General features: G+C 36.5%; 58 protein-coding genes, 2 pseudogenes and 2 other annotated features. Of the genes and pseudogenes, 37 read left to right on the top strand and 23 right to left on the bottom strand.

From position 1 onward, the window contains the following. Positions 1 to 37: 37 nt before the first annotated feature. Positions 38 to 238, bottom strand: a complete 201-nt coding sequence (locus ACFFHF_RS17010) for a small, acid-soluble spore protein, H family (RefSeq protein WP_377058659.1) — start codon at positions 236 to 238, stop codon at positions 38 to 40. Between the two features lie 239 nt (positions 239 to 477). On the opposite strand from ACFFHF_RS17010, the gene ACFFHF_RS17005 reads away from it, so the two are divergent. Genes ACFFHF_RS17005 through ACFFHF_RS16995 form a run of 3 tightly spaced genes read left to right on the top strand, consistent with a single transcriptional unit; the run spans position 478 to position 4,025 of the window. Beyond that, a complete protein-coding gene (locus ACFFHF_RS17005) occupies positions 478 to 1,227 on the top strand; it encodes a DeoR/GlpR family DNA-binding transcription regulator (RefSeq protein WP_160549218.1) in 750 nt (249 codons plus the stop codon). Further along, a complete protein-coding gene (gene pfkB, locus ACFFHF_RS17000; RefSeq protein ID WP_377058658.1) occupies positions 1,224 to 2,135 on the top strand; it encodes a 1-phosphofructokinase in 912 nt (303 codons plus the stop codon). The genes ACFFHF_RS17005 and pfkB overlap by 4 nt, the downstream gene beginning before the upstream one ends. A 12-nt stretch (positions 2,136 to 2,147) precedes the next feature. Beyond that, on the top strand, positions 2,148 to 4,025 hold the full coding sequence (locus ACFFHF_RS16995) for a PTS fructose transporter subunit IIABC (RefSeq protein ID WP_377058657.1): 1,878 nt from the start codon (positions 2,148 to 2,150) through the stop codon (positions 4,023 to 4,025). 74 nt (positions 4,026 to 4,099) lie between these two features. On the opposite strand, the gene bcbE is transcribed toward ACFFHF_RS16995, so the two are convergent. Next, positions 4,100 to 5,365, bottom strand: coding sequence for a bacillibactin exporter BcbE (bcbE, locus tag ACFFHF_RS16990; RefSeq protein WP_377058656.1), 1,266 nt, complete (start codon positions 5,363 to 5,365; stop codon positions 4,100 to 4,102). Positions 5,366 to 5,552: 187 nt separating this feature from the next. Here bcbE and ACFFHF_RS16985 point away from each other — a divergent pair, with 187 nt between their 5' ends. The 11 genes from ACFFHF_RS16985 to ACFFHF_RS16935 all read left to right on the top strand — a co-directional run bounded on the left by ACFFHF_RS16985 (position 5,553) and on the right by ACFFHF_RS16935 (position 15,909). Next, the gene (locus ACFFHF_RS16985; RefSeq protein ID WP_160549222.1) at positions 5,553 to 6,194 is read left to right on the top strand and encodes an MOSC domain-containing protein; all 642 of its coding nucleotides are present in this window, start codon (positions 5,553 to 5,555) and stop codon (positions 6,192 to 6,194) included. Positions 6,195 to 6,269: 75 nt separating this feature from the next. Then, positions 6,270 to 6,524 (top strand) — a binding site (T-box leader). Positions 6,525 to 6,555: 31 nt separating this feature from the next. Then, positions 6,556 to 6,766, top strand: a binding site (T-box leader). 52 nt (positions 6,767 to 6,818) lie between these two features. Continuing rightward, positions 6,819 to 8,207 carry an anthranilate synthase component I gene (gene trpE, locus ACFFHF_RS16980; protein ID WP_160548615.1) on the top strand — a complete coding sequence of 463 codons (1,389 nt, stop codon included), beginning with the start codon at positions 6,819 to 6,821 and terminating at the stop codon, positions 8,205 to 8,207. Continuing rightward, positions 8,204 to 8,815, top strand: coding sequence for a glutamine amidotransferase-related protein (locus ACFFHF_RS16975; RefSeq protein ID WP_160548616.1), 612 nt, complete (start codon positions 8,204 to 8,206; stop codon positions 8,813 to 8,815). The genes trpE and ACFFHF_RS16975 overlap by 4 nt, the downstream gene beginning before the upstream one ends. Further along, on the top strand, positions 8,787 to 9,815 hold the full coding sequence (gene trpD / locus ACFFHF_RS16970; protein ID WP_160548617.1) for an anthranilate phosphoribosyltransferase: 1,029 nt from the start codon (positions 8,787 to 8,789) through the stop codon (positions 9,813 to 9,815). The genes ACFFHF_RS16975 and trpD overlap by 29 nt, the downstream gene beginning before the upstream one ends. A 2-nt stretch (positions 9,816 to 9,817) precedes the next feature. Further along, positions 9,818 to 10,606, top strand: a complete 789-nt coding sequence (gene trpC / locus ACFFHF_RS16965) for an indole-3-glycerol phosphate synthase TrpC (RefSeq protein ID WP_160548618.1) — start codon at positions 9,818 to 9,820, stop codon at positions 10,604 to 10,606. Continuing rightward, positions 10,603 to 11,226: a phosphoribosylanthranilate isomerase gene (locus tag ACFFHF_RS16960; RefSeq protein WP_160548619.1), complete on the top strand. Its 624-nt coding sequence runs from the start codon at positions 10,603 to 10,605 to the stop codon at positions 11,224 to 11,226. Before trpC ends, ACFFHF_RS16960 begins: the two co-directional genes overlap by 4 nt. Further along, on the top strand, positions 11,223 to 12,422 hold the full coding sequence (trpB, locus tag ACFFHF_RS16955; RefSeq protein ID WP_160548620.1) for a tryptophan synthase subunit beta: 1,200 nt from the start codon (positions 11,223 to 11,225) through the stop codon (positions 12,420 to 12,422). Before ACFFHF_RS16960 ends, trpB begins: the two co-directional genes overlap by 4 nt. 2 nt (positions 12,423 to 12,424) lie before the next feature. Continuing rightward, on the top strand, positions 12,425 to 13,207 hold the full coding sequence (gene trpA / locus ACFFHF_RS16950) for a tryptophan synthase subunit alpha (protein ID WP_160548621.1): 783 nt from the start codon (positions 12,425 to 12,427) through the stop codon (positions 13,205 to 13,207). 70 nt (positions 13,208 to 13,277) lie between these two features. Further along, the gene (locus tag ACFFHF_RS16945) at positions 13,278 to 14,069 is read left to right on the top strand and encodes an MBL fold metallo-hydrolase (RefSeq protein WP_377058655.1); all 792 of its coding nucleotides are present in this window, start codon (positions 13,278 to 13,280) and stop codon (positions 14,067 to 14,069) included. A 68-nt stretch (positions 14,070 to 14,137) separates the two neighbouring features. Then, positions 14,138 to 14,734: a sporulation-specific diadenylate cyclase CdaS gene (gene cdaS / locus ACFFHF_RS16940; protein WP_377058654.1), complete on the top strand. Its 597-nt coding sequence runs from the start codon at positions 14,138 to 14,140 to the stop codon at positions 14,732 to 14,734. A gap of 74 nt (positions 14,735 to 14,808) precedes the next feature. Then, a complete protein-coding gene (locus ACFFHF_RS16935; RefSeq protein ID WP_160548623.1) occupies positions 14,809 to 15,909 on the top strand; it encodes an AI-2E family transporter in 1,101 nt (366 codons plus the stop codon). A gap of 59 nt (positions 15,910 to 15,968) precedes the next feature. Here the strand turns inward: ACFFHF_RS16935 and ACFFHF_RS16930 are convergent, their stop codons facing one another. Further along, on the bottom strand, positions 15,969 to 16,073 hold the full coding sequence (locus tag ACFFHF_RS16930; protein ID WP_160548624.1) for a YjcZ family sporulation protein: 105 nt from the start codon (positions 16,071 to 16,073) through the stop codon (positions 15,969 to 15,971). Positions 16,074 to 16,266: 193 nt separating this feature from the next. Here ACFFHF_RS16930 and ACFFHF_RS16925 point away from each other — a divergent pair, with 193 nt between their 5' ends. Further along, on the top strand, positions 16,267 to 18,195 hold the full coding sequence (locus ACFFHF_RS16925) for a beta-propeller domain-containing protein (protein ID WP_160548625.1): 1,929 nt from the start codon (positions 16,267 to 16,269) through the stop codon (positions 18,193 to 18,195). 115 nt (positions 18,196 to 18,310) lie between these two features. After that, complete coding sequence (locus tag ACFFHF_RS16920; protein ID WP_160548626.1) at positions 18,311 to 20,029, top strand: ABC transporter ATP-binding protein; 1,719 nt, start codon at positions 18,311 to 18,313, stop codon at positions 20,027 to 20,029. 43 nt (positions 20,030 to 20,072) lie between these two features. Here the strand turns inward: ACFFHF_RS16920 and ACFFHF_RS16915 are convergent, their stop codons facing one another. Next, entirely contained in the window at positions 20,073 to 20,309 is a 237-nt protein-coding gene (locus ACFFHF_RS16915) for a helix-turn-helix domain-containing protein (protein WP_160548627.1), read from the bottom strand. 219 nt (positions 20,310 to 20,528) lie between these two features. Here ACFFHF_RS16915 and ACFFHF_RS16910 point away from each other — a divergent pair, with 219 nt between their 5' ends. Together ACFFHF_RS16910 and ACFFHF_RS16905 are read left to right on the top strand one after the other, a co-directional pair. Beyond that, positions 20,529 to 21,386 (top strand): carbon-nitrogen hydrolase family protein, encoded by an 858-nt coding sequence (locus ACFFHF_RS16910; protein WP_160548628.1) that lies wholly within the window; start codon positions 20,529 to 20,531, stop codon positions 21,384 to 21,386. Between the two features lie 23 nt (positions 21,387 to 21,409). Continuing rightward, complete coding sequence (locus tag ACFFHF_RS16905) at positions 21,410 to 22,081, top strand: GNAT family N-acetyltransferase (protein ID WP_160548629.1); 672 nt, start codon at positions 21,410 to 21,412, stop codon at positions 22,079 to 22,081. A gap of 20 nt (positions 22,082 to 22,101) precedes the next feature. Here the strand turns inward: ACFFHF_RS16905 and ACFFHF_RS16900 are convergent, their stop codons facing one another. Then, positions 22,102 to 24,003 carry a metallophosphoesterase family protein gene (locus ACFFHF_RS16900; protein WP_160548630.1) on the bottom strand — a complete coding sequence of 634 codons (1,902 nt, stop codon included), beginning with the start codon at positions 24,001 to 24,003 and terminating at the stop codon, positions 22,102 to 22,104. A 63-nt stretch (positions 24,004 to 24,066) separates the two neighbouring features. Further along, positions 24,067 to 24,696, bottom strand: coding sequence for a LysE family transporter (locus tag ACFFHF_RS16895; RefSeq protein ID WP_377058653.1), 630 nt, complete (start codon positions 24,694 to 24,696; stop codon positions 24,067 to 24,069). A 184-nt stretch (positions 24,697 to 24,880) separates the two neighbouring features. Here ACFFHF_RS16895 and ACFFHF_RS16890 point away from each other — a divergent pair, with 184 nt between their 5' ends. Then, positions 24,881 to 25,093, top strand: coding sequence for a hypothetical protein (locus ACFFHF_RS16890; protein ID WP_160548631.1), 213 nt, complete (start codon positions 24,881 to 24,883; stop codon positions 25,091 to 25,093). Positions 25,094 to 25,132: 39 nt separating this feature from the next. Here ACFFHF_RS16890 and qoxD read toward each other — a convergent pair whose 3' ends face one another. The 8 genes from qoxD to ACFFHF_RS16850 all read right to left on the bottom strand — a co-directional run bounded on the left by qoxD (position 25,133) and on the right by ACFFHF_RS16850 (position 32,566). Beyond that, on the bottom strand, positions 25,133 to 25,435 hold the full coding sequence (qoxD, locus tag ACFFHF_RS16885; protein ID WP_377058652.1) for a cytochrome aa3 quinol oxidase subunit IV: 303 nt from the start codon (positions 25,433 to 25,435) through the stop codon (positions 25,133 to 25,135). Continuing rightward, positions 25,436 to 26,041, bottom strand: a complete 606-nt coding sequence (gene qoxC, locus ACFFHF_RS16880) for a cytochrome aa3 quinol oxidase subunit III (RefSeq protein WP_377058651.1) — start codon at positions 26,039 to 26,041, stop codon at positions 25,436 to 25,438. Continuing rightward, positions 26,031 to 28,007, bottom strand: a complete 1,977-nt coding sequence (qoxB, locus tag ACFFHF_RS16875; RefSeq protein ID WP_340904179.1) for a cytochrome aa3 quinol oxidase subunit I — start codon at positions 28,005 to 28,007, stop codon at positions 26,031 to 26,033. Before qoxB ends, qoxC begins: the two co-directional genes overlap by 11 nt. Further along, the gene (gene qoxA, locus ACFFHF_RS16870; protein WP_160548655.1) at positions 27,997 to 28,965 is read right to left on the bottom strand and encodes a cytochrome aa3 quinol oxidase subunit II; all 969 of its coding nucleotides are present in this window, start codon (positions 28,963 to 28,965) and stop codon (positions 27,997 to 27,999) included. Before qoxA ends, qoxB begins: the two co-directional genes overlap by 11 nt. 406 nt (positions 28,966 to 29,371) lie before the next feature. Then, the gene (locus ACFFHF_RS16865) at positions 29,372 to 30,061 is read right to left on the bottom strand and encodes a DUF421 domain-containing protein (protein ID WP_377058650.1); all 690 of its coding nucleotides are present in this window, start codon (positions 30,059 to 30,061) and stop codon (positions 29,372 to 29,374) included. A gap of 42 nt (positions 30,062 to 30,103) precedes the next feature. Continuing rightward, the gene (locus ACFFHF_RS16860) at positions 30,104 to 30,892 is read right to left on the bottom strand and encodes a formate/nitrite transporter family protein (protein WP_340904175.1); all 789 of its coding nucleotides are present in this window, start codon (positions 30,890 to 30,892) and stop codon (positions 30,104 to 30,106) included. A gap of 145 nt (positions 30,893 to 31,037) precedes the next feature. Then, positions 31,038 to 31,220 carry an alpha/beta-type small acid-soluble spore protein gene (locus ACFFHF_RS16855; protein WP_119708747.1) on the bottom strand — a complete coding sequence of 61 codons (183 nt, stop codon included), beginning with the start codon at positions 31,218 to 31,220 and terminating at the stop codon, positions 31,038 to 31,040. Between the two features lie 77 nt (positions 31,221 to 31,297). Beyond that, positions 31,298 to 32,566: an ATP-binding protein gene (locus ACFFHF_RS16850; protein WP_377058649.1), complete on the bottom strand. Its 1,269-nt coding sequence runs from the start codon at positions 32,564 to 32,566 to the stop codon at positions 31,298 to 31,300. 222 nt (positions 32,567 to 32,788) lie between these two features. On the opposite strand from ACFFHF_RS16850, the gene ACFFHF_RS16845 reads away from it, so the two are divergent. Then, on the top strand, positions 32,789 to 33,247 hold the full coding sequence (locus ACFFHF_RS16845) for a BsuPI-related putative proteinase inhibitor (RefSeq protein WP_160548639.1): 459 nt from the start codon (positions 32,789 to 32,791) through the stop codon (positions 33,245 to 33,247). A 135-nt stretch (positions 33,248 to 33,382) separates the two neighbouring features. Beyond that, the gene (pssA, locus tag ACFFHF_RS16840; protein ID WP_340904173.1) at positions 33,383 to 34,081 is read left to right on the top strand and encodes a CDP-diacylglycerol--serine O-phosphatidyltransferase; all 699 of its coding nucleotides are present in this window, start codon (positions 33,383 to 33,385) and stop codon (positions 34,079 to 34,081) included. Positions 34,082 to 34,121: 40 nt separating this feature from the next. On the opposite strand, the gene ACFFHF_RS16835 is transcribed toward pssA, so the two are convergent. Then, on the bottom strand, positions 34,122 to 34,496 hold the full coding sequence (locus ACFFHF_RS16835; RefSeq protein ID WP_160548640.1) for a nucleotide excision repair endonuclease: 375 nt from the start codon (positions 34,494 to 34,496) through the stop codon (positions 34,122 to 34,124). Positions 34,497 to 34,876: 380 nt separating this feature from the next. Between ACFFHF_RS16835 and ACFFHF_RS16830 the strand changes: the two genes are divergently transcribed. Then, positions 34,877 to 35,368, top strand: coding sequence for a competence protein ComK (locus ACFFHF_RS16830; RefSeq protein ID WP_340904171.1), 492 nt, complete (start codon positions 34,877 to 34,879; stop codon positions 35,366 to 35,368). Positions 35,369 to 35,461: 93 nt separating this feature from the next. Here the strand turns inward: ACFFHF_RS16830 and purU are convergent, their stop codons facing one another. Beyond that, a complete protein-coding gene (gene purU, locus ACFFHF_RS16825) occupies positions 35,462 to 36,349 on the bottom strand; it encodes a formyltetrahydrofolate deformylase (protein WP_377058660.1) in 888 nt (295 codons plus the stop codon). 143 nt (positions 36,350 to 36,492) lie between these two features. Beyond that, on the bottom strand, positions 36,493 to 37,179 hold the full coding sequence (locus tag ACFFHF_RS16820; protein ID WP_377058648.1) for a TVP38/TMEM64 family protein: 687 nt from the start codon (positions 37,177 to 37,179) through the stop codon (positions 36,493 to 36,495). Positions 37,180 to 37,478: 299 nt separating this feature from the next. Here ACFFHF_RS16820 and ACFFHF_RS16815 point away from each other — a divergent pair, with 299 nt between their 5' ends. Beyond that, positions 37,479 to 38,972: an amino acid carrier protein gene (locus tag ACFFHF_RS16815; RefSeq protein WP_160548644.1), complete on the top strand. Its 1,494-nt coding sequence runs from the start codon at positions 37,479 to 37,481 to the stop codon at positions 38,970 to 38,972. 177 nt (positions 38,973 to 39,149) lie between these two features. Further along, positions 39,150 to 39,890 carry a DUF2161 domain-containing phosphodiesterase gene (locus tag ACFFHF_RS16810; RefSeq protein WP_377058647.1) on the top strand — a complete coding sequence of 247 codons (741 nt, stop codon included), beginning with the start codon at positions 39,150 to 39,152 and terminating at the stop codon, positions 39,888 to 39,890. A gap of 22 nt (positions 39,891 to 39,912) precedes the next feature. Here ACFFHF_RS16810 and ACFFHF_RS16805 read toward each other — a convergent pair whose 3' ends face one another. Further along, positions 39,913 to 40,131 carry a hypothetical protein gene (locus tag ACFFHF_RS16805; protein ID WP_160548646.1) on the bottom strand — a complete coding sequence of 73 codons (219 nt, stop codon included), beginning with the start codon at positions 40,129 to 40,131 and terminating at the stop codon, positions 39,913 to 39,915. Between the two features lie 166 nt (positions 40,132 to 40,297). Between ACFFHF_RS16805 and ACFFHF_RS16800 the strand changes: the two genes are divergently transcribed. From ACFFHF_RS16800 to ACFFHF_RS16790, 3 genes are read left to right on the top strand one after another with little or no spacing between them, the layout of a single operon-like run. After that, positions 40,298 to 41,074 (top strand): SGNH/GDSL hydrolase family protein, encoded by a 777-nt coding sequence (locus ACFFHF_RS16800; protein ID WP_160548647.1) that lies wholly within the window; start codon positions 40,298 to 40,300, stop codon positions 41,072 to 41,074. A gap of 10 nt (positions 41,075 to 41,084) precedes the next feature. Further along, positions 41,085 to 41,993 (top strand): ABC transporter ATP-binding protein, encoded by a 909-nt coding sequence (locus ACFFHF_RS16795; protein ID WP_160548648.1) that lies wholly within the window; start codon positions 41,085 to 41,087, stop codon positions 41,991 to 41,993. Continuing rightward, entirely contained in the window at positions 41,986 to 42,966 is a 981-nt protein-coding gene (locus ACFFHF_RS16790; protein ID WP_340904164.1) for an ABC transporter permease, read from the top strand. The genes ACFFHF_RS16795 and ACFFHF_RS16790 overlap by 8 nt, the downstream gene beginning before the upstream one ends. Positions 42,967 to 42,992: 26 nt before the next feature. Here the strand turns inward: ACFFHF_RS16790 and ACFFHF_RS16785 are convergent, their stop codons facing one another. After that, positions 42,993 to 44,300: an ATP-binding protein gene (locus ACFFHF_RS16785; RefSeq protein WP_377058646.1), complete on the bottom strand. Its 1,308-nt coding sequence runs from the start codon at positions 44,298 to 44,300 to the stop codon at positions 42,993 to 42,995. Positions 44,301 to 44,508: 208 nt separating this feature from the next. Further along, positions 44,509 to 44,862, bottom strand: a complete 354-nt coding sequence (locus tag ACFFHF_RS16780; RefSeq protein WP_377058645.1) for a hypothetical protein — start codon at positions 44,860 to 44,862, stop codon at positions 44,509 to 44,511. Between the two features lie 422 nt (positions 44,863 to 45,284). Between ACFFHF_RS16780 and ACFFHF_RS16775 the strand changes: the two genes are divergently transcribed. Continuing rightward, complete coding sequence (locus ACFFHF_RS16775) at positions 45,285 to 46,076, top strand: TIGR00266 family protein (RefSeq protein WP_377058644.1); 792 nt, start codon at positions 45,285 to 45,287, stop codon at positions 46,074 to 46,076. Positions 46,077 to 46,312: 236 nt separating this feature from the next. Then, positions 46,313 to 47,032, top strand: a complete 720-nt coding sequence (locus ACFFHF_RS16770; RefSeq protein WP_119708731.1) for a YebC/PmpR family DNA-binding transcriptional regulator — start codon at positions 46,313 to 46,315, stop codon at positions 47,030 to 47,032. Positions 47,033 to 47,089: 57 nt separating this feature from the next. Here ACFFHF_RS16770 and ACFFHF_RS16765 read toward each other — a convergent pair. Beyond that, positions 47,090 to 47,254, bottom strand: a pseudogene (locus ACFFHF_RS16765) (IS3 family transposase); the annotation flags it as partial. Positions 47,255 to 47,463: 209 nt separating this feature from the next. On the opposite strand from ACFFHF_RS16765, the gene ACFFHF_RS16760 reads away from it, so the two are divergent. Beyond that, positions 47,464 to 47,871 carry a GtrA family protein gene (locus tag ACFFHF_RS16760; protein ID WP_160547003.1) on the top strand — a complete coding sequence of 136 codons (408 nt, stop codon included), beginning with the start codon at positions 47,464 to 47,466 and terminating at the stop codon, positions 47,869 to 47,871. A gap of 84 nt (positions 47,872 to 47,955) precedes the next feature. Here ACFFHF_RS16760 and ACFFHF_RS16755 read toward each other — a convergent pair whose 3' ends face one another. Beyond that, positions 47,956 to 48,882, bottom strand: a complete 927-nt coding sequence (locus ACFFHF_RS16755; protein ID WP_340904158.1) for a MerR family transcriptional regulator — start codon at positions 48,880 to 48,882, stop codon at positions 47,956 to 47,958. Positions 48,883 to 49,136: 254 nt separating this feature from the next. Between ACFFHF_RS16755 and ACFFHF_RS16750 the strand changes: the two genes are divergently transcribed. From ACFFHF_RS16750 to ACFFHF_RS16730, 5 genes are all read left to right on the top strand, one after another. Then, positions 49,137 to 50,120, top strand: coding sequence for a zinc-binding dehydrogenase (locus ACFFHF_RS16750; RefSeq protein WP_340904156.1), 984 nt, complete (start codon positions 49,137 to 49,139; stop codon positions 50,118 to 50,120). A gap of 161 nt (positions 50,121 to 50,281) precedes the next feature. Then, a complete protein-coding gene (locus ACFFHF_RS16745) occupies positions 50,282 to 50,677 on the top strand; it encodes a GntR family transcriptional regulator (protein ID WP_160547006.1) in 396 nt (131 codons plus the stop codon). Beyond that, entirely contained in the window at positions 50,664 to 51,563 is a 900-nt protein-coding gene (locus ACFFHF_RS16740) for an ABC transporter ATP-binding protein (protein WP_377058643.1), read from the top strand. The genes ACFFHF_RS16745 and ACFFHF_RS16740 overlap by 14 nt, the downstream gene beginning before the upstream one ends. Continuing rightward, complete coding sequence (locus ACFFHF_RS16735) at positions 51,538 to 53,526, top strand: DUF6449 domain-containing protein (protein ID WP_377058642.1); 1,989 nt, start codon at positions 51,538 to 51,540, stop codon at positions 53,524 to 53,526. Before ACFFHF_RS16740 ends, ACFFHF_RS16735 begins: the two co-directional genes overlap by 26 nt. 28 nt (positions 53,527 to 53,554) lie before the next feature. Continuing rightward, positions 53,555 to 54,076, top strand: a complete 522-nt coding sequence (locus ACFFHF_RS16730) for an RNA polymerase sigma factor (protein WP_340904152.1) — start codon at positions 53,555 to 53,557, stop codon at positions 54,074 to 54,076. A gap of 51 nt (positions 54,077 to 54,127) precedes the next feature. On the opposite strand, the gene ACFFHF_RS16725 is transcribed toward ACFFHF_RS16730, so the two are convergent. Then, complete coding sequence (locus ACFFHF_RS16725; protein WP_340904150.1) at positions 54,128 to 54,574, bottom strand: YndM family protein; 447 nt, start codon at positions 54,572 to 54,574, stop codon at positions 54,128 to 54,130. A gap of 189 nt (positions 54,575 to 54,763) precedes the next feature. Between ACFFHF_RS16725 and ACFFHF_RS16720 the strand changes: the two genes are divergently transcribed. Continuing rightward, positions 54,764 to 56,125, top strand: a complete 1,362-nt coding sequence (locus tag ACFFHF_RS16720) for an aspartate kinase (RefSeq protein WP_340904148.1) — start codon at positions 54,764 to 54,766, stop codon at positions 56,123 to 56,125. Between the two features lie 165 nt (positions 56,126 to 56,290). Continuing rightward, a pseudogene (locus tag ACFFHF_RS24805) lies at positions 56,291 to 56,353 on the top strand (IS200/IS605 family transposase); the annotation flags it as partial. Positions 56,354 to 56,628: the final 275 nt, after the last annotated feature.

Here is a 56,628-nt window from a genome sequence, read left to right as displayed (position 1 = left end):
GGATCAAGACAGTATAAGAATGAAATATCGAAAGGTCTTATTTGATAATCAAAGTGTTTAATCTTATTTGGTGAAAACTGTTCAAACTTATTTGTGAAAAACTGTTGATTTCTACTTGACGGTTACATGCTGTCTTTCCATCTTCATGAAGCTCGTCGATCCACACTGAAGCACCGTTATACTCCACGTGAATATCCGCTGATGATGATAAAATTTGCTTTACTCTTCTAGAATCCATTATTATCGCCTCCTTATCTAATTCATTTACTACTTTCCCCAAACAGATAGTAAATCATGTGAATGTTTTTAAGTGAATCTTTTCATACTCTCATAGGAAAAAGGTGAATTTTGTCGAATTTTTGATAGTTTTTGATAATTTAAGAAAGATTTTGATAGAAAGTGATTGATTTTCAAGAGGGGATATAGTACTCTTGACTCAAGAAATAAAAAAAGAAAGCGTTTTAATGAGGTGATGCATTGTTAACACCAGAGCGCCATCGATTGATTTTGCAGCAATTAAAGGAAAAAGGTGTTGTGAAAATACAAGACCTTGTAGATTTAACTAATTCATCAGAGTCAACGATAAGAAGGGACTTAACCCAACTAGAAGATGATAAGTTCTTAAAAAGGATACATGGTGGTGCGGCTCGATTGCAGGGAAAGCTTCAAGAACCGAGCATGGTTGAAAAAGCCACCAAAAACCTTCAACCAAAGAAGAGAATTGCTAAGTATGCCTCTAGCTTAGTTGAAGAAGGAGATTGTATTTTTCTTGATGCAGGATCAACAGTAATGGAAATGATTCCATATTTACCTAAAAACATTGTGGTAGTGACAAACGGACTTATGCATATAAAGCCTTTACTAGATAGTGACATCCCTATGTATCTAATCGGTGGTTATGCAAAGCCTAAGACGAATGCCATTATTGGTCGAGGAGCGCTAACGAGTTTAGAGCTATACCGTTTTGACAAATGTTTTATGGGAGTGAATGGAATCCACACTCAATTTGGGTACACCACACCTGATCAAGAAGAAGCAATGATTAAACAATCAGCTATTTCTCTTTCAAGAGAAGCATTTGTGTTAAGTGATGAATCGAAGTTTTCAGAAATAGCATTTGCAAAAATTGCTGATTTACATGAAGCGTCCATCATTACGGATGAACTAAATAGTGAATTCCAAGATCAATACATGAGCAAAACGACAATAAAGGTTGTGAAAGAATGATTTACACCGTTACACTTAATCCTTCCCTCGATTACATTGTGGAGGTAGAACATTTAACACTTGGCGATCTGAATCGAACAAAAAATGAATCTAAATTTCCTGGTGGTAAAGGAATAAATGTTTCAAGACTTCTAAAAAGAATGGGTGTTCCAAGTAAAGCCTTAGGATTTGTTGGTGGTTTTACAGGACTTTACATTAAGAATTATTTGCAAATGGAAAACATTGAAACAAAATTTGTTGAGGTTCATGAAGATACGAGAATTAATGTAAAGTTAAAATCCAATAGTGAAACAGAAGTTAACGCAAAAGGACCAACCATCACTGAAGCGGATTTTAAAAAGCTTCAGGATCAGATATCTCAATTAACTTCAGAAGATACTTTAGTATTAGCAGGGAGCATTCCATCAAGTATGGAGTCAGGTACGTATGAGAAATTAGTGTCTATCTGCGATCTAAACCAAACAAAGTTTGTTGTAGATGCAGAAGGTGATTTATTAAAGAAAGTTCTACCATTTAAACCTTTTCTTATTAAGCCAAATCACCACGAACTTGGAGAATTGTTTAATACAAGTTTTTCAACTGCAGAAGAAGTTATTCCTTATGCTCGTAAGCTTGTAGAAATGGGAGCAGAAAATGTGATTGTTTCCTTGGCAGGAGAAGGAGCCGTGTTAGTCAATCGAGAGGTAGCTCTCATTTCAAATGTACCAAAAGGTGAAGTGAAAAGTTCGGTCGGAGCAGGAGATTCAATGGTGGCCGGCTTCCTAGCCAAATACGAAGAAACGAAAGAGATTGAGGAAGCGTTTCGTTACAGTGTTGCATCTGGAAGTGCAACTGCATTTTCAATTGGATTGGCAACGAAAGAAATGATAGAAACACTATATACAAGCGTTAACATTACAAAGTTATAAGGAGAAAAAGAGATGAAAATAACTGAAATTTTAACGAAAGAAACCATTCATCTAAACCTTTCAGGCTCAACAAAGCCTGAAGTGATTGATCAGCTCGTTGACGTATTAGAACGCGCTGGAAAGCTTGCTGATGCTAAAGAATTTAAGGCAGGCATACTAAAACGCGAAGAGCAAAGTACTACCGGAATTGGCGAAGGAATTGCCATACCACATGCAAAAACGAAGGCAGTGAAAACCGCTTCAATCGCATTTGGTAAGTCGGTTAATGGGGTTGATTACGATTCACTGGATGGTCAACCAGCCCATTTATTCTTTATGATTGCAGCTCCTGAGGGGGCGAATAATACTCATTTGGAAGCGCTCGCAAGACTTTCTTCTATCTTAATGAAAAATGAAGTAAGAGAAGCATTATTAAACGCAAATACAGAAAGAGATGTTTTGAACATTATCGATCAGTACGACCAGGAAGAGGAAGGGGACGAGGAAACGATGTCTGGGGAAAAGAAATTTATCGTTGCTGTTACTGCTTGTCCAACTGGAATTGCTCATACGTATATGGCTGCTGATTCTCTAAAAGCTAAGGCCGCTGAACTAGGTGTAGATATTAAAGTTGAAACAAGAGGTTCTGGAGGAGCAAAGAACGTCTTAACACCTGCTGAAATTGAAAAAGCAGTTGCTGTCATTGTGGCTGCTGATACAAATGTGGAAACCGATCGCTTTAGTGGTAAGCATGTTATTGAAACAAAAGTAGCAGATGGCATTCGTAAACCGAAGGAACTAATTGAAAGAGCCCTAAAACAAGATGCCCCAATTTTTAAAGGTAGTGGGAATGCATCGTCTACTTCTTCAGATCAAAAAGGTCAAGGTGTTGGTGCTACCATCTACAAACACTTAATGAGTGGTGTATCTAATATGCTTCCATTCGTTGTAGGTGGAGGGATATTAATCGCAATCTCTTTTATGTTCGGTTACAACGCTTTTAATCCAGAAGATCCTTCGTATCACCCTATTGCAGAAGCATTAATGACAATCGGTGGTGGTAGTGGTGCATTTGGTTTTATCGTTCCTATTTTAGCAGCGTTTATTGCCATGAGTATCGCTGACCGTCCTGGCTTTGCAGCTGGTGCAGTTGGAGGATTATTAGCTAATAGTGGTGGTGCAGGGTTCCTAGGTGGAATTATTGCAGGTTTCTTAGCAGGTTATATTGTTGTTGGTTTGAAAAAGGTGCTAACTAGTTTACCATCATCACTTGAAGGTATTAAAACGATTCTTTTATATCCTTTACTAGGTATTGCTATTACAGGTTTTGCAATGATCTATATTGTAAATGGTCCAGTTGGAGCGCTTAATACAGGAATTACTAATTGGTTATCAGGTTTAGGTACAGGAAATGCCGTATTACTGGGATTAGTACTTGGTTTAATGATGGCATTTGATATGGGTGGACCGATTAACAAAGCTGCGTACGTATTTGGAACTGGGTTGTTAGCAAATGGAGTTTATGAGCCAATGGCTGCAGTAATGGCAGCAGGTATGGTTCCTCCGCTGGGAATTGCGATTGCTACTACTTTCTTTGGTAAAAAGTTCACAAAGCAAGATAGAGAAGCAGGAAAAGTTAACTATATTATGGGATTATCTTTTATTACAGAAGGAGCTATTCCTTTTGCGGCGGCTGATCCGCTTCGTGTCATTCCTTCACTGATGGCTGGTTCAGCGGTTGCTGGTGCATTAACAATGATGTTTGGAATTGGATTACGCGCACCACACGGTGGATTATTCGTAGTTCCATTAGTTGAGGGTGGATGGTTTATGTATTTAATCGCTATCGTTGCTGGAGCGATTGTATCAGGAGTTATACTAGGTCTAGTAAAGAAACCTGTTCAAGAATAAAACAACGTCAAGGTCAGTGGATATCACTTGAAAAATTTAAAAGTAAAGTCGTACTGCTAGCAGTACGACTTTTTTTAAGCACTTTTTTCCTCGGGTTTTATACCAAATAAGATTACAAGTAAACCAACAGCACTTATGCCAGCTAGTATATAAAATAGGGAGGCTTGGAGATGTTTTTGTAGAATCGCCATGATAGGTGGACCCGCTGCTACACCAATAAACCTCATCGAGCTGTAGATGGAGGAAATGGTGCCTCTCTCCTCCATCTCGATTCCTTCAGTTATGAACGCATCTAAACAAGGAAGTCCCACGCCTATTCCAATGCCACCAATGGTAAACATAGATATCATAAACCATAAATGATCTGAAAAGCTTAGAGTTGCTGTACTAATCGATAGTAAAACGATTCCAACAAACGTAATCCATTTCATCAAAACTTTATTTTCCTTAATCATTTTACCTGTTATATATGAAGCAAGGCATAGTGCTCCGAGTGGAATTGTTAAAAACAATCCTTTCTTCACATCTTTAATGTTATACTGTTTCTCCAATATATCTGAGAGGTAAAATAGTATTCCAAATAAAACAAACATGAGAATAACTCCAACAATAAATACAGTGTAGAGCCAAAGGCCATCTTTAATAAAGATTTTCTTTACGTTTTGGAAAAACTTCTTAAATGGAATTGGTTCTGTTCTCTTCTTAGGATTTTGAACGAGAAAGAGAGTTAAAATGATAGATATGATACAAAACGCAGGGATAGCCCAGAATGGTAGATGCCAGAAATAACTTGCTAAAAAAGCACCAAGAATTGGACTTAATACTTTTCCCAAAGTGTTTGATGTCTCAATCACTCCAAGAGAGCTGCTAACGTCTTCTTCGCTTTTAAACATATCTCCGATCAAGGGCATAACTATTGGGAAGGCACCTGCTGCACCAACACCTTGTAAAGCCCTTCCGATTAAAATAATCCAGTAAGGATCAGCGATTTTCCAAGAAGCCCATCCAGAAATAAGACCTCCAATTCCTGCAATGAATAGACTTGGGACTATCACTTTTTTTCTCCCAATATGGTCAGAAAGATAACCGGCAATTGGGATCAATAAGATCGCAACAATTGAATAAACCGTAATAATCATACTTGTTTGGAAGGGAGAAATATTAATTTTCTTTTCCATAACGGGAAGTACCGGTATTAGCATCGAGTTACCAAGTGTCATCACAAGAGGAATAGATGATAAGGAAAGCACCGCCCACCTTTGATTATGGTGTTTACCATCACCTTTCTTTTTGTTTTCCTTATATTTTTTCCCGTTTCTAGATTTGTAAGAATTCGACATTTCGACCCGCCTTCATTCATTTTTTATAAGAAAGGGACCTATTCACCAAATTAGTGATTACTCGCATACCTATAATATGGACCTAAGCATCCAAACTCATGAGTCTTTTTAATATTACATAAAAATGGATTTTCCAAACATTGTAGGCTAAAATATGTATCATCATGTGAAGGTATGGGGTGACAAGATGGGAGAGATAATTGCGCTAAGTGTTGGTAAGCCGAAATCATTTTTGTGGAAAGGGAAAAACGAAAGCTCAGGAATTGGAAAAGGAAAGGTATCTATAGCCGAGTTAACAAAGAATGGATTTGTTGGTGATGGTGTAGCGAATTTAGAACACCATGGGGGGCCAGAGCGAGCGGTATGTGTCTACTCTTTTGAACATTATAAGCAATGGGAAAAGGAGTTTAATGTAAAGCTTTCCCTACCAGCTTTAGGAGAAAACCTTTGTGTATCAGGTATGCTTGAAAAGGATGTTTACATAGGTGATGTATATTCGCTAGGTAATGCAGTTGTTCAAGTTACACAAGGTCGTGTTCCTTGCTCTACCATTTCAAAATTTAATGATATAGACGTATTTTTAAAAAGAATTGTTGAGACCAACTATACTGGTTATTTCTTTAAAGTACTGCAGGAAGGAACGGTACAGGCTGACGGGAAGCTCGAATTGATAGAAAGAACCCAAGATAAAGTATCTATCCTATACGCCAATCAGATCTTCCTTCATGATAAGAAAAATAAAGCCGGTTTAAAAGACTTATTAGAAGTAAATGAATTGGCATATGTGTGGAGACAAAAAATAGAAAAACTGTTAGTGAAAAATATTTAATTTAACTTTTAAAAAATTTCTGTTATTAACATTGACTTTTATATATATATCTTATATGATAATAAACAATTAAAGACTACGGCATTGATGAAGAGTAGTACCTTTTACAGAAACTATAGAGAGCTGATGGTTGGTGCAAATCAGTGTGGAAGTATTAGGGAATGGACTTCGGAGCCTCCAAACCGAACCGTTTAAAGTAGTAGGCCTTGGCGAAAGTCTCATCGTTACAAGAGACAGATATTTGTTGCTTCATGGAAAGCAAAGATATCTGTAAAGTGAGCTAATACATTTAGCTAATAAAGGTGGCACCACGGGTTTCTCGTCCTTTTTCAGGAGAGAAGCCCTTTTTGTATTTCATAAAAGAAAATCGTCGATTAAGAGTAGTAAGCCGAGTTTGTTTGACACAGAGAGTCGGGATTGCTGAGAACCGATCAAACCCTTGGCTGAATGGACTTATGAGAGTGGTCTTGAACTTGCAGTAGGGACCAACGGAATTCCACCGTTATAAGGAATTAAAGGGAGCATGTATGCTCTGAACCTGAGGTGGCACCACGATGATCATCGTCCTCTATACGTAGTTTTCTACGTATAGAGGACTTTTTTTATTTATAAGGAGGGAAAAACATGAACGCCAATGTTCAAAACATTATTATTGAAGAAATTCTTGGTGATACGTTAACACCCATTTCTATATTTCAACGACTTAAAGGTGTAAAGAAATGTTTATTAGAAAGCTCGTTAAAGCACGAGCACTCAGGGAGATATTCCTTCATTGCAGCTAATCCTGCTGTGGAACTAAAGGGCAGCGGAAATAACACGATACTTATTAAAAAACAAAGCAGTGAAACCCTCTTAGCTAACCCGCTTGAGCTGCTGAAAAAGATTGTACCTAATATTGAGAATGATTTCATGAAAGAAATTCCTTTTATCGGAGGAGCTGCAGGTTTTGTAAGCTATGACATTGTTCGTTATTACGAGGAAATCGGTGAAATACCGAGAGACGAAATGATTGTCCCAGAAGTTCATTTTCTGTTATTCGAAACCATCGTTGTTTTTGACCATTTAACTCAAAAGGTGTTCATTGTTGGAATTCCGATCAATGATCAATCGTCTTTGGAGGATATAAAAGGTTTGGTAGAAGAAACAAAGAATCAGATTTTGAACGAGAGAGAAGATGCGCCATCACCAGTTTCTATTTCTTCCTATGAAGCGTCAATCTCAAAAGAAGAGTTTATTGAAAGAGTGAAAAAGGCAAAGGAGTACATTGTAGAAGGTGATATATTCCAAGTCGTCCTTTCCCAAAGGATGAAAGCAACTATTCAGGGTGATCCATTTTCTTTTTATCGTAAACTTAGAGTTCAAAATCCTTCGCCTTATATGTATTATTTCGATTTTGAAGAGTATGTAGTCGTAGGGGCATCACCGGAAAGCTTGATGAAAGCAGTCGGGGAAACCGTCTACACGAACCCCATTGCAGGAACGAGGCCAAGAGGGAACACTCAGGAGGAAGATGAGCAACTGAGTGTGGAATTGATTCAAGATGAAAAAGAGCTAGCTGAGCATCGAATGCTCGTTGACCTTGGACGAAATGATCTAGGTAGGGTTTGTGAATTTGGTAGTGTACAGATCAGCAAGTACATGGATATCGAGAAATACAAGCATGTCATGCATATTGTGTCAGAAGTAAAAGGAACGTTGAAGAGTAGTTATCATCCAATCGATGCATTGATTGCATGCCTACCGGCTGGTACCGTTTCTGGAGCACCAAAAATTCGAGCGATGGAAATCATAAATGAACTTGAGGATGTCAAGAGGGGCATTTACTCAGGGGCAGTCGGTTATTACTCTGCTAACGGAAATATCGACTTTGCTCTTGCCATTCGAACTATGGTGGTTAAGGATTCCAAAGCATATATTCAAGCTGGTGCAGGAATAGTGTATGATTCAATTCCAGAAAAAGAATACGAAGAAACGATCCACAAAATGAAAGCTTTCTTGGAGGTTGAAAAATGATTTTACTAATTGATAATTATGATTCCTTTACCTTCAATCTATATCAATATTTAGGCGAACTGGGAGAACAAATAGTCGTAAAAAGAAATGATAGTCTCACAGTTGAAGACATTATTGAGCTATCTCCAAAAGCTATTGTGATTTCTCCAGGTCCAGGACGCCCAGAACAAGCTGGAATATGTATTGAAGTTATTCAACAGCTACACAGAAAGATACCTATCCTGGGAATATGTCTAGGACATCAGGCAATTGGTCATGCCTTTGGTGCGACGGTATCAAAAGCGAAAAAAATCATGCACGGTAAAATTTCTAAGGTTTCTCATGAGAAGACAGAGCTGTTTAAAGAATTTGAAGCACCTTTGGAAGTAATGAGATATCATTCACTTGTTATTGAAAAAGGGACATTGCCAAATTCGTTACAAGTACTTGCTACGTCCATTGATGATGGCGAGATTATGGCAATCAAACATAAAGAAGCACCTTTATACGGGTTTCAATTTCATCCCGAATCAGTAGGGACAGAAAGCGGGAAAAAACTAATTCAAGCATTTCTAACAGCAATTGGAGAGGAGCTTCTAAATGAGAGAGTATCTACAAAAACTGTCTGAAAACAAGTCATTATCACAAGTAGAGATGAAAGATGCAGTAAGAAAACTTTTTTCCGAAGAAGTGACTGATAGTGAAATTGCTGCATTTCTCATCGGGTTGAAGACAAAAGGTGAGACGGTAGAGGAAATTGTTGGATTGGTTCAGGCAGTTCGTGAAAAATCACTCACCTTTAGTAAAAAAGTAGCGAATGTAATGGATAATTGTGGTACTGGTGGAGATGGTTCGAAAAGCTTCAATGTAAGCACTACCTCTGCATTTGTTATTGCTGGCGCTGGTATTCCAGTTGCAAAGCATGGAAACAGAAGTATTTCTAGTAAAACAGGAAGTGCTGATGTTCTAGAGTATTTAGGAATTAATTTAACCTTAAGCCCTGAAGAAGCTGAAGAATGTTTGGATGAAGTTGGGATTAGCTTTTTATTTGCTCCACATGTACATCCGAAAATAAAAAACATTATGAAAGTGAGAAGAGAGTTAAAAATTCCTACGATATTTAACTTAATTGGACCTTTAACAAATCCAATGGAACTTGACTATCAATTATTAGGAATATATAGAAGAGATTTGCTTCCGACCTTTGGGGAGGTGCTTCATAACTTAGGAAGAAAAAGGGCCGTTGTAATCAATGGTGCAGGATTTATGGATGAAGCATCGTTACAAGGGGAAAATCATTTAATCATTGTTGATAACGGTTCGATTTCAGAACAAATACTTACCCCTGAAAATGTTGGGCTTTCTTCATACCCTAACGAAGCAATTATCGGTGGCGATGCTATGAGAAATGGAGAAATCTTATTATCTGTTTTGAATGGAGAAAAAGGAGCCTGCCGTGATACCGTGTTGTTCAATGCTGGGATAGGGATTTATGCAGGTGGAAAAGCGGATTCGATTGTAGAGGGGATTGCTAAAGCAAAAGAAAGTATTGATAGCGGTTCGGCGAAACAGAAGCTTGAAAGTCTAATTACTATAGGGGAAAAATTCAAAAAGGAAGGAGTCGTGTAAGTATGGAGACGATTCTTGACAGGATTATTGCTGAGAAACAGAAGGAAGTACTTATATTAAAAGACCTCCCGGTGTTAAAGGAAGTTGACAGGAAGCATGTGTCTTTTATTCAAAAGTTACAACAAGCGGAAGAAGTAAAGATTATTGCCGAGTTTAAAAGAGCCTCTCCTTCCAAAGGAGCCATTAATTTGGATTGTGATCCGTCTGAACAGACTCTACAGTATGTCCAGGCAGGTGCTGATGCGGTAAGTGTATTGACAGATCGTACTTTTTTCAAAGGAGATTTCCGAGACTTGGAAGAAGTGAGAAAGGCGATCACAGCACCTATTCTTTGCAAAGATTTTATTATTGATCCTATTCAAATTGATTACGCAAAGCATGCGGGCGCAAATCTTATTTTGTTAATAGCTGCTGCGTTAGATCTAGAGACTCTGCATTCGCTATATCATTACGCCACTAGTAAAGGTCTTGAGGTACTTATGGAGGTACACAATGAGGCAGAATTAGAAAAAGTGTTAACTACTGATAATGTCTTAATTGGTGTAAATAATCGGAACTTAAAAACATTTGAAGTTGATTTAGCGACAACAGAAAGATTAGCTTCTAAAATTGTTGAGTCCAATAGATACTTAATAAGTGAAAGTGGTATTGCTACTACAGAGGATGTCAGAAGAGTGGTAGCGGCTGGTGCGTCAGGTATTTTAGTAGGTGAAACGTTTATGAGGCACGAAAAGCCGGAAGAAGCATTACGGGCAATGAAGCTTCCGTTAAGAAGGGTGGCTTCAAATTGAAAGTGAAAATATGTGGAATTACTGATATCCATGCAGCAAAGGTTGCCGTGGAAGCTGGAGCAGATGCAATTGGTTTTGTTTTTGCAGAAAGCAAACGAAAGATAACGGTTGAACAGGCAAAAATCATTATTGACACCATCCCAGCTCATGTCTTAAAAGTCGGTGTGTTTGTAAATGAAGATATAAATACCATCCAAGATATAGTTGAAAAGACAGGATTAACAATGGTTCAACTTCATGGTGATGAAAATCCTGATATTTGTAATAATTTTTCAGTACCAGTCATCAAGGCATTAGGTGTATCATCAAAGAAGGATTGTGAGAAAATTCAGGAATATCCATGTGAATATATTCTTTTAGATAGTCCTAAAGGAAAATATCGAGGTGGAAACGGGGAGACGTTTCCATGGGAGATCGTTGACCCAATAGCTATCAAGGGGAAAAAGCTTATTGTAGCAGGTGGACTAAATATCGATAATGTCTCCTTAGCTATTCAGTCACTACAGCCATATATGGTTGATGTTAGTAGTGGAGTAGAGACGAATGGAAAAAAGGACGATGAGAAAATCATTCATTTTCTTAAGAAAGCGAAAATGGGAACAGGGGAGATTTGTAAATGACGACATATGTAATGCCGGATGAAAAGGGCCATTTTGGTATATACGGGGGCCGATTTGTACCAGAAACATTAATGCAAGCAGTTTTAGAGCTAGGCAAGGCCTATGAGGAAGCCAAAAATGATGAAAGCTTCCAACAGGATCTAGCTTACTTATTAAAAGAGTATGTAGGAAGAGAAACACCTTTATATTTTGCTGAAAATTTATCAAAGCATGCAAAAGGTGCAAAAATCTATTTAAAGAGAGAGGATTTAAACCATACAGGCGCACATAAAATTAATAATACAGTCGGTCAAGCGCTGTTAGCGGTAAGAATGGGAAAAAAGAAGATTGTTGCTGAAACCGGTGCAGGGCAGCATGGGGTGGCTACAGCAACGGTTTGTGCACTATTAAATCTGGAATGCGTTATATTTATGGGAGAGGAAGATATTAAAAGACAGCAACTGAATGTGTTTCGAATGGAGTTGCTAGGTGCAAAGGTTGTATCTGTTACTTCTGGAAGCAGAACGCTAAAAGATGCATGTAACGAAGCACTGCGCTATTGGGTTTCAAATGTGACAGATACTCACTACATTTTAGGATCAGTGATGGGACCACATCCTTTTCCAATGATGGTAAGAGATTTTCAAAGTGTGATAGGGAAGGAAACCAAACAACAGTATAATGAAAAATTTGGTAAAAACCCTGAAGCAATTGTCGCTTGTATTGGCGGTGGGAGCAACTCGATGGGAATGTTTTATCCTTTTATTGAGGATAGTGAAGTAAAGCTAATAGGTGTAGAAGCTGCTGGCCATGGGATTAATACGGAGCAGCATGCAGCTTCGTTAACAAAAGGAAAGCCAGGAGTATTACATGGTGCTCTTATGTATTTGTTACAAGATCATGCTGGCCAAATCCAAGAAGCACATTCCATTTCTGCTGGTTTAGATTATCCTGGAGTAGGCCCAGAACATAGTTACTTAAAAGATATTGGAAGAGTACAGTATGAAAGTATTACGGATGAGGAAGCGTTAGAAGCATTAAAATTGTTGTGTAGACTTGAAGGAATTATTCCTGCTCTTGAAAGTGCACATGCAGTAGCATATGCCTTAAAACATGCACAAACAATGACTAAAAATGAGTCAATTGTGGTCTGTCTCTCAGGTCGAGGAGATAAAGATGTACAAACTATTCAAGCAAATATGAAGGAGGCATTGTAATAATGAATCGCATTGAAAAGGCGTTCCATAGCCTAAAAGAGAACAATAGGAAGGCATTTGTGCCGTATCTGATGGCAGGGGACGGAGGATTAGATCAGTTAATGGATCAGTTGATCTTTTTAGAGAATTGCGGAGCAACGGCAATAGAAATTGGCATCCCCTTTTCAGATCCGGTAGCAGATGGACCAGCTATTCAAGAAGCAGGGATACGTGCATTACAATCGGGTACAACCTTAAAGGAAGTATTGTCAGCGATTCAAACGATTCGTCCAATTGTTTCTACTCCACTTATTTTAATGACTTATATGAATCCGATTTATGCTTACGGAATCGGTTCGTTCATTCATGATGCGGTTAAAGCAGGTATAGACGGATGTATTATTCCTGACTTGCCTATTGAAGAGGAAGAATTAATTACTCCTCACTTACAAGACGCAAATATTGAGTTAATTCGTCTAGTTACCTTAACAAGCCCACTTGAAAGAATAGAAGAAATCGCGAAAAAAGGTCGAGGTTTCTTATATGCGGTCACAGTAACAGGCATAACAGGTGCTCGTACAGAATTCAATGATAGTGTTTCCAAATACTTAAAGGATATAAAGAGCGTCAGTCCTATTCCAGTGCTTGCTGGATTTGGGATATCCACTCCTGAACAGGTGATAGAATTAGGTTCTTACTGTGATGGTGTCGTTGTTGGCAGTAAAATTGTCCAATACTTCCATGAAAAGAAATTGAATGAAATTGAACATTTAATTCAAGCATCCAAAACTGCAGACGTATCATAACAAATTGTAATCAATCTCCTAACATGAAAAGGATTAAACTATCACATTCTATTCATAGGAGGTGAATGCCTTGGATGCAAGTAGAAATAAGATAACGAAAGATATTTATGGATATCGTACAGCAATTGCAAATATAGCACTAGTGGGTGGATGTGGAGCTGAGGGGAACGATTGGATATTAATTGATGCGGGCGTTCCTTTCTCAGGGAGTTATATAAAGAATTTTACTGAACATGTAATAGGTGGAGGAAAGAAACCAATTGCTATTGTTTTAACACATGCTCATTTTGATCATGTTGGTGGACTTACTCCCTTGTTAAATGAATGGCAGGTCCCTGTGTATATTCATGAACAGGAACAAGAGTATGTAACTGGTAAAAAAGATTATCCACCACCACATCCGTTTATAGAAAAAGGGCTTATGGCATGGTTATCTCCTCTTTATCCAAGAAAAGCAATAAATATTCATTCATATATACGGTTGCTTCCAACAGATGGTTCCATTCCTGAAATGCCTGGTTGGAACTGGATTCATACACCTGGACACACTGAAGGGCATATTTCCTTGTTTCGTGAATATGACCGTGTTGTTATCGCTGGTGACGCACTCATTACGGTGAAGCAAGAGTCGGCATTAGCTGTTTTAACCCAAAAGAAAGAAATTCATGCTCCACCAGCATATTTTACTCAAGATTGGGATCGGTCTTTTGATTCGATAAAGAAAATACAGAACCTTAAGCCAAACTTCATTTATACTGGCCACGGAAAGCCAATGGAGGGGATGGAACTCAAAAAAGGTCTGGATTTACTAATACGACGTTTCGAAAGAGAAATGGTAGGGAATGAAAAATATGTGCATTAAAGGATTGCCTTAGTAATATTTACTAGGGCGTCTCTTGTTTCACAAGTATGTTGTAGGAGGTGGGGAAATTGTATGAGCAAACAAGATTTCAACAGGATGTAAAGTTTATGTTGTCAACGATACAGGAGAAAACAAAATCCATTCAAGACACGATTTCTGAAGAAGATTGTTGTATCCTTTCTGAGTTTGATCTTTTACTTAAGCTGGTTTCTGACGCTCAAAGTGTTGCATCCTCCTATTATTTAGAGTCATACTTATCACCATATACAACAGAATACAACCAAATTGCAAAGGCTGCATCCACACTTTCAGAAAAAAGACACGGAGCATTAATTGTTGTTGAAAGGAAGCAGCCATTAACTGAAATTCTACACAATGGTGTCATCATAGGTGCGAAATTCAGTCAAACGCTTCTTGAAACCATATTTTATCCTGGGAACCCTTTGCATGATGGGGCCGTTCTTATACAGAATGATTTTATTCACTCAGCGGGAAATATTTTACCTGTAAGTAATCAAACGTTTCAAAGTAAAAAGATCGGTACTAGGCATCGGGCCGCATTGGGATTATCTGAGGTGACTGATGCAATAATGATTGTAGTTTCAGAAGAAACGGGTCGCATTACATTTGCCATTAATGGGAATTTACATGTAGTAAAAACATAAGGTAGAAAAGTTTGGCATTTATTTCATTTCCTGTTATCATCAAATATATATCTAGTATTATGAGGAAGTGTAAAATGTCATTAACAAATAAAAAATGGTTTCAAGCAATGATCGCTATTATCTTCATACTAATTATTTCTTTATTGGTTAGGGAAAATGCTTTCTTATTTCAACCTCTCATCGTATTGCTACAGACGATATTTTTGCCATTTGTAGTTGCAGGAATATTTTTTTACCTATGTAGACCTCTAATATTTTGGTTGGTGAAGAAAAAGGTTCCAAAATGGATGGCGGTTCTTTCTGCGTATTTAGCAATTACACTAGTCTTTTATGGCTTCATACGGTTGATAGGACCAATAATATCTGATCAATTAGACCTTTTTATCAACAATGTCCCAAGCATGGTTACTTCGGTTGTTGATGGAATTAAATATATACAAGAAAATCGTGATACGTTTCCTGAATTTATTCAAGAGGCTATAATTGATGGTAGCAATCAGCTGGAGACACAAATTAAAAACAATACCGGTAATATTGCCAATGGAATTTTTTCTATCTTTGGCTTTATTGGAGGATTTATTAATACGATCTTCTACTTGGTGCTAGTTCCATTTATCCTGTTTTATATGTTAAAAGATAGCAACAATTTTGCACCAAGAGTGGCAAGCTTCTTCAAAAAGGATTTACAAAAAGATGTATTACAAATTCTAAAAGAAACAGATAGAACCATCTCTACATATATTCAAGGACAATTAATTGTTAGCTTATGTGTTGGGATCTTACTATATATTGGATATTTAATTATTGGACTTGATTATTCACTAGTATTAGCTCTATTTGCAATGTTAATGAATGTCATACCTTTTTTAGGCCCATTTTTAGCCGTAGTTCCTGCGCTTTTTGTTGCGTTATTTCAAGATCCCATCATGCTCGTCTATGTTGCCATCATAACGGTGATTGCTCAACAAGTTGAAGGGAATGTGATCTCGCCACAAGTAATGGGGAAAAGCTTGAATATTCATCCGTTAACGATCATCGTTCTGATTTTAACCGCAGGAAATTTAATGGGCTTATTAGGGATTATTTTTGTTATCCCGGTGTACTCAATAGTTAAAGTACTCGTTACACATATATTCAAAATTTATAGATTAAATAACAAAGACCTAGCTTCTTAAAGAGAAGCTAGGTCTTTTTGTTAGAAGCAAACCCGTTAAGCAAAGGTATTATTAGTTAATTAATAGTTGTTAAAAAAAGAAGCACCGACAATGATCAACAAGATAAACAATACAACAAGTAGAGCAAATCCGTTGTTAAAACCTCCGTTGTAGCTTTCGCCCATTCTTTTCACCTCCACTTAAAAAGTGAACAGCTTGTATTACTGTCTATCTATCCTATGTATAAAAGGCTATAGTGGTTGGACAAGTAAACTAGATCAAACGCCCTTTTTTACTTCGAATTTTTGAGTTTGTAACCTTTTTGTAATCATAGGAGTCCAATCCTATAAAGAATCGTTTTTCAGAAAGGTGGTTGCTATGAACAGAAAATGGGTTATTGGACTTCCTATTCTTGTTGCTTTGGTTATTGCTTCAATTGTCATGTACACAAAAGAAACGCGTCTTACAGCACAATATGGATCTGGAAATGAACTTGAGGGTGAAATGGTTAACGGTGCTCTACCTGTTATTAAAGATAAAGTACAGTTAAACCAATATTTTTATCAAATTATTAAAGAAGAAAAACAGAATCAAAAGTTTTTTACTTTTACGAAAGAAGATAAAGCTTCCGAGGAATCCTCCATGGATAATGCTGCTTCGGATTCAAGTTCAAAAGCAAGTGGTCAAGAGGTCTCGAGTACAAATGTTCAAGTTCAAGGAATTGATGAAGCTGATATTGTAAAAACGGATGGAGAATATATATTCCAAGTAGTAGATGGTAAAGTAAACATTATTTCTACTAAGATTGCTGAGAAAATGGAACATGTGGCGTCCATTCAATTTCAACAAACATTTTCACCTTCGCAATTGTTCTTGGATAAAGGCCGACTATTAATTATCGGTTATAGCTATAGTTATGAGGATTCTGCTGGTGGAAAGAAAATAGCGGCAGAAAGTTTGTATGCACCTATGAATGAAATGGCAAGGGCTCTTGTTTACGATGTAAAGGATCCATCAAAACCAACCTTAGAGAGAGAAATATCGCTAGAAGGGTATCTTTCGAGTGCTAGAAAGATAGGGAGTAAGGTTTATTTAGTTGCAAATCACTTTCCACAATATTGGTTACTGGAAGAGGGAGATGGAGTTGACTTACGTCCAAGAATCTCAGACTCTGTAAATAAAGGGGAAGCAACCTCTGTTTCATATGATGAAATTCAATATATTCCTGGATCAAAGGAAGCTAACTATACCACAATTGCGGCTTTTGACCTTGCTGAACCTTCCCAAGAAGCGAAAATTACTACTTATTTGGGGAGTGGAGGTCAGCTGTATATGTCTAAAGAGAACCTCTACTTAGCCCTTACAAACTGGAAATCAGAAGCAGAGCGTGAGGAAGCGTTCACACCAAATACGATGATATATAAATTTGGGATTAATCAGTTAGATGTTACTTTTCAAGGCAATGCAGAGGTGGTCGGTACTGTTCTGAATCAATTCTCAATGGATGAACATAATGGTTATTTCCGGATAGCAACAACCGAAGGAGATACATGGGATGAAAGCAAGCCTTCCAAAAACCACTTGATCGTATTTGATAAAGAATTAAAGCAGATTGGTGCACTAACTGATCTTGCAAAAGGAGAAAGAATCTATTCAGCGAGGTTTATGGGTGATCGCATATATATAGTTACCTTTAAAGAAACGGATCCTTTATTCGTCATTGATGCGTCAGAGCCAAGTTCTCCAACCATCCTTGGAGAACTTAAGATTCCAGGATTCAGTAATTATCTGCATCCCTACGACGAGAATCATATTATTGGTTTTGGTTATGATACTAAGCTAGTTACTATGGAGGGAGATAAGGAGCCCAGAGTTTTAACAGAGGGTGTAAAAATTTCCTTATTTGATATAACAGATGTCAGCAATCCAAAAGAAAAGTTTACAGAGATTATAGGGGGAAGAGGAACGTACTCACCTTTAAACTACGATCATAAAGCATTGCTATATAATGGGGAAAATGGTCTTTTTGCTTTTCCCATCAATGTGTATGAAAGTGTGAAAGGAAATGACTATGAGCAAAAATTTATTTTTCAAGGTGCTTATGTTTATAATGTAAGCCTTGATAAGGGTTTCTCCTTGAAGTCAAAAATCTCTCATATGGAGGGGAAAGAACTGTATGAAGAATGGGACAATGAAATTCAACGCTTGGTATATATAGATGAACAGCTTTATGCCTTATCTCATTCGAAAATAAGTTCATACAGTTTAGAAAACTATCAGTTCATTTCGGAATTAAAATTAAAGTAAAGCTGAAGGGAGCTATTTTGCTCTCTTTTTTTTCGTTGCTATGTGGATAGTCATATTCTATAATAATTCGTATCTAGAAATAATAGCCAAAAGATTTTGTATAAGGAGACGATCTATGATTCGCCGATTTTTTACTTATTATGGGCCGCATAAAAAACTGTTTACGATTGACTTTACTGCGGCTGTAATTGTTGCATTATTAGAGCTAGCTTTTCCTCTCGCGGTTCAATGGTTTATTGATTCCCTTTTGCCTAGTGGAAACTGGTCAATGATTCTTTCTGTTAGTTTAGGATTGTTAGCGTTTTATATTATCTCGACTTTTTTACAGTACATCGTCAATTATTTAGGTCATATGCTAGGAATCAATATTGAGACTGATATGAGACAGCAGCTTTTTACTCATGTTCAGAGACAGTCGTTTCGATTCTTCGATAATACTAAAACAGGTCATATCATGAGTAGAATTACAAACGATTTATTCGACCTTGGGGAACTGGCTCATCATGGGCCTGAGGATATCTTTATTGCATGTATGACATTTATTGGCGCGTTCTGGATCATGCTAACTATAAATGTCAAGCTGGCGCTGATCGCTGTGTTTATGGTACCTCTATTAATCTGGTTAATTACATTCTGTAATCTTCGTATGAATAAAGCATGGAGTAATATGTATAGTGATATTGCTGATGTTAACTCAAGGGTAGAGGATAGTGTTTCAGGAGCTAGGGTTGTACAATCATTTACTAATGAAGCTTTTGAAATTAATCGATTTAAATCAAATAATGAACGCTTTCGTTTGTCAAAACTATCTGCCTATAAAGTGATGTCTTTTAGTTTATCAGGCATTTATATGATGACTCGTTTCTTTGTCCTTATTGTGTTAGTTTATGGAGCGTGGTTGAGCTTTTCTGGGGAACTAACGTATGGAGAGCTTGTAGGTTTTATTTTGTATGTGAATGTTTTATTTAAGCCCATTGATAAAATCAGTGCCATTATGGAGCTTTATCCAAAAGGAATGGCAGGGTTCAAACGCTTTTTGGAATTGATTGACACAACTCCAGATGTTTTGGATCAAGATGAGGCAATTGAGATGGCCACATTAAAGGGGAATATTCGCTTTAAGGATGTTAATTTTCATTACGACAGTTCAAAATCCATTCTAGAAGGCATCAATTTGCAAATAAATCAAGGAGAAACGGTAGCATTCGTTGGTCCATCAGGAGCAGGGAAAACAACGATTTGCTCACTTATTCCTCGTTTTTATGATGTAACGAGTGGGGCTATCTCCATAGATGGCATTGATATTCGGTCTATGACGAAAAAGTCTCTTCGATCTAATATCGGTATTGTTCAACAAGACGTGTTTCTTTTCACAGGGACGATACGGGAAAATATTTCTTATGGAAAATTACATGCTAGTCAGGAAGAAATTGAGGATGCAGCGAGACGATCTCATCTTCAAGACTTTATTGCTTCTTTGCCAAATGGATACGAGACACAGATTGGGGAAAGAGGCTTGAAGCTTTCTGGAGGACAAAAACAGCGACTAGCGATTGCTAGAATGTTCTTAAAGAATCCTCCTATCTTAATTTTAGATGAAGCTACATCAGCACTTGATACGGAAACGGAAATGATCATTCAAACAGCCCTATATGAGCTTGCTAAAAATCGAACGACATTGATCATTGCCCACCGACTAGCAACGATCAGAAATGCTAATCGAATAGTCGTGGTTACTGAAGACGGAATTGCTGAGCAAGGCACTCATGATGAATTAATTGAAAAAGGTGGGATTTTTGCTAATCTCCATCAAGTACAATTTCAACAACAATAAAAACAGTGGCTTCTTTTTTGGAAGCCACTGTTTATTTTGTGTATTACATAAATGGAGGAAGACCGTTACCCATTTCTTTTACAATTAGTGATATGGATTCAATTTGCTTTTGATCGAGATCAAGTGCCTCTGCAATCTTTTTTTCGAGATTTTTTGTAACATTGCGTTTTCCTAGTTCAACTAAGGCGATAAGTGAGTAGCTACAGTTAACAAGTTTTGCAAAGTCTCGTTGGGTCATGCTGTAGCTTTCCCTAATAAAACGAATGATTTGGCTGTCCATAGATTCACCTCTTCTTCTTTACGAAACTCCTAATCACCTATGTTTTTCTTGTATACACTGTCTTTATAAAACTATTAATAAATTAGCACTTAAATGAAGGTCTGTAAAGATGCTTTTTACAATTAATAAATAATAACAATATATAGAGCATGAAAGTTGTGATTTTCTAAAATATCGTCCATACTAATTGTTAGAAAATCAATAAAGGAGCTGCTGTTTTTGAAATATAGAGTATCTGCTGTTCAATATCACCTACATACGATTTCATCATTTGATGATTTTGCTGCTCAGTGTGAGCACTACATAAAAACAGCTCAGGAATTTGGTTCAGACTTTATACTCTTTCCGGAATTTTTTACAACCCAACTATTATCTATCGGTGATGAGAGTGGGAAAGCTTTATCCATAAATGACTTGCCAAAGTTTACAGAAAAATATCTAGAATTATTCAAGAATTTTGCCTCAGAGACCAGAATGCATATAATCGGGGGAACACATGTATTAGAAAGGCAAGGTAAGCTCTATAATGTTGCTCACTTGTTTTACCCTGATGGTCGAGTAGAAGAACAGGCAAAGCTTCATATTACACCTACTGAAGTGGAAGAATGGAATATGTCTGCAGGGGATGGACTTCGTGTATTTGATACAGACAAAGGTAGAATTGCGATGCTTACTTGCTATGACATTGAGTTTCCTGAGATCGTTCGAATGGCAAAAGCTAAAGGGGCTGATGTAATTTTCTGCCCGTCATGTACAGACGACCGTCACGGTTTTCATCGTGTACGTTATACGAGCCATGCAAGAGCCATTGAAAATCAAATCTATGTTGTCCTAACTGGAACAGTTGGATCATTGCCGACAGTTGACTTTATGCGTGGCAATTTCGGTCAAGCGGTTGTTATCACACCGAATGATGTTCCTTTTCCACCACAAGGCATAATGGTTCAGGGAGAAATTAATGATGACATGATCGTTACAGCTGACCTTGATTTAGACCTTCTATATGAAGTGAGGGAAAAGGGTTCAGTGACGACATGGCGTGATCGTAGAATAGATCTTTATACTGACTGGAAATAAATTTTTTACAAGGAGTGACAGTAATGGATTACATTCGTATTACGAGCATTGAAGATCCTTTATTTGTTAAAATGCATGAGTTAATGAAGGAGGTTTTCCCACCTGAAGAGGTTTTAGAGTTTGAATTATGGAAAGAGCCACTAGAAGATCCGAGTATTCGTGTGTTTGTTGCCGTACATAACGGTGATGTGGTGGGCTCAACAGAATATCGTTACTATCCGAACTGGAACATTGCTATGACAGACTTTACAATTATTGGTCGCCAAGGTCTTAGCTTAGGACGCTTTCTTGCTCAAAACCGTTTAAAGGACTTAACTGAATTAGCGAAAGAAAATGGAAAAGAACTTTTCGGAATGTTTGCAGAGATCTATGATCCTTATCAGCGTGGTGATTTCGAATTTGGCGGAGTAAAAGCAATGGATCCGTTTGTTAGAAGGGAAGTACTTTCCCATCTTGGATACAAAAAATTAGACTTTACTTATGTACACCCATCGTGGAAAAATGATGGAGAAGCGGTAGCCGGTCTTGATTTATGCTTTATGCCAATAGATGATCAACTCGAAGAAATTTCTTCAGAGTTAGTGGTTGATTTTATTACGACTTATTACAGTGTCTTATCAAATAAGCCTACTCAGTGGGTCCAAATGGTCGAAGATCTGAAGAAAAGAGAAATGATTGAGTTACTTCCTCTATAGTCCAAAAAAGGATGAAGCGTTTATGCTTCATCCTTTTTTGTTAAAAGTTGGTGATAGGTTTGCCCTGTTGAAAAAGATACTAAGCCTAGATTATTGGATAACTCTATAATACTATTTTTATTTACATATTGGTAATGGATACTTTCAGCTAACGTCACTGCATGGGTTTTAGCAATTGTGTTGTAATGGAAATTTTGCTTTTCGTCACAAATACGGATAATTCGGTCTTCTGTTTGAAAAATGGTATAAAGAACAATGGCAGCTTTTAGTGATAATCCAGAAACGCCTCTAAAGGTTTCATTTTTTAATGGGCTGCTTGTAAGTTGCAGTAGTTTGATTTTCTCTTGTTTACCGCCGAATTGTGTCCATACTTCTATCGCAGATGCCATATGAGCATCTCCTGATAGAATGGTTATTTCACATGGACTCAATTTCATAAGTACTTCATAAAAATGATACACGCCTTTCCCATTCATTCTCCATGCCTCTAAATCAAAGGAAGTAGTCACAGGTATCCCTCTATTTCTTAACGGAGAAATAAACTTTTCAAGGAAAGATTCGATTACTTCAATTCCATACAGAGGAGCAGGAGAAACGATGACTAATGGATCGTTCTTCTGCCAACCACTTTTAAATAATTTGTTTGTAGCAAAAGTCCAACCCTTTTCATTGACTAGTTCAGGTCCTGATGTAGAAGGAGGTATCCAGCTACTTGACTGATTCTTACTATAACTCCATTCCCGGCTTGTGCGCGTGTCTAGACATAACACTTTTGGTTTAGTAGGTGCTATGTATGTCCAAGGTCCAAAACCAAACATGGAGTTGATCCAACTTTTATAAGTGTGTTTGTTTGAGGGGTAAGTATTTACATATTCTGTTAAAGAATGGAGGAATTCACTTGAAAAACGTGAGGGGTCATTTCCCCAGCCTTGGAAGGCGAAGTAGGCTGTTAATGCATTGGCAAGGACATGTTTTCCAAGTGGTGAGTTCTCCACATTTTCTTTCCATTTTTTCGTTATATTCCAATCATCGGTAATATCGTGGTCATCAAATATCATATACGTTGGAATATTTGCTAGCAGTCTTTGAGTTGAGAATGTAGAGTTTGCAAAATTTATAATGTCTGTATGACCGGAGTTGTTACTTAATTGAGGCAAAATGTCCTTCCAGAGTGCCGGCCCGAAGCTTAACAAATACATGGTTGCATATTCTCCAAAGGTAAATAAGTGATTATTAGATTTTCTTGACGTGAATTTACATAAATATTTAGAAATCTGTTTTCTATTCTTGTATTTTGTTATTCGCTCATCAATAGAAGATAAGTCTTCCTCATATCCCAACAGTACCTCTACGGTTTTACGTATAAATGGGAAGATGAGTTCTGAAACATCATCTGCATAAATTTGGTCACCCAATAAAAATAGTGCTGAGGGTCGTTTGGTATGATCTAACTGGTGTTTTTCCAGTAGTTGATCTCCCAATTGAAGGCAGTCATCACCCTTGCCATGTAATTTTCTGCATGAGCCATACAAGAAGGAGGAGGATTTCGTACTTGATATATAAAAGGAAGGGTATTTCAAAGACGAATAAACGATTCTAGAAATACTATTATGATCAAGATATCCTAGCTGTTGTAAGTCAAATGAATGGTTCCCCTTTGAAAAAAATAAATTATAGCTTAATAATTGATCGGTGGGAAAGACCTTCTTCAATGGATTGATGGTTATTAAGTGTATATAAAGTTGTTTTCCTAAGGGTAGTTTGTGGTTCTTTACTGAAATGGGAAGCATTTTATGATTTTGATCAGTGATATAAAGGCTTGCCGTAATGTCATAGTTTTTAGAAGTTGCTACCCATACGGTAATTTGAAATTCATCCACTCTTCTCAAAATGGGACCGGATAAAATAGGAGGAAAATTCAAATGATTCACCACCATTTCTTCTGGTTATCTTCCTTGGAGTCCTCATTTTGAAATCATATGAAGTTACTCCTGAAAAAATAATACCTTTATTCCTTGGAACGCAAAATAAAGACCGAAACCTAATAATGATACGCCTGAGAGGATTGAGGTAAGAATGATGTACTTCAAACTAAGCCACTTCCGAAAAAGGCTAGTAAGACCAGCAACAAATACATCCCATAGAGCAAGTCCGAGAAATATCATGGAACTATACAGAAGTAAATCAGTTGTCCCGAAGCTTGATGCTGTTTTTGCCAGGACCGATCCGTAAATACCAAGCCAAAACAAAATAGAGAGAGGGCTTGATATAGACATGATAAGCCCTATCAAAAAGCAACGAAAAATGGATTCGTTTTTGCGCTGATAGTCAAAGGTGAACTTGTTAGCAGTCACAATACTTTCAATTCCACTGTAAATTAGAATAAATCCTCCAAAAAGCCATAAAAAAACCTGGATTAATGGATTGTCAAGAAAATGTACAATCCCCATATAGACGGTTAACATAAATATTCCATCTGCAATCATCGATCCAGCTCCAACAGCCCATGAATGCCAAAATCCATTTTTTAAACCTTTATCTAATCTTGCTGCATTAACTGGCCCAATTGGGGCAGCCAGTGTTAAGCCAAGAACGATATAACTTATATAAATCACATAATCACTCCACTCACTAGAATTGTCCCAAGGGATAACTTGTACATCTTATGCGAGTGGAGGGTAAAAACATTCAAAATAATAAAATTTTAAGTAAGACAAGCCTGAAATGTGTCTAATTTTCAAAAAATATTTGACAAATTTGTGAACTTCATTAAAATATAAATAAAGGGGATGAAATAATATGAATGAGATGCAACGTAGAGCGTTAGGTCCAATTAGTACAATTGCTAAATTTGGTTTAGTAATGGGGGCATTATTGTTTTTATACAGCTTTTTTGAAAGCGGTATCATAATGAGTTATACTCTATCTATTAGCATTAGTATTATGGCTTCATCCATGTTGGTGTTCGGTTTTGGTTTATTTATTTCCTTGATGGGGGAAGTACGCAAATAAAAAAAAATCCGGCTTAAATGCCGGATTTTTTTATTTTTATTAATGAGCAGCATGCCCTGATGTTAATACCCAGATAGAACCAACTACGATAACAACAGCACAGAATACCATAAAAGCAATATTAATGATATTTACTTTGCCATCTTCTCCTTCAGTCATATGCATAAACATGTACAATTGAAGACCAGCTTGAATGACCGCCAGTGTTCCAATAATCCACATGACAATCGTAAAGGACAAGTTCATCTCTAGTGCCACCCAGGCCGCAACGAATGTGAGTACTAGTGACATTACGAATCCAAAGACGTGAGCTAGCGGAAAACGTTCTGTACTTTTTTCCATCTATAACACCATCCCTTTTAAATAAACAAACGTGAAGATAAAGATCCAAACAACATCAAGGAAGTGCCAGTAAAGACCAATGATAAACGTCTTTCTAGCAGTAACAGGTGTTAATCCACGCTTGACAATTTGAATGATAACCATCGTTGCCCAGAAAATCCCGAAGGTAACGTGAGCACCATGTGTTCCTAAAAGAACAAACAAGCTAGAAAGAAAGGCACTTGTTTGCATCGTTGCACCTTCATGAACATAGTGAATAAACTCATTAATCTCCATGAATAGGAATCCTGCGCCTAATAGTAGGGTTAAAATAAACCAACCAATTAATCCCTTCTTATTGTTGCGGCGCATTTCCCAAATAGCAACACCCATCGTAAAACTACTTGTTAAAAGAAGAACCGTCTGAATCATTACTTCTTTCATCAGAAAAATATCTTGATGAGTTGGGCCACCTGCGTAATTCTTGTAAAGCACACCGTAAACACTAAAAAGTGTAGCAAATAGTACAATCTCGGCCCCGAGGAATATCCAGAACCCCAAAATATTCATACGGCTTTGTTCTGTTTGATATTCTAATGGGAGGGAAGTGTTCACATTAGCTGACATGATTATTCACCTTACCTTCCATTTTTCTCCAAGCACTTTCTGTCTTTTTAATTTCGTCTTTATGGATGTGATAACCATCATTGTAATCGAATGAACGATAAATCAACCCAGCAATAATCAGTACAGCAGAAATTGCAGCTAATAGATGCCATTCGAATATGAGGAAGAATCCAACAATTCCGAAAGCAACGCACATTAAGAAAGGTAGACCAGAGTTACTTGGCATATGAATTTCTTCTATTTCTTCGTCTTTTAATGTAAGACCTTCATTGTTCTTTTTCATATACCAGAATACATCTAAAGATTTTACTTCTGGTAGTTTAGCAAAGTTATAGTGTTGAACAGGTGAAGCTGTTGCCCATTCGAGTGTTCTAGCATCCCATGGGTCACTTGAAATGTTACGATCGGCATAACGAATGCTCCAATAAATATTGTAGCAGAACACTGCGAAACCTGCTGCTAAGATAACTGATCCAATTGCAGATAATAAGAATAGAGGTGCAAATCCTGACTCAGCAGAGAAGGTATAAGCACGTCTAACAGCTCCATTTAGACCTAGGAAGAACATAGGCATGAACGTTACGTTAAATCCGATTACAAATAACCAGAAATGCCATTTTCCTAATTTTTCGTTTAACATGAAACCAAACATTTTTGGCCACCAGTAGTAAAGTCCAGCAAATACCGCAAAAACAACACCTGGAATTAATACATAGTGGAAGTGAGCAACTAAGAATAAAGTATTATGGTACTGATAATCAGCAGCACCCATCGCAAGCATTACACCTGTTACTCCACCAATAACAAAGTTTGGAACAAAGGCTAAGGACCAAAGCATAGCCGTAGTCATCTTAATTCGACCTTTACGCATTGTAAACAACCAGTTAAACATTTTAACACCCGTCGGAACGGCAATCATCATTGTTGTAATAGAGAAGAATGAGTTGACTAAAGCGCCAGATCCCATTGTGTAGAAATGGTGAACCCATACAAGCATACTTAGCACAGCGATGGCAACGATTGAAACAACCATCGATTTGTAACCGTAAAGCTGTTTGCGAGAAAATGTCGAAATAATCTCAGAAAACATCCCGAAAGCAGGGAGGATAACAATATATACTTCAGGGTGTCCCCATAGCCAGAACAAGTTAGCCCAAAGCATGTCAGATCCACCAGCAGCTACTGTAAAGAAGTGTGTACCGTACAAGCGGTCAAATGTCATTAACGCAAGTGCAACCGTAAAAATTGGGAATGCGGCTACGATAATAACGGAAGTGATTAGCGTTGTCCATGTGAACATAGGCATTCTCATTAATGTCATGCCTTTTGTACGCATTTTTAAAATCGTTACGATAAAGTTAATACCAGTCATCAAAGTTCCTAGACCAGCAATCTGCAATGATATAGCATAGTAGTTATTCCCGATTCCTGGGCTGAATTCTTTACCTGCAAGAGGGAAGTAAGAAGTCCATCCTGCATCTGGGGCACCACCAACAACGAATGCGATATTAAACAGCATCGCACCGCTGAAAAATAACCAGAAACTTAATGCATTCAGTTGAGGGAACGCTACGTCTCTTGCTCCTATTTGAAGCGGAATAACAACGTTCATTAAACCGATTAAGAATGGCATAGCCATAAATAAAATCATGATAACACCATGAGCAGTAAATACTTCATTATAATGCTGTGCGTCTAGAAAGCTCATTTCTGGACGAGATGTTTGAGCTTTCATCATTAGTCCATCCATACCGCCACGGAAGAACATAAGTACAGCGGCTACGATATACATGATTCCAATACGTTTATGGTCAACGGTAGTAATCCATTCACGCCATAGCCAGTTCCATTTTTTTAGATACGTAATACCACCAATAATTCCTAGAGAAGTTAATAAAATAGCAATCTGTGAACCTAGGATAATTGGATCTCCCGTAATCAGAATTTCATCCCACTTAATGCCCACTATGGTCACCTCCATGGTCTTCTTTATTATTTTCTACATCAGTAGTCTCTTTTTCATTAGAATTTTCTTCTTCCTGGTCAAAAATCTTTCCTTGATACCCATGGTAACGATAGTCTTCAGGGTCAGTCACCAGCTCAGAATCGTGATCCGCGTGGTTAATCCAAGCTAAGTGCGTGTTGGAATAAGTTAAACGACCAAGATGTGTTGGTTTCAGTAGTTCCATGTACTTCTCTTCTGTAAGCTCAGGAGCTGTTTCTTTAACTTCTTTTACCCATGCATCATACTCTTCATCGGTCTGAGAAAGTACTTCAAATTCCATTTGAGCGTATCCGCGTCCGTTGAAGTTTGTGTTTCTACCCATATATGAACCAGGATTGTCAGCAACTAAATAAAGTTCCGTTTCCATTTTATTCATTGAGTATTTTTGTCCACCTAAAGCTGGCACCCAGAAAGATTGCATTGTTCCTGCCGATGTTAATTTAAACAATATAGGAGTATCTTCTGGAATGTTCACGTAGTTAATTGTTTCAATTCCTTCTTCTGGATATGAGAATATCCATTTCCAGTCTGCAGACGTGACGTGAATAACGATCGGTTCTTTCTCCTCATATCCTGCAGGAACATCTTCTAAGTCATACAATGTTGTAACCGTTGGAATCGTTAAAGCGATAACGATTAAAATAGGTATAGCTGTCCAGACGATTTCTAATACGGTACTACCGTGTTCTTCTGGGGGCTCATAACCCATGTTTTCTGGCTTTTCTCTATATTTCCAAACAATATAGCCAAATAAACCAAATACGACAACTACGACTAAAAGCATCCACATTAAAGACCAATTAATTAACTCCATGATACTTCTAGCTACTGGTCCTTGAGGCTGAAATACAACCATTTCACAACCGCTTAAAAATAATAATGGTACGGCTGTTACAAGGGATAGAAATAGCATTTTCAACTTCAATTGTTTCATCTCCTTCTTATATAACATCAGGTTTGTGTTTTGTTTCACAAGGAAAATTAGAGTTTACCACAAAAAGATATTTTTGTATAACAAAATGTTCGTTTTTTCACAATTGGCATTTTGTCTATAATTCTTAAGGTGAAAATCTATCTACTTCCTAATTACCACTATGTAGATGATAATAACATGTTAAAGAAGATTGATTTGTGACAAAAATAGTAAGGAAAATAATGTTAGGGTGGAAAAGTGAGGAGAAATGTTGATATATCAAGGGTTTTTTAATATATCTTTATCCGTTGTAAATTTCGACAATTTTGTGACATGGTGTCATAATTCATTCATATTTAGAGGAAAACGATTACATAAAATAGGGGGTGAACAAAATAAAAACCAGGCTCCTTTAGCCTGATTTATTGATACGGTAAGATAAAGAGTTCCTGATTTTTTTCCACTCAGAATATAAAACCTCGTCATAAGTATGAAAGTTTTGTTTAGATAATTCATTTTTCAACCACTGTTCACTTAGTCCCGCTTCTTTGAGATTCCCATACAGTACTTCTCCATCAAGAATTAACGTCGTGGGAATTGATGCTTCCTCAGCTTGGATGTTTAAATCATCTAAAGTGGGTGGCCTATTTGGGGATTTCGGTAAAACACTAATACTTCCATTCGTCTCAAGGATTGCATACTGAACTTCCTGCAGTGAAAAATATCCTTGTTGCCTAACTAAACTTTGCAATTGATTTATATCGAGTTTGGCCTTTTTTAGCGTTTCATATTTTATAAAACCATTATGAATAACGATATTAGGTTCACCTTCAAGTGCTTTTCTCGTCTTTTTGAATTTCTGAGTGATAATCTCGACTCCATAAATTAAACCACCCCAAACAATCGTGCTGAATACGATTTCCACCCAGGTTGTTTCATGGTCATAAACGGCATTGCCAATTAATTCACCTAGGATAAGAGCGGAAATAAAATCAAACGGTGTGATTTGTGATAGTTGAGTTTTCCCAAGCGCCTTTACTAATATAAATAGCATGAAAAAACCTAGTATTAATTCTGATGCAACAGTTAAATAATGTGTCATATCAAATAACTCCTATTCAAATAGTAGGGGATTTTCTTATTATTAATGCTCAACGTCATCGAGAAAAGGAAGGTTAACGTAATAATACATGGCCCCCATGAGGATACTCCCCCCAATAAGATTGCCAATGGTAACAGGGATGAGATTATGAATCACTCCTGCAAAAGAGATCGTTCCAGGATGGTTTAGGACAAGTGCGATTGCGAACGTACACATATTGGCAATACTGTGCTCATATCCAGAGATAAAGAAGCAAAAAACAAATAATATCATGACGAATAGCTTGGCACCATTCTCTTTCATTCCCATAGGAATAAAGAAAGCTAGACAAACAAGCCAGTTACAAAGAATAGCTCTAAAGAAAAGTTCCATTGTTGGGACATGCATTTTTTTCTCAACTACACTTAATAAAAAACTATTTACAGAAGTCTCCGCAAATAATCCTGTCACATAAATTAATAAAGAAAATGCTGTTGCACCTAGAATATTTCCTATATAACTTAACCCCCAAAGTGTCCAAACATGTTTCCAACTCATCTTTTTCCTTAGTGCTGTGTAGGTGAAATAAAAGGTATTACCTGTAAATAAATCCCCCCCACCATAGGCAATTAGGATAATAGCTGCTCCGAATGTAAAAGCTGCCATTGGATACGCAACAGGGGAATGCTCATTGTAAAAATATCCACCTGTTTTAAAAGCAACAATTACTCCAAACCCGATGAACATGCTTGCAAGCATACTACGCAAGAGATAACGAAGGATGCTTTGTTTATATGTTTTCACTTTTTTTAATGCAAGCTTTTCAACTTCTAAAAGTGGGTAATTTTCCATCAGTTCCTCCTGAATATCAAACTGCTCCAATAAAAGTTATTATTTCTAATTTTTGCGTGACTATGTACTTTCATAACATTCTTGAAGTTTCTGTATAACATAAAAAAGAGAAGCTCAAGGATAATTTCCCTGAGCCTCTCTTTGTTTAAGAACGTAATTGTTGCTCAGCCATTTGGATGAGGCGTTTAGTCATTTCTCCTCCAACAGAGCCGTTTGCGCGTGCGGTTGTATCTGCACCAAGTTGAACTCCAAACTCATTGGCAATTTCTTCTTTCATCTGATTCAGTGCATTTTCTGACCCAGGTACCAATAGCTTGTTTCTACTCAAGGCTATCCACTCCCAGCACAAGTTTTGAGCATGATTCATGCTCAAATTTAGTTTGAGATGAGATGTTAGAAAATATACTACAATGACAGAACATTTTCTATCTGGGAAGAATAACTGGGTAAAAGAATGGTTGCAGTTGTTCCTTTATTTGGTTCACTATTATAGGAAATATCTCCGCCATGTTGCTCAATAATCTTAAAGCTAACGGTTAATCCAAGACCTGTTCCATTTTCTTTTGAACTATAAAATGGCTCACCTAGACGGTTTTTCACTTGCTCAGGTATTCCTTCTCCATTATCAACCACACGAATAACTGTCATCCCATCTGAATTCACATCAAGAAAAACGTCGACTGTCCCACCGTTTTTTGACGCTTCAATAGCATTTTTAATGATATTGATGAGCAATTGTTTGATTTGATTTTCTTCACAATTGATAACGGGAGAGTGAACTTTATAAAAATTAATATTTACATTCACCATCTTCGCCTGAGTTTCTAATAAGGAAATAACATGTTCAATCGTGTTACTAACAACGGTTTTTGAAAATTTTACTTTTTGTGGCTTTGCTAAAAGTAAAAGTTCACTAACAATATCATTAATTCTTTCTAGTTCACTGAGCATAATTTCGTAATATCTGTCGTTTTTTCGGTCAGCTGGACGGATATATTGAACAAAGCCCTTAAGTGAAGTAAGTGGGTTTCGTATTTCATGAGCAACACTAGCGGCTAGTTCTCCGATAACAGATAGTTTTTCTGAACGTACTAATCTTTCTTCAGCCAGCTTTTTTTCTGTAATATCTCGTCCAATAACTACTAGTCCTTTTCTTGAGCCATCTTCATAAAACAATGGATGTTTAATGGTGTCAAATGTTTTCGTGCCTCCATTTGGAAGAGGGATAACTTCTTCGCATCTAGTAACGGTTCGGCTTTCCCAGGCAACGCGGTCAGAATATTCTTCACAATATATGAGAGCATCACGGTAAAACTCACTATATTCAGCTAACTCTGTGTCTGTTTTTCCTTTATAATCAACATGTTCTAATTGAAAAAGTTCAAGTCCAAAGCTATTGGTTTTTAACCAACGTCCTTCTCCATCTTTAAAACATACAAAGTCTACCATTGAGTTAATCAATGTAGATAATTGCTGTTCTTCTTTTTCTACCGTTTTTAATTTAGGGCTTTTCTTAACGATTAAAAAGAAAAAGAACAAATTAAAAATAACGAATAGAATATCTTTTAAAAGGTGTGAAAACTTATTAGAAGTAACACCACCAGTTATATAAATAGAAGCTAAAATATAAATCAAACAAAAAAAGATATAGACAATAACCAAATTTTTTTTCAATGAGTGTTCTCCTGTTCTTCCTACATACAAAATAGTAAAAAAGTACTAATAAAATTTCAAGATAACTCTATCAGTAAAAGTACCATGTTTTTTTCAAAAAAGGAAGAGGAATAAATAGAATCGAACTACAGATAATTTTGTTCCTACACGGTGTTAGTTTGTAACTTCAATACTCATTAAGACGACTAATAAGGGTAAAAGGATTACAAATGAGGTGTATACATGAAAAAAATCTTGGTGTTCATATTGGCCATTTTTATCTTAGATGGGTGTAGTGCTGAAAGAGAAGTAGAACCGGTAGTATCATCGGGTAGAGAGGAGGAAAATATGGATACAGTACAGGGAGACGTGGTATCAAAACTTATAGAAGCTAGTCCTCTAGAGTTTCAATACCGTGTGAAAAATGAAACAGGCAAGGAAATTACTCTTGATTTTACTTCTTCTCAAAGGTTTGATTATTCAATAGTGAACTCAAATGGGGAAGAAGTGTTCTTATTTTCTAGTGTCAGCTCCTTCCTACAAGTGATAGGAAAAGAGGTACTCTCTCCAGGGGAACAACTATCTTATGACATTTACGTAAAAGATGTTGAATTAAGTAGAGGGAAATATACGTTAAATGCTTGGATGACACCAAGGACAGGAAATGTCTATAGCTCGTCAATTCAATTCACAATTGAGTAAATATCCTTGTTTGTAAAATGCCTAACCTATAGGGTGGTTAGGCATTTTCTGTTGTAGCCGCTAGGATTGGATGAAGAAAATGGTATAATAGGTTGGGAAAGAATATTAAAGGCTCACGAGGAGGTTGAAGAGCTAGTGCGATTTACAAAAAGTATTCCTAATATGTTTACATTAGGAAATTTATTTTGCGGCTTTTTATCCATCGGTTTTGCTGCAGAAGGTGAATATAATAATGCGGCCATTTTAATACTGATTGGTATGATGTTGGATAGCATGGATGGGCGCTTGGCGAGGATGCTTAAGGCAGATAGTTCACTCGGAAAAGAGTTAGATTCACTAGCAGATATCGTTACGTTTGGAGTCGCTCCATCATTTTTAGTGTATTATACATACTTAAATCAACTTGGTAAGTTAGGGATTATGGTTGCTGGTTTATTCCCTCTGTTTGGTGCTTATCGGCTAGCCAGATTTAATATAAGTAGCACGAAATCTAGCTTGAACTATTTTATTGGTGTACCAATCACCGCAGCAGGTGGGATATTGGCCTTATTAACGCTATTTGGTAATTTTATACCGAATGTAATAACAACCGTTGTATTTACTGGATTATGTTTCTTAATGGTAAGCAGGATTAGAATTCCAAGTTTTAAGGAAATTCCTTTACCAAAATATGGGACGATTGTTACACTCTTTATCGGGTGTTTGTTATTTGTAATCTATAAAGGTACATATAAACAATTTCCATATTTAATCTACATAGCAACTCCACTTTACATTGCCTATTTAGCCTATCGCTTTGTAAAAAAGAAAAATAGCAAAGAAGAACTGGAGTAAAAAAACCCCTTCACTTTGAAGGGGTTTTGATTTCTTTATTTTACTTAAAGAAAACTTTATCAATATTATATTTTGCCTGCAATGTATTGATAATATATGTTTCATAAATTTCTCTTTCCATCGCGTCTTCAACAGTGATAACAGCAATTTTGTATACTTCATCTCGATGTTTCTTGATAGGAGAAACTTGGTCTTCAAAATGCTTTTTCACTCTTGGGCGAAGCTTCCGTGCCTTACCAACAAACATTAAATCATCGCTTGCATTAAAGAAAAGGATGATTCCGCCTTTATCTCTTGGAATTTTGTGATAATCGGTAAAACCATATTCGCTGCTTATTACTGCTTCAACTGGCTCTCCAACTTGTCGTTTCCTCGTAATTACGACATCTGGGTTAGGGATTTCAATTTTTATCATATGTATTCACTTCCTATTCTTCCATTGATACTACCATTATTATAGGTAAAAATCTACTTTGTAATCCTTGTGAGTAATATCACTAAAAAATCAAAAAAAGAAAATATGAACGTTTTGTGAATTGCTCAAATCCTATTCCTCAAGTTAAATGATCCATTCTTTTACGGGCAAAGACGAAGTAAATGGTAATTTAGTATTAGGAAAAAAGTATATTATAATGATTAATTTATTTTTGTCAAATTAGCTATGTTAGGAAATGTAACATTAATTAAGGCGAATTTTTTAACTATTGAAACAACTATTGATGAGTACTAACCTGTTATGGATAATATTTCTATAAAATATCTTTGTAATAGATGAGACTGTAGGAGGAGTACTTGATGAAGATGATTGATAGCTATATCTTAACAAGTGAAACACTGTATATGAAACCTGAAATTGATTCAAACGATCATGTACGTACAATGGTTCAGGAAGGAAAGGAATCCTTTTTGGTTTCGAAATCTCCTAAGAGAATATTAGAGGAAACCATGAAATACTATGGATTTACTTTAGAAGGGGCGATAAATGGAGCCAAAGCAGTATTAGGTAACTATCACATGGTCCCAATTGTTATTAGTGCACCACTAAACATGTACTGGTTTCCAACTCAATCTCCTGCTAGTGACCACTGTATATGGATGTCGCTAGTACATATAGAAGACATTGTAAAATTTGATTATTTAAATTCAATTGTTTATTTTAAAGTCGGGAATTCAATCATTATTAATAAGAAAGCATCTAGATTAATAAACAAACAACAGCAAACGGCGATCTTGAAAGTAAGAACGGAACAGCGGCTTGCCAAGACGAATGCCCATTTTATGCGATAATAATAACGGAGTTTAAAGGCAGAAAATCCATTTGTGAATAAAAGAAAAAACACCGGTATATGTAGATATTTGCCGGTGTTTTGGTGAAGTGTATTAGTCAAAGACGATGGTTTTGTTTCCAAACGGAATGATTCTATGGCTATTATGCCATTTTACCGCCTTTAATAGTACCTTCCTTTCAACTTGACTTCCAATTTTCTTTAAGTCAGACAGTTCGTGATGATGTTTGACACGTTCGATATCTTGTTCAATAATTGGTCCTTCGTCTAGATCATCAGTTACATAATGGGCTGTTGCACCAATTAATTTAACTCCTCTTTCATAAGCACGCTTATAAGGATTCGCTCCGACAAAGGCAGGTAGGAAAGAGTGGTGAATATTAATTATTTGGCATGGATAATGCTCGATAAATGAGGGAGACAAAATTTGCATGTATCTTGCTAAAACAATGGTATCTATTTCATACTCTTTTAAGAGTTCCAATTGCTTCTTTTCAACTTCTTCTTTTGTTTCACGAGTAATTGGTAAATAGTAAAAAGGAATGTTAACATTCTCAACATATTCTTTTAAATCCTCATGGTTTCCAATAACTAATTTAATATCGCCTAGCAAATCCCCACGTTGCCATTCTAGTAATAATTCGAGGAGACAGTGATTCTCCTTTGAAACAAAAATGGCTAAGCTTTGTGATTCATTTCCATAATTAAAGGAATACTTCATGTCAAATATTTCGGATAGAAGTTGGAATGATTTTTCTATAGATGATTTTTTATGTTCTAAATCTGAACATTCGAATTCGATCCGTAAGAAAAAATGACCGGCTTCTGGGTCAGTTGAATGTTGGTTTGAATCGATAATATTGCAGTCATGGTTAAATAATGTAGTTGAAACCTTCGAAACGATGCCTGGTCTATCAGGGCAACTGATAAGTAGGATTCCACGATTGTTTCTTTTTTCTTTTATGTCGTGTTGCAAGGTAATCCCCCTCGTTGTAATTATATTGTCCAATCATACTACAGACAAAGGTAGTTTTGTACATAAATATTTTTGTTATGTGAAGTTTGTTAATTTTCAGAACACAGGAAAAATCCTAGAAGTAAAACTAGGATTAATTGTATAGATTTTTATTCCTCTATTTTAGAAGGAGTTTTTTTTGTAGCTCTTATTTTGCTGTAAATATAATAAAAGATGAGAACAAGGAGGACTACTCCTCCAATTATATATTCATTAATAGAGGAGGATAAAAAACCGGCAGGAATAAGTGCTAAAACGAAAAAGTAAATAAAATTACCAAATAGAGTTCCGAAAAAAAAGCTAGAAAACTTAATGGAACTGACCCCCGCTAAAATATTCACCAAACTAGTCGGTACAAAAGGAAATATTCTAGCTTCAAAAACATAAAGGAATCCTTTATTTTCAACTTTTTCGACTAGCTTTTCATCTACCTTGCTAAGAAGCCAGCTTTGAAATAAATAGCGAACAAGAAAGAAGATAATGATGGCAGCAAAAATACTTGTTAACCAGCTCCATAAAAAACCTAATAAAAAGCCAAAAAAGGTGATATTAATGGTTATTACTACTAGTAGTGGGATGAGAGTGAATGTGTTTTGAATAAGCATGAAAAATGTTGAAAACAGCAAAATACTAATTCGATTGTTTCCAACAAATGTTTTTATCTTCTGTAAGTCACCCTCAACGATTGCTTCAAACAGTGCAGTATTTTTTAGGAAAATAAAAATTGCTAAAATAATTAAAACAAAAACCACATTTCTCCAACTTAAAAATAGCCCGTTTATAGATCGATTTTTCATATAAGTTTCATTAAGTGGGTGACACAATAATCAACCACTGCTTCCCCTTTATCTAGAGTATTTTCGCCTTGTTTATCTTATTAACTCTACGCCAATAGTGTACCACAAAGAGGGTGTCAGACACCCTAAAAAGACAAAATGGGCATTTTTGTCCGTGTGGAATGGACAGTGTAATGAAATTCTATTGTAAAATAATCTTACAAGATAAATCTAAATATTTAAAAAATTAAAAATAATCCTTTTCAATTGTGACAACTCTTATTATAATTAAAAAATAATATACTAAAGGGGGAATTTATTTGGAAGATTTCGTAAATTGGTTGAATGGGATTATATGGAGTCCAGCACTTATTTATTTATGCTTAGGAGTAGGATTGTATTTTTCACTTGCAACTAGATTTTTACAGGTTCGCCATATGGGTGATATTGGAAAGTTGATGTTCCAAAAGCATTCATCAGAAAATGGTATTACTTCATTTCAGGCTTTATCTTTAGCGCTATCTGGACGTGTAGGTACAGGTAATATCGCAGGTGTTGCTACAGCAATTGCTTACGGTGGACCTGGTGCTGTTTTTTGGATGTGGTTAATTGCGTTTTTAGGAGCTGGATCTGCGTTTGTTGAGGCTGCACTTGGTCAAGTGTACAAAGTAAAACAAAACGGTCAATATCGTGGGGGACCTGCTTTCTATATTGAAAAAGGTTTGAAAATGAAATGGTATGCCGTTTTATTCGCATTTGTTACGGTACTTGCAACGGGTGCTTTGCTTCCAGGTGTTCAAGCCAATAGCATCGCCGCGGGTATGGACAACGCTTTTGGTATTAGTCCTGCAATTACAGGAACAATTGTTGTTTTCGTCTTAGCTGTTATCATCTTTGGTGGAGTAAAGCGTATTGCACGTACAGCTGAGATTATCGTACCATTTATGGCAGTTGGGTATATTATTGTAGCATTAGCAATTATTGTATTAAATATTTCTGAGTTACCAGGAGTTATTTCATTAATTTTCTCAAGTGCTTTTGGCCAAGATGCTGCTTTTGGTGGAATACTTGGATCTGCTATTGCTTGGGGAGTAAAGCGTGGGATATATTCAAACGAAGCGGGTCAAGGTACAGCACCGCATGCGGCCTCAGCAGCAGAAGTTTCGCATCCAGCGAAGCAAGGGATTGTTCAAGCTTTCTCGGTGTATATCGATACATTATTCGTTTGTTCAGCAACAGCGTTTATGATTTTAATTACAGGTATGTACAATGTTACTCCTGAAGGGGCCGACCCAATTCGTACAAATTTAGAAGGAGTAGAACCAGGTCCTGAATATACTCAAGCTGCGGTTGAGTCTGTAATGCCAGGATTTGGTGGTCCATTTGTTGCAATTGCTTTATTGTTCTTTGCATTCACAACAATCATGGCGTACTACTATATGGCTGAAACAAATCTTGCTTACATAAATGGCAAGAAGAGCCGTAAATGGATGGACTATATATTACGTGTAGTGTTCCTATTTATGGTGTTCTACGGCAGTGTAAAGACAGCGGGTCTTGCTTGGACGCTAGGTGATATTGGGGTAGGAAGTATGGCGTGGCTTAACATTATTGCGATTGTACTCCTAACGAAGCCAGCATTGAAACTTCTTCGTGACTATGAAGAACAAAAGAAAGCTGGAAAAGACCCTGTATTCGACCCAGTTAAAGTCGGAATTGAAAATGCAGATTTCTGGGAAAAGGATTATGTGTATCTTGGAGATCACGAGGATACTAGAAAAGAATTTGAAAATAGTAAAACAATAAGTAAATAGGTTGTTCTTAAAGCTCATATTCGATTTGGGAGAGTTCATTTCACCAAATCAATATGAGCTTATTTATTTGCGAACTGTCCACCTGAGGAGGACAAAAAGGGGGAAGTGTCCACGAAGGGTGTCTGACGCCTACCTGGTGTGGTATACTTTTCGAAAAGGGCTAGAAGGGGAACGGGAATGGTAAGCAAGGAAAAGAAGCTCTACGAAGTAGATTTATATAAACCGATTCAAAAGTTTTTTTCTAAGCTTGGATATGAGGTACAGGGAGAAGTTCACCATTGCGATGTCGTGGCTCTAAAGAATGATGAGTTAATCGTTGTAGAATTGAAATTATCATTAACAGTTGACCTCCTTATGCAAGCGACTAAAAGGCAGAAGCTAACGGATCAAGTGTATATTGCAATTCCAAAACCAAAATATAAGATGAACTCTAAAAAATGGCATGATCTTTGTCACTTATTAAAAAGGCTAGAATTAGGGTTGATTGTTGTCTCTTTTTTAAAAAGCGGCCCCAAAATGGAAATCTGTTTTTCTCCACAACCATTTAACAAACAGCGAAATAAGAACTATCATGTAAGAAAACGGAAAAAGTTGATTGAGGAAATGATGGGAAGAAACGTTAATTACAATGTGGGTGGTAGTTCGAAAACAAAAATTATGACCGCATACAAGGAGAACTGTATACAAATTGCAAGTTTGTTAGAAAGAAACGGCCCGATGACTCCAAGGGCACTCCGACAACAAGGGACGGGTGAGAAGACATTATCGATTCTTTCAAAAAATTATTATGGCTGGTTTGAAAAAGTAAACAGAGGTGTATATACCATTTCTGATGTAGGAAAAAAAGAGTTGGGAAATTTCCCTGAAGTTGTTAATCATTTCCTAGTTGCTGAAGCTGAACATAATGAAAAACACTAGCTTCGAGCTAGTGTTTTTCACATTATGATGATTTTTGTTGGTCCTCTAAATGGATGAGGGAACCTTTTTTTATCCAATATTGAAAGCTATCAAGTGGAAATACACCTCTGCAACTAGAGTTTTCCATTTGAATCACGACACCATCTCTTGTTAGCTCTACAATTTTCAGTGTGTCAGATTTGCTGATATTTGGGATGAAACTTTTTGTCATTTCAAATGACATATTGTTCATTAAATCCATTGCTCATACTCCTTAATGGTAACTTTCTTTCCTTTTAATTTGTCCAAAATTAGATATTATATCCATAATTTAGTAAAGAATTTTTAAAAGAAGGTCAAATTTGAACAAACCGGTTTCAGTCAGTAAAATAAGAGTATAGACTGATACTGGAATTAGGAGAAAAAATATGAATAAGACTTATGTTACCGTTGTCTCTTTCCTGTCAATTGGAGCATTTCTGTTGCTGCTTTTGGGTTTTTCATGGACCATTCACAACCAAATGAGTAAACAAGAATCAATGGTAAGGGAACAAACACAAGTAGAGGAAATTGTAAACGAAAAGCAAGGGAAAACCATTGTTGCACTTGGCGATTCTCTAACAAGGGGTACAGGTGATGAAGAAGGAAAAGGATATATTGGTTATTTAGTTGAAGAATTAGAAGAAAAAACGGATGAAAAACTTACTCTTCATAATTATGGTGTGAAAGGGTACCGTTCAGAACAACTTCTAACTCAAGTAAAAGGGGAAACGATACAAAATCAAATCAGACATGCAGATGTTATTTTAATGACAATCGGGGGTAATGATTTGTTTCAAGGCGGACAAACCCTTGTTAGTCCGAAGCAAGACGAAATATCGGTTATAAAAGACCGATATGTAAAAAACCTGAAAGAGACCATTGATATTATTAAATCACTAAATGAAGATGCCGTCATTTTTCTTGTGGGCTTATACAATCCCTTTATTGACCTTGAGGAGGCTGTAACGACAACGGCAATTGTAAGAGATTGGAATTATTCAACCAATCAGCTTCTTGACCAATATCCGAATTCAGTTTTTGTACCAACCTTTGACTTATTTCAGCTCAAGGTGAATGACTACTTGTTTTCAGACAAGTTCCACCCAAATAGCAAAGGGTATCATTTAATTGCCGAAAGAGTTGCTTCACTAATAACATGGTAGGAGTTTTATAATGACGGAGATAACTTTATCTATTAAAGGATTACGAAAAAGAATAGGGAAAAGAGAAATTATAAAAGGACTAGACTTTGAGCTTAAAAGTGGTGAAGTATTTGGGTTTTTAGGACCTAACGGAGCAGGAAAGACAACAACCATTCGAATGTTAGTGGGCTTAATTCGTCCTACAGCAGGAAGCATATATGTTTGTGGATATGATGTAAAAAAGGATTTTGTTAAAGCTATGAGTCATTTAGGATGTATAGTAGAAAACCCGGAGCTTTATCCGTATTTAACTGGAATGGAAAATCTTCAACATTTTTCTCGTATGATACCAAACTTCGAATCCAAACATTTAGATTATGTGGTTAAATTAGTTAGACTTCAAGACAGAATTAATGATCCTGTTAAAACCTATTCACTCGGAATGAGACAAAGATTAGGAATTGCTCAGGCACTTCTAGGAAAGCCCAAGGTGTTAATTTTGGACGAGCCCACCAACGGATTAGATCCAATGGGAATACGTGAAATGAGAGAATTCATCCGGTTTTTAGCAGAAAAAGAAGGCTTAACTGTACTTGTATCAAGTCACTTACTCAGTGAAATACAATTAATGTGTGATAGGGTGGCTGTTATCTCCAAAGGAAGAGTAATTAAAGTGGATACGGTTAGCAATTTATTAAATCTTCAAGAACAATTAGTTTGGAAAGTGACTCCGTTTGAAAAGGGAATAAGCCTTCTGCAGACGGTTACATCGGTAAGTCTGGATGAAGAGAACCACTTAGTAACGCCGTTATCAGAAAAATCCTCTACGTGGAATCAAATGCTAGTAGAAAATGGAGTAGAGGTCCACGAAATCCAAAGGAAAGTGCCTACTCTTGAAGACCTATTCCTCGAATTAACAGGAGGAGAATCCGTTGAATAAGCTTATTTTTAATGAAATGCTAAAGATTATCCGGAAGAGAAAACTGGTTGTTGTTGTAGCAATTATGGCTGTTTTAATTAGTCTTTTTACATATGCACAGTTTAGGGAGGTTCAAAGGCAAATCGAAAAACTAGGAGATGTTGATTGGAGAACCACTTTACAGCAACAAATTGTTGATACACAAAACCGATTAACGAGTAGTGGTATATCGGATGAATGGAAAGCTCAGTTACAAATTCGTGTTCAGCAGCAACAATACTACCTAGATAATGATATTAATCCAGCAGAACCTGGTGCTCCTACATTTGTTCGCAGTTTTGCTCAAGAATCGATTACCCTCTTTGTTCCTTTATTAATTATGATTATTGCGGCAGACATTGTATCTTCAGAGAGGAGCGCGGGTACGGTAAAACTTTTATTAACGAGGCCGGTAAAAAGATGGAAGATTCTACTGAGCAAGTATGTTGCATTACTATTGTCCATTTCAATTATTGTAGTGCTTATGGGAGTACTAGCGTATCTGATCTCAGGAGTGGTGTTTGGATTTGGAGGTTGGGGGGCCCCAATTCTAACAGGTTTTACTAGCGTAGGAGGAGAACTTAATACTTCAAATGTTCAATTAATAGATCAGTGGCAGTATATTTTAATGGAGTTTGGCTTAGTCTGGTTCGTAGCTATTGTTGTCGGTACCATTAGTTTTATGTTGTCCGTTTTATTAAAAAGTACATCAGCTAGCATGGGAGTCATGCTTGCTGCTTTAATTGCGGGATTAATTTTGAGCAATCTTGTATCCTCCTGGCAGTCAGCGAAATATTTATTTATGATAAATCTTGATTTAACAGGATATTTAGCAGGAAGCTCTCCACCAGTACCGGGAATGACCCTTTTATTTTCTATTGGAGTATTAGTTGTTTGGGCAGTTGCTGCGTTACTTGTCTCTTTTACTGTCTTTGTACGACAAGATGTATATTAAAAAAGTACCACTTTTGTGGTACTTTTTTATATAACAGCAGAAATTTCAGCCTCCGTTAGTGGGAGAATCACTTCAAAAGTTGTTCCGATACCAACTTGGCTAGATATATGTATTTTTCCTTTGTGATTTTCAATTATTTTGAAGCAAGTTGTAAGACCTAAACCGGTTCCTTTTTCCTTGGTCGTGTAAAATGGTTGTCCGATCTTTTCAAGCGTTTCTTTTGGGATACCACATCCAGTATCAGAAAAATAAATCGATACATACTGGTTGTCATTTACAAGACTTACATGCACTTTTCCACCATTTTGCATAGCTTCAATCGCATTTTTAATGATATTTATAAACACTTGTTTAATCTGGTTTTCTTCCCCATACACCCAGATAGGCTTCTCATCTTTCTTCAGCATTATTTCAATACTATTCATATTTGCTTTTGTGCTGATAAGTGCAATTACATAGTCTAAAGTTTTAATGATGTCAAACTTTTTAAGATTGACTACTTGTGGCTTAGATAGAAGTAGCATCTCGCTTAATACAAGTTCAATCCTCTCAATCTCTGAAAATATCACATCGATATACTCTTTTTGAAGATGTCGTTGTTCTTTCAGTAACTGAATAAATCCAGAAATGGAGGTAAGCGGATTTCTTACTTCATGCGCGATAGCCGCAGACATATTTGCTACCACACTTAGCTTGTCAGAGTGTATGGCTAAGTCCTCGTTTAATTGAAGCAGTTTTAACTCTGAAAGCTTCCATTCGGTAATATCCGTTAATGTTCCAACCGTAGAAATTAGTTTTCCGTTATCGGTAAAGTTAAATTTAGAATTAACTTCTATCCAAACAAAGCCTCCATCCTTTTTACGTAAACGTACTTCTTCTTGGACAATCTGAGTGGAATGCTTTATCGTATCAATTGCTTTTTGATTCATCCATTCTTGGTCTTCATGGTACACATAAAATAAAAGGGAGCGACCAATACTCTCAAGGGGTGTATAGCCAGTTACAGTCTCCCAGGCAGGATTCAACACGGTTAAACAACCCAAGTGATCCGTTTGGTAGACTACTTGATTTAAATTGTTAAATAAATATGTATTGGTTTCTAACAGTTTTTTGTAGTTTTCTTCGCTGTTTGAAAGCTTGTTAAATAGTACTTTTGATTTGTCAAAATACGACCCAAGGCACCAAGCGGTTATTGCGAATATAAATGTGAAAGGAAGGTCAAGCCATGGATCGTAGTCATAATTCTTTGCTACATAGAAAACCAAATTCCATGTAGTCATTCCAATCAAAAACGCAATAGTTGAGATTAATCTACCTTTGTAGCGTTCAAACATTGGGCCAACTCCATCTCATAAATACTTGTGATCATTCCTGATATTACTTAATATAACCTAATTTTGTTATCCTTGGAATAGAATTTCCTTTCTTTCTAATTTAAATTTCTAAAATTCAAACTATTTATTTCGTAATATAAAATAATAACGTGAAATGATAATAAGAAGAGGGGAAGAGATCAACAAATAGATTCTTCCCTGGATTCTATTAAAAGTCCTCATCTTGAGTGGAAAATGGTATATTAAGACGTCTCTCAACTGATCTTAGTCTTTGGTTCAATCGACTTAGTCGACGAGTATGTTTTTCGTCGTTTTGGTTTAGACGGACAATCTCCTGATTTATTCTGCCAATTTCTTTATTTACTCTTGCAATTTCTTGTATTTGACGTGTTAATTCTCGATTTAGGCGTTCAATTTCCTTTGACTGGGCTTCATTTTTTCTTTCTAAAGTGGATAATCTTCTTTCTATTCCTTGAATTTGAGGTGGTTGTCGATAATAGTCAGGAATGGTTGTAGATGGGACTAGATATCCATTTGTAAAATAAGTAGGGTAGTGATACATTTGAGGCAGCTCTCCTTTAAGTTAGTTGGTATAATTTATGAATAACTTAAACATTTGACCGGGTAATAGCCTAGTGTAGATTTTTGTCACTCTTTACATTATTTCTCGGGAAAGCGCAAGACTTGACATTTAATGCGAAATCTGTGTCGGAAAATGTATTATGAAGACAATTATTGTCAGAAAATTATAAAAGGTAATTCGTGCAATCTGTCAGTTAGTGTAATATTATTTTTCTTAAAGGGAGAATTATGTTGCTAACAGAATGATAGCAGTTGCTATATCGGTGCTAAAGTTTTATACATAATAAAGTCGAAAAAAATAATTTTATGTTAGGAAACTTCTACTGCTTTTTTTCGTATAAACAAAGTAGTATTTGTTATGAAAATGAAAATAACAAACAGTTTAATGTGGAGGATATGTAGATGAATAATCATGAAATTGATTTTAAGATTTATGGAGATGACATGCAGTTTGTAGAAGTGGAGCTTGATCCAGGAGAAACGGTAGTGGCTGAAGCTGGTAGTTTAATGATGATGGAGGATCACATTCATATGGAGACGATCTTTGGAGATGGTTCTTCTGGGAGTGGGGGTCTGATGGGGAAATTGCTTGGAGCCGGAAAAAGAATGATTACTGGGGAAAGCTTGTTTATGACGACATTCACGAACCAAGGAAGTGGGAAAAAGCATGTATCCTTTGCTTCTCCTTACCCGGGAAAAATAGTACCCATGGACCTCAGTGAGTTAGGGGGAAAAATTATTTGTCAAAAAGATGCGTTTCTAGCTGCTGCAAAAGGTGTATCTGTGGGAATTGAATTTCAGAGAAAGATTGGAGCAGGATTTTTCGGTGGAGAAGGGTTTATCATGCAGAAGCTTGAAGGTGACGGAATGGCCTTTGTTCATGCTGGAGGGACCATTTATCAAAAAACGCTTGTACCTGGTGAAGTTCTACGTGTCGATACAGGATGTTTAGTCGCGATGACAAAGGAAGTAGATTATAATATCGAAATGGTTAAAGGTGTCAAAACAGCTTTATTTGGTGGAGAAGGGTTGTTTTTTGCCACATTACGTGGACCCGGGACCGTTTGGATTCAATCTCTACCTTTCAGCCGTTTAGCGAGTCGAGTATTTGCTGCTGCTCCACAGGCAGGTGGAAATGGAAAAGACGAAGGTAGTCTATTGGGTGGCGTATTTAGAATGTTGGATGGAGATTAAAAAGAGACTTTTTTTACATGAGCTGCTACTGCAGCTTATTTTTTTTACTAATTGTCCACTGTCCGCCTGAGATGGACAAAAAAAGGAAAGTGTCCACGAAGGGTGTCTGTCACCGTTATGATGGAATGGTTATAAATCTTTCGTAAATGAAGTTGTTGCGGTATAATATGTGATGTGATTAGGTATAAGCCTAGTTAGTAGGCAGATAGATACAAAGTTGAAAGAGAGTGTTCATAATGGGCCGTAAGTGGAACAATATTAAGGAAAAGAAGGCATCTAAGGATGCAAATACGAGTAGGGTCTACTCCAAATTTGCGTTAGAAATTTATGTAGCAGCAAAACAAGGTGAGCCGGATCCAGAATCAAACCAGGCACTTAAATTCGTGTTAGAACGAGCGAAAACGTATAACGTACCAAGAGTTATTATTGATCGTGCGATTGATAAGGCTAAGGGTGGAGCAGAAGAAAATTATGATGAGCTTCGTTACGAAGGCTTTGGACCTAGTGGATCAATGATCATTGTTGATGCACTTACCAATAACGTGAACCGTACAGCTTCTACCGTTCGCGCTGCTTTTGGCAAAAACGGTGGTAACATGGGAGTAAGTGGATCTGTTGCTTATATGTTTGATAATACTGCTGTATTTGGTATTGAGGGAAAAACGTCGGACGAGGTTCTTGAGTTATTAATGGAAGCAGATCTTGATGTTCGTGACATTATTGAAGAAGAGGATACTGTGATTGTTTATGCGGAACCCGATCAGTTCCACGCTGTACAGGTTGCTTTTAAAGATGCTGGAATTACAGAATTTACAGTTGCTGAGCTAACGATGCTCGCACAAAATGATATTAGCTTAGACCCAGAAGCTCAAGCGCAATTTGAAAAATTAATTGATGCATTAGAAGATTTAGAAGATGTACAACGTGTGTATCATAACGTTGATTTAGGAGAGTAAAAAAGAAACAGGTCTTTTTAATCTGGCACCCATGTCAAGGACACATGAAAAAAAGAGTTATGAAGCTAAAAGATGATTCCTATATTGAATAGGGGTCATCTTTTCTAAATTCCATTGATATCGATAATTGTTATAGTAAACCATGTAATGATTTATTTTCGCCTTCAGTTCATCTAATGTTTTACAAGACTGGTAGTCTACCTCATCCTTTAAATGCCCAAAGACTCGATTAATGCCTTTCTATGCGATAGCCAGCCGCTGATGAAACCAGTTAATTTACTCATTCATTTTCCTCCTCAATTGGATAATAACCACCTAGATAATTATATGATATGAACCTATTTCTAACAATTTTTTACTTCGTATAAATAATTTGTATTGTTTAGAAACATAATATGTCTGGATAAAAAATGGGTAAAGTAGTGAGATTTATGAAGAATCAGACACTTATTGAATTTATCAAGTTTTCAATTGTCGGAGCAATTAATACGATGGTTGATTTTGGTGTGTTTAGTTTGTTGTTTACAAATGGTTGTCCTATTTTATTGTCTCAAACTATCTCATATGGATGTGGAATGCTAAATAGTTATTTAATGAATCGTTCATGGACCTTTAAGGAGAATAAAAGAAATGAGTACTCTGAGTCCTTAAAGTATGTAGTAGCAAATGTAGCTACCTTAATTTTAGTGTCAGTGTTGATTCTTTTCTTTATCAACCTGTTTCATCTTCCAGTTTTATTAGCAAAGGTCATATGCACAGGTATTGGGATGGTATTTAACTTTATGAGTAGTAAGTTCTGGGTGTTTCAAAGGATCGAGAGAAGTAGGGGGTACGAGTGATTTGAAATAAATAGATGGAATATTGTCATTTCGAAAAAAAAGACAAAGCCAGGATCCACCCATACTTTGTCTCTCAATCGCATATTAATTTCCCCAGAGTTTCCACCAATTGCGCTTTTTTTCAGTTTTTGCTGCGGCGGCTTCACGGAAAGCTGAAACTAAATCTTGAAACCCTTCTTCGCGTTGATGAATGTGACTAGTAAATTCTTGGAGTTCGTGAATCGATTCTCGCAGCTGCTGTTGATCTTCATGCAAAGAAAAGGCAACTGTTCGAACATCATTTTTGACATCTGCTACGGTTTGAGACACTGCTGATAGAAGTTGGTCATTTTCTGCTTGAACGGTTTGATTCATATGCTCAATTTTTTGCTCAATGTTTTCGGAAGTTGCTTTCGAATGTTTCGCAATCGTTTCCGATAAGGTTCCGAATGTTTCAGAGGTATATTTCGAATTTGATTGAATTGCTTCAGTCAGAACTTGCATGTCAGCCTTTCGCTTATCATTTGATCTTTGAATAGATTTTGAAAGATCAATGACGGTTTGTAATGATGCATTTGCTAACTCGTGTTTGATTTCATCCATAAGGATGGAACGTTGCTCTAATATTTCCCGTCTAACTTCGTGAATCATGCCTTCTTTTAAAGTTTGCAGGCTAGCTTGAATATCAGTTAATTGTAATGAGTACTCGTTTGTTTTTTCCGTCTCGGCTACGTCTGTTGTAGCCAACACCATTTCGAATGATTCAGAGACAGATTCTGAAGGTGATTGTAAGTGCTTCTCTAGCAGGGTTCGAATCATTCCCTTGCCCACATTTTGAGCTCTCATAGCAGAAATTTTTTCTAATAGTTTAATTTCAACACTTGTATAATAACGCGCACCTTGCTTTGTACGCGGAATGACTAATAGTCCACTTAAATCTTTTTCCCACTGTCTAATCGTTCCAGAAGGAATTCCAAGTAGTTTTGAAACCTCTTGAATAGAATATGCTCTTGTAATTTCTTGATTTATCATAGTGACGTTCCTTTCTTATAATAATTTAGTGGTGTGCTAATATTAACAATTATTCTCTATGAAACTAGTTAGATTCCTGCCATAAGACAAAAGCTATCAAAACTAGTGTTCTTTCCCCAAAAGCTGAGGGAAAGTTTGGTTATTTGCGATTCGAGAGTCGAAATTAATAAAAAAACTCGAATGAAGAAGGTAGAAACTGTAAGTGTCAATCGCTAAACTAAAGGGAGAGTCAGAGAAAACAGGGAGGGTAAGGGATGAGAGCAATCGTATTACGTGAACTAGGAGGACCAGAGCAATTTCGACTAGAAAAAGTGGTGAAGCCCATACCGAATACTCATGAAGTGCTCGTAAAGTTAAAGGCTTCAGCATTGAACCGTCGTGATATTTATGTTCGAATGGGGCAATATCCATGTATTAAGATACCGGCAATACCAGGAGCAGATGGGGCTGGCGTGTTAGAAGATGGGTCTGAAGTTATTATCAATCCTGCAATAAATTGGGGTAAAAATGAAAACTTTTATTCGAAGGGATTTCATATTATCGGTGTTCCTTCAGATGGTACCTTTGCTGATTACATAAAAGTGCCTAAAGAAAATATATTTCAAAAGCCCACTTATCTTAGCTGGGAGGAAGCTGCAGCGCTTCCATTAGGAGGATTAACAGCCTACCGTGCGTTATTTACAAGAGGAAGACTACAAAAAGGGGAAACGGTATTAATTCCTGGGATTGGTGGTGGAGTTGCAACCTTTCTTCTACAAATGGCTACGGCTGTAAAAGCAAAGGTATTTGTTACGTCTAGTAGCGACGAGAAGATTAAAAAAGCGATAAGCATGGGAGCTTCGGGTGGTGTAAATTATAAGGAAGAAGGATGGGAGCAACTATTAAAGGAACAAATGAAAGGGTCGGCAGATCTCATTGTTGATAGTGTGGGAGGCTCTAGTTTTTCGAAATTAATTAATTTAGCTAGTAACGGGGGGAGAATTGTTAGTTTCGGAGCTACGGCTGGCCCAATTCCACAAATCGTCATGCCAAAAATATTTTTTAAGCACTTGGATATACTTGGTTCCACCATGGGTTCTCCAAAAGATTTTGCAAACATGCTGAAACTGTATGAAGAGCATCAATTACGCCCGGCTATAGATTCGGTTTATTCTTTAGAAGAGGTGCAACAAGCCCAAGATCGAATAGAGAAAGGATTTAATTTTGGAAAAGTTGTGCTGAAAATATCCAGCGAGTGATAACTATATGGCATAAAAAACACGGTCATTTTAACAGAATGACGGTGTTTTTTTATTTTTTTTAAAAAAACTCTTCTATTTTTTGGATATATAAAATATAATTCAACTGTACCATCTGTATTACGATTAATAGTACACTAGGTACAGATTGGAGGATGACCATGTTTGAGCTAGATATAAGAAGTCGAAAGCCAATATATGAGCAGCTGGTTGACAAGTTAAAAGAGCTTATCATTAGTGAAGTCATGAAAGCAGATGAACAGCTACCATCTGTTCGTGTAATGGCGCAGCAACTGACGATTAACCCGAATACGATCCAGAAAGCCTATAGAGAGCTTGAGATTCAAGGGTATATTTATTCAATCAAAGGAAAGGGGAGCTTTGTGAGTCCAGATACTCCAAAGCAAAACAGTGAAAAAATGAAGACAATTAAATCTGATCTAATAAAACTTTTGTCAGAAGCTATGTATCTTGGAATCACTAGTGATCAACTAGTCGAAATCATAAAGGAAGTGGAATCTACAATAGGGGGAGGGAGTAAGAGTGATTCAATTTAGTAAGGTAAGTAAGTCATTTGAGGGAACTGATGCGGTTGAAAATATAAACCTCCACATTCAAAAGGGTTCCATATATGGGTTGCTTGGAACAAATGGTGCGGGGAAAACTACTCTATTAAAGCTCTTAGCTGGAATTTATGTGCCTGATAACGGTTCTGTATTGGTTGATGAAAGCAAAGTATTTGAAAATAGTTACATAAAACAGCGTGTATTCTTTATTCCTGACCAACCATTCTTCTTTTCACAATACACATTAGCTGATATGGGGAAATTTTATAAGAAGATCTACGATAACTGGAATCAAGAAAGATATGTATTACTTGTGGATGCGTTTAAGATCGATGAAAAAAGAAAACTTCATAAATTCTCAAAAGGTGTCCAAAGACAGGCAGCGTTTATTCTAGCCTTGTCAACTATGCCTGAAATCCTTCTATTAGACGAGCCTATGGATGGACTGGATCCAGTTGTTCGGAAAAATATTAAAAGCTTAATTATTGAAGATGTAGCCTCAAGAGAAATGACGGTTCTTATCTCATCCCATAATTTGCGTGAGGTTGAAGATATTTGTGATTATATAGGCATTTTGCATAAAGGAGAACTATTGATTGAGAAGGAACTTGATGACCTAAAGTCTGACACACATAAAATTCAAGTAGCATTCAAGGAAAATGTTCCAGAAAATCTATTTACCGGTTTCAATCTTTTGCATCAAGAAAAAAGAGGGAGTGTCCTTATCTGTATTGTTAAAGGAAAAGAAGAGGAAATAGTAGGTAAAGTCATGCAATATCAACCTGTAATTCTCGATATTCTCCCATTAACATTAGAAGAAATCTTTATTTATGAAATGGAGGGTGTCGGATATGCCATCAAGAACATCTTTACTTAACACAGAGATATCAAAATTAATACTTAGAAGCTCAGGCTGGGTATCTATTATTTATTTTCTTGTTTTGTTGTTTGCTATTCCATTTGAAATATTAATGAGCACTACAAATGAGCGTTTGATGTTTGAACCCGCGAATGTGTTTCAATACAATCTGGAGCTTCAATATATTTTACTAATATCTGTGCCAGTTTTATTGCCATTGTTCTTGTTTCATTTTATGCAGTCAAAACAAAGCTCAGATCTTATTCATAGTTTACCAGTAAATAGACAAAAGCTATTCCATCAATACACCCTTTCTGGTTGGTTTATGGTAAACATACCTGTAGTCATTATTGCAGTGATTGTTTTCGTTCAGCGTAGTGTGCTGGATCTACAATCTATTTTAGTCATTGACTCTATTTTTTATTGGTTAGGGATGACAATTCTTTTTAATACCATCATATATATTAGTACAGTGTTTATCGGTATGGTCACAGGTATTTCTATTGTACAAGGTATTCTATCGTATGTTTTTTTGCTTTTACCAGTTGGATTATTTATATTAGGTGCATTTAACCTAAAGTTTTTTATGTTTGGTTTTCCAGATAGTTATCATCTTAACGGAAAAATACTATATTTATCTCCACTTACCATGTTAGAAGGAATACAAAAGATTTCAAATGAATTACCTTTATGGATTTATGCTGGTATATCTGTATTATTGTATTTCCTTAGTTTAGTACTTTATAAGAAGAGGAAACCGGAATCTGTATCACAAGCCGTTATTTTTCCAATATTAAAACCAATATTGAAATTAGGTATGACTGTTTGCTGTGCATTATTGGCGGCTGCCTACTTCGGTGACTATCGTGTGGTATCCGAAGGATGGCTATTCTTCGGATATCTGTTTGGATCCTTTTTTGGTTATGTACTAGCTGAAATTCTACTTCATAAAACATGGAGAGTATTTGGTCATCTTAAAGGTTATCTATACTATGGTGGTATTTTGATAGTAATTATTGCTATTTTTCAGTTTGATCTAACTAACTATGAGAATCGAATTCCAGAGATAGAGGATATTCAAAGGGTGCATTTAAGTGATGGTCCGTATCTTTACTTGAATCCTGAGCAAAGTGGCTATTCAAAAGATACCTTCTATCTAAATGAAAACACTAACATTCAATTAGTTCACGATTTGCATAAGCAGATACTTTTCAATAAAGAAAGTAAAAGAGCATTAGGTGAACCATACGAAACCGCCTTTTTTGTGTATGAGTTAAAGAACGGAAAAAAATTGGTTCGTGAATACGAAATAAACAAAGAGGATTATTTGGCATACTACAAACCTATTCATGAATCAAAGGAATATAAAGAGGTAACCTATCCAGTGTTCAATTTAACAATGGATGAAATTAACATGATAACTATTGAGTCAATGGGTTATAAAAATGATCGTGCCGTAATTTCTGAGAAAGCGGATATTAAGGAATTTCTATCAATAATAAAGGAAGATATACTAGCCTCAACGTATGAAGAGATGTATAGCTCCAAGTCTTTTCAGTCTCATATTTCCTTTTCTTTGAATAATAGTAAGGAATACTACGGATACGCAGATCTCCCTGCCTTAGATACCTACCAAAGGCTCGAAAATTGGTTAGGTGAGAAAGAACTACTTGATAATGCCTTTATATCGGAGGAAGACATCGATTATGCTGTGGTTCTTGAAAAAGAAGACCTCGAAATTAATCCTGATGGATACTCAAATCATGAAGTTTTTACTAATATGAATAATCATCCAAACGCCAAAACCTTCAAAACGAAAGGTCAAATAAAAGAACTGATGGATATTACGGAAGATGCTTATTTACCAGATAGTAAAAAAACGTACGTAGTCGCCTATAAATTTAAAAATCAACAGGACCCTTATTTAGGAACGTTTGACAAGAGCAATACACCTGCATTTGTAACTGAACAATTTAAATAATTAATTACGGGGAAAGGGAGGAGTGATCATGAATGAGCAATTATCGAAGGAAGATATGATGACGATTTGCTATAGTCATCAAAAACTTCTATTTCATATCGCCTTCGGTATCACTAGAGATTACCATTTAGCACAGGACGTAGTACAAGAAACGTATTTCAAAGCATTTCGAAAAATAGATACCGTCATTGATGATGCGAAGCTCCGCTCATGGCTATCTTCCATTGCTTCGAGAACAGCGATTGATTTTGTGAGGAAAGAAAAAAGACGAAATGAAGTACTTGAAACGGAAATTACTTACCAAGAGGTCGCATCTCATAAAAATGTAGAAGAAGAGGTGAGTTCTTTGTTATTACATAATGAAATAACAAAAGCCTTTGGTGTACTGACTGCCAATCAACAATCTGTGCTTCATCTAAAGGTAGTTGAAGGGATGAAGGAAAAAGAAATTGCTGAAACATTACATCTTAATCAAAACAATGTCAAAACCGTGTTACACAGAGCTAGGAAAAAATTATCGATGCATTTAGCAGAAAAAAACTATGCATGACATTTTTTGAACATAAAGAAGGAACGTTACTGCTCCACAGCAGTAACGTTTTTAGTTTTTCTTTCGAGGATCCGACTCTTCAGCAAATTCTGTCCCAAATGCTAGCTTCTGAGACGGTCTTAGAGGTCTTTTTTCTTCCATAGGAGTCGCTGCGCTTACTCGACCTAAAATAAATAAATGTACAAACACTTCAGAAATTCCAATCAATGTTGCTGCTATAATACTTCCCCATGCAATCTGTTCATAGCTGTGTAAAAGTATGTTTCCAAAAATCCATACAATCGCATAGACAGTGAAAAAATCGATAACAACAGCCGCTCGGTTTCCAACCCTCGGTAAGATTATTTTATCTCCTATGAAATAGGAAACTATGGTTACCAAAATGCTGAATGACAAGACTTCAGATACCCCGGCTTCAAAGAACAGGTCAAAGGCAATAGTAAATATAATCAAACAAGCAATGAACTTAAAAAGAATGATTCTAAAATTTGTGTGCATAGCTTTCACTCCTTTTTACATATTGTAAACGTAAGTTCATTTTCCATTCACCAAAGGGAAGAGAAACATGAAAAACCATATTGTCCTCTCTAAAAATACATTTGTCCATCTAATGAGGAAAAAATGCTTGATTCTTTACTCCTTTGAAGCGATAATAAATATAAATTTTATTTATCAGGGGATGTTTACATGAAGGTAGCAAAATTCGGAGGATCATCTTTAGCAAATGGAGAGCAGTTACAAAAAGTATTTCAAATCGTCATAGCTGATCCTAGTCGAAAGGTAATTGTTGTATCAGCACCAGGAAAGAGAAAATCAGATGATATCAAAGTGACAGATTTGTTGATCCATTGCGCTGAGCAAGGATTGAATGGTGAAGATACAAGTGCTACATTAGAGGAAATAATCGATCGCTACGATAGTATTGTTAAGGAACTTAATCTCTCATCAGATATTACAGAAGAGATTAGAAATACTTTACACTCTTTATTATCCGCAGATAAATCCAATCCAGACCACTATATGGAGGCTCTTAAAGCGGCTGGTGAAGACAATAATGCAAAATTAGTTGCGAAGTTCTTTCAATCAAAAGGAGTGCAGGCAAAATACATCAATCCAAAGGAAGCTGGATTGTTTGTTACTGATGAGACAGGAAATGCACAAGTATTACAGGAATCTTATGACAATCTATATAAACTACGAGAAGAAGATGGGATTTTGATCTTCCCTGGGTTTTTCGGATATACAAAGGCGGGAAATGTTGTAACTTTTTCAAGAAGTGGTTCCGATATTACAGGCTCGATCTTAGCGAATGGAATAAAAGCAGATCTGTATGAAAATTTCACGGACGTAGATGCTGTTTATTCCGTAAATCCAAATCTGGTTCAAGACCCAAAAGAAATAAAAGAACTTACTTACCGTGAAATGAGAGAACTTTCTTACGCTGGATTTTCTGTATTTCACGATGAAGCATTAATTCCAGCTTTTAGGGCAGGAATTCCAGTACAGGTAAAAAACACGAATAACCCGCTATCACCAGGGACTTTAATTGTTCATCAGCGTAGTGTTCAAAATGGTCCTGTAACAGGAATTGCAAGTGATAAAGGGTTCTGTAGTATTTATGTTGGAAAATATTTAATGAACAGAGAAATCGGTTTTGGAAGTAGATTATTAAGAATATTAGAAGAACATGGAATGTCCTACGAGCATACTCCGTCAGGAATTGATGATATTTCTGTTATTTTACGTCAGGATCAAATGGATTACGAAACAGAACAACGTATTGTAAACCTAATTCTCACTGAATTGCATGCAGATGAAGTGAAGGTTGAGCACGATTTGGCTTTAATCATGATTGTTGGTGAAGGCATGAGACAAAATGTTGGAACAACAGCAAAAGCTGCGAAGGCTCTTGCCGATGCTGGTGTGAATATTGAGATGATTAACCAAGGTTCATCTGAAGTAAGTATGATGTTTGGTGTCAAAGAAGCGGATGAAAAGCATGCTGTAAAAGCACTTTATAATGAGTTCTTTGTCGGTGTTCCGGTATAAGATACGAGAAGCATGAATATTCATGCTTCTGTTTTTTATGGAAACGAAAACCCCGGGCTAGGCCCGGGGTTCCAAAAAGCTTTCAGCGTGGTATTAAAAAAACTTCCTCATGGTGCTAAAATATTTTTGGTTCGCCAACCAAAATACCAGCACGGAGGAAGTCCCATGTCTAAAGACAATAATAGTTTAGCACACACTACCTGGAATTGTAAGTATCACATCGTCTTTGTTTATTAATAATAATTTTGTTTTAGTCAAAAATAAAGGAAATATGATAATAAAATCAAGCAAATCGAAATTAAAAAGAAAACTCCACCATTAGTATAAAAAAAACTCCTTTGCTCAAAACAGCGGAGTTTTTACTTTACTATATCTAACCTGTTTTTGACATCTTTAAATTTCCTAAAGTTGACGGTATTGCCTGTCCAGAATTAGTCGATTATAATGTCCGTATATAATTCGAAACATTTCGACATTTATTTTGGGGAAAGGAAAAGACGTCC

This window comes from Robertmurraya beringensis (assembly GCF_042433785.1).
Classification (GTDB): Bacteria; Bacillota; Bacilli; order Bacillales; family Cytobacillaceae; genus Robertmurraya_A; species Robertmurraya_A beringensis.
Note: the sequence above shows the minus strand (reverse complement) of the source record. Positions and strands in the feature narration are given on the sequence as shown.

Bases quoted from the DNA above. Each gene is read 5' to 3' on its own strand.
- ACFFHF_RS17010 (WP_377058659.1), bottom strand. From the start codon at position 238: ATGGATTCTAGAAGAGTAAAGCAAATTTTATCATCATCAGCGGATATT.
- pfkB (WP_377058658.1), top strand. From the start codon at position 1,224: ATGATTTACACCGTTACACTTAATCCTTCCCTCGATTACATTGTGGAG.
- ACFFHF_RS16995 (WP_377058657.1), top strand. From the start codon at position 2,148: ATGAAAATAACTGAAATTTTAACGAAAGAAACCATTCATCTAAACCTT.
- bcbE (WP_377058656.1), bottom strand. From the start codon at position 5,365: ATGTCGAATTCTTACAAATCTAGAAACGGGAAAAAATATAAGGAAAAC.
- ACFFHF_RS16985 (WP_160549222.1), top strand. From the start codon at position 5,553: ATGGGAGAGATAATTGCGCTAAGTGTTGGTAAGCCGAAATCATTTTTG.
- trpE (WP_160548615.1), top strand. From the start codon at position 6,819: ATGAACGCCAATGTTCAAAACATTATTATTGAAGAAATTCTTGGTGAT.
- ACFFHF_RS16975 (WP_160548616.1), top strand. From the start codon at position 8,204: ATGATTTTACTAATTGATAATTATGATTCCTTTACCTTCAATCTATAT.
- trpD (WP_160548617.1), top strand. From the start codon at position 8,787: ATGAGAGAGTATCTACAAAAACTGTCTGAAAACAAGTCATTATCACAA.
- trpC (WP_160548618.1), top strand. From the start codon at position 9,818: ATGGAGACGATTCTTGACAGGATTATTGCTGAGAAACAGAAGGAAGTA.
- trpB (WP_160548620.1), top strand. From the start codon at position 11,223: ATGACGACATATGTAATGCCGGATGAAAAGGGCCATTTTGGTATATAC.
- trpA (WP_160548621.1), top strand. From the start codon at position 12,425: ATGAATCGCATTGAAAAGGCGTTCCATAGCCTAAAAGAGAACAATAGG.
- ACFFHF_RS16935 (WP_160548623.1), top strand. From the start codon at position 14,809: ATGTCATTAACAAATAAAAAATGGTTTCAAGCAATGATCGCTATTATC.
- ACFFHF_RS16930 (WP_160548624.1), bottom strand. From the start codon at position 16,073: ATGGGCGAAAGCTACAACGGAGGTTTTAACAACGGATTTGCTCTACTT.
- ACFFHF_RS16925 (WP_160548625.1), top strand. From the start codon at position 16,267: ATGAACAGAAAATGGGTTATTGGACTTCCTATTCTTGTTGCTTTGGTT.
- ACFFHF_RS16920 (WP_160548626.1), top strand. From the start codon at position 18,311: ATGATTCGCCGATTTTTTACTTATTATGGGCCGCATAAAAAACTGTTT.
- ACFFHF_RS16915 (WP_160548627.1), bottom strand. From the start codon at position 20,309: ATGGACAGCCAAATCATTCGTTTTATTAGGGAAAGCTACAGCATGACC.
- ACFFHF_RS16905 (WP_160548629.1), top strand. From the start codon at position 21,410: ATGGATTACATTCGTATTACGAGCATTGAAGATCCTTTATTTGTTAAA.
- ACFFHF_RS16890 (WP_160548631.1), top strand. From the start codon at position 24,881: ATGAATGAGATGCAACGTAGAGCGTTAGGTCCAATTAGTACAATTGCT.
- qoxD (WP_377058652.1), bottom strand. From the start codon at position 25,435: ATGGAAAAAAGTACAGAACGTTTTCCGCTAGCTCACGTCTTTGGATTC.
- qoxC (WP_377058651.1), bottom strand. From the start codon at position 26,041: ATGTCAGCTAATGTGAACACTTCCCTCCCATTAGAATATCAAACAGAA.
- ACFFHF_RS16865 (WP_377058650.1), bottom strand. From the start codon at position 30,061: ATGACACATTATTTAACTGTTGCATCAGAATTAATACTAGGTTTTTTC.
- ACFFHF_RS16860 (WP_340904175.1), bottom strand. From the start codon at position 30,892: ATGGAAAATTACCCACTTTTAGAAGTTGAAAAGCTTGCATTAAAAAAA.
- ACFFHF_RS16845 (WP_160548639.1), top strand. From the start codon at position 32,789: ATGAAAAAAATCTTGGTGTTCATATTGGCCATTTTTATCTTAGATGGG.
- ACFFHF_RS16835 (WP_160548640.1), bottom strand. From the start codon at position 34,496: ATGATAAAAATTGAAATCCCTAACCCAGATGTCGTAATTACGAGGAAA.
- ACFFHF_RS16830 (WP_340904171.1), top strand. From the start codon at position 34,877: ATGAAGATGATTGATAGCTATATCTTAACAAGTGAAACACTGTATATG.
- ACFFHF_RS16820 (WP_377058648.1), bottom strand. From the start codon at position 37,179: ATGAAAAATCGATCTATAAACGGGCTATTTTTAAGTTGGAGAAATGTG.
- ACFFHF_RS16810 (WP_377058647.1), top strand. From the start codon at position 39,150: ATGGTAAGCAAGGAAAAGAAGCTCTACGAAGTAGATTTATATAAACCG.
- ACFFHF_RS16805 (WP_160548646.1), bottom strand. From the start codon at position 40,131: ATGGATTTAATGAACAATATGTCATTTGAAATGACAAAAAGTTTCATC.
- ACFFHF_RS16800 (WP_160548647.1), top strand. From the start codon at position 40,298: ATGAATAAGACTTATGTTACCGTTGTCTCTTTCCTGTCAATTGGAGCA.
- ACFFHF_RS16795 (WP_160548648.1), top strand. From the start codon at position 41,085: ATGACGGAGATAACTTTATCTATTAAAGGATTACGAAAAAGAATAGGG.
- ACFFHF_RS16785 (WP_377058646.1), bottom strand. From the start codon at position 44,300: ATGTTTGAACGCTACAAAGGTAGATTAATCTCAACTATTGCGTTTTTG.
- ACFFHF_RS16780 (WP_377058645.1), bottom strand. From the start codon at position 44,862: ATGTATCACTACCCTACTTATTTTACAAATGGATATCTAGTCCCATCT.
- ACFFHF_RS16775 (WP_377058644.1), top strand. From the start codon at position 45,285: ATGAATAATCATGAAATTGATTTTAAGATTTATGGAGATGACATGCAG.
- ACFFHF_RS16770 (WP_119708731.1), top strand. From the start codon at position 46,313: ATGGGCCGTAAGTGGAACAATATTAAGGAAAAGAAGGCATCTAAGGAT.
- ACFFHF_RS16760 (WP_160547003.1), top strand. From the start codon at position 47,464: ATGAAGAATCAGACACTTATTGAATTTATCAAGTTTTCAATTGTCGGA.
- ACFFHF_RS16755 (WP_340904158.1), bottom strand. From the start codon at position 48,882: ATGATAAATCAAGAAATTACAAGAGCATATTCTATTCAAGAGGTTTCA.
- ACFFHF_RS16750 (WP_340904156.1), top strand. From the start codon at position 49,137: ATGAGAGCAATCGTATTACGTGAACTAGGAGGACCAGAGCAATTTCGA.
- ACFFHF_RS16745 (WP_160547006.1), top strand. From the start codon at position 50,282: ATGTTTGAGCTAGATATAAGAAGTCGAAAGCCAATATATGAGCAGCTG.
- ACFFHF_RS16735 (WP_377058642.1), top strand. From the start codon at position 51,538: ATGCCATCAAGAACATCTTTACTTAACACAGAGATATCAAAATTAATA.
- ACFFHF_RS16730 (WP_340904152.1), top strand. From the start codon at position 53,555: ATGAATGAGCAATTATCGAAGGAAGATATGATGACGATTTGCTATAGT.
- ACFFHF_RS16725 (WP_340904150.1), bottom strand. From the start codon at position 54,574: ATGCACACAAATTTTAGAATCATTCTTTTTAAGTTCATTGCTTGTTTG.
- ACFFHF_RS16720 (WP_340904148.1), top strand. From the start codon at position 54,764: ATGAAGGTAGCAAAATTCGGAGGATCATCTTTAGCAAATGGAGAGCAG.